This window comes from Ectopseudomonas toyotomiensis (genome assembly GCF_900115695.1).
Classification (GTDB): Bacteria; Pseudomonadota; Gammaproteobacteria; order Pseudomonadales; family Pseudomonadaceae; genus Aquipseudomonas; species Aquipseudomonas toyotomiensis.
In genome coordinates this window covers 57672-113820 of record NZ_FOXK01000005.1, presented here as the reverse complement: position 1 = coordinate 113820, position 56149 = coordinate 57672, and the positions used below count along the sequence as shown (strand labels likewise).

Below are 56149 nucleotides of genomic sequence, written 5' to 3'. Positions count from 1 at the left end.
TGGATTTCTCCGCCTATGCCCGGCAGTTCGAAGCGGTGTCACGGCCCGAGCGGATTTTCCGCAAGCGATGAGCAACCAATGGATCAACCTCCGCGGCCAGGTGCATGCGCCGCTGCAGGCCCTGCTGATCGGTGCCTCGGCCGGTGGTGTCGAGGCGCTGTTGAGCCTGCTCGAAGACCTGCCGCCGGACTACCGGCTGCCGGTGGTCTGCCTGCTGCATCAGCCGGATCGCAGCGACAGTCTGCTGGCCGATCTGCTGCAGCGCCGCCTGAAGCTGCCCGCCAAGGAAGCCGAGGACAAGGAGTACCTCAGTGGGGGCGTGGTCTACGTGGCACCCGCCGGTTACCACCTGTCCATCGAAACTGATCGTAGCTTCTCCCTCAGTCGTGAGGAGCCGCGGCATTTCTCCCGGCCATCGATCGATATTCTTTTCGAGTCCGCTGCCGACGCCTATGGCGAGCAGCTGGCTGCCGCGCTGCTCACTGGCGCCAACGAGGATGGCGCGGCCGGCCTGCTGGCGATCAAACAGGCTGGTGGCCTGACGCTGGTGCAGGAGCCTGCCGATGCGCAGGTGCCCACCATGCCGAATGCCGCGCTGGCCCTGCTGAAACCGGATTTTCTCCTGTCTATCAATGCCATGCGCCTGCTGCTGGCCGAACTGGATGCCCTGCCATGCTGAGGAAGATTGAAGCCAAGGTATTGATCGTCGACGACCTGCCGGAAAACCTGCTGGCGTTGCGTTCGTTGATCCAGAGCGAGGATCGCACCGTGTTCCAGGCCAGCAGCGCCGATGAGGCGCTGTCGCTGCTGCTCGAGCACGAGTTCGCCCTGGCCATTCTCGACGTCAAGATGCCGGGCATGAACGGCTTCGAACTGGCCGAGATGATGCGCGGCACGGAGAAGACCAAGCATATCCCGATCATCTTCGTCAGCGCGGTCGGCCGCGACATGGATTACGCCTTCCGCGGCTACGAGAGCGGCGCGGTGGACTTCCTGCACAAGCCGCTGTCGCCCTTCGAGGTGCGCAGCAAGGTGGCGATGTTCGTCGAGCTGTACCGCCATCGCAAGGCGTTGAGCATGCAGCTGGAGGTGGTCGAGGCGGCGCGTCGTGAGCAGGAGGCACTGCTCGCCGAGTTGCGCGAGACTCAGGGTGAATTGCAGAAAGCGGTGCAGATGCGCGACGTGTTCATGTCTATCGCCTCGCACGAGTTGCGCACGCCACTCAACGGTCTGATCCTCGACGTGCAACTGCGCCGGCTGCGCCTGGAGCAGGGGCGCATGGATGCCTTCACCCCCGACAAGCTGCAGGAGATGGTCAGCCGCGACGAGCGGCAGATCCGCAGCCTGAGCCGGTTGATCGACGACATGCTGGATGTTTCGCGCATTCGCACCGGCAAGCTTTCCGTGCGTCCAGAACCCGGCGATCTCGGCGTGCTGGCTGGCAACGTGGTAGAGAGCCTGGCCGCGCAGTTCACCCATACTGGCAGCCATATCGATTTGCACGTCGAGGGTCCGGCACCGGTGATGATGGACGAGTTCCGCATCGAGCAGGTGTTGGCCAACCTGCTGACCAACGCCCTGCGCTACGGTGATGGTAAACCCGTGTCGGTGCGTGTACGGGTGGTGGGCGATATGGCCCGCGCCGAGGTGCGGGACCAGGGCCTGGGTATCTCCGAGGCCGATCAGCGGCGGGTATTCGAGCAGTTCGAACGCGTCTCCGGAACCAGCGTCGCGCAGGGGCTTGGGCTCGGCTTGTTCATCAGCGAGCAGATCGTCCAGGCTCATGACGGTCGCATCGAGCTCAGCAGTCGTCTCGGCGAAGGCTCCTGTTTCAGCATCCTGCTGCCACTACGCAGCTGATCGTGCAAATTGCACGTGTTGTAATTCATGCATCTTGCAAAGTGCATGGGAGAAGGTGTTGATTTTGTTTTTAAGTAATTGATTTATAAGGATATTTTGGAGGGATTGATGTTGGCATGAGCGCTGCAGAATCAGTCATGTAAGCCCCCCGACTGACCTGCTGATGGAGAAGCGTCATGAACATCGTCCGAGTGAGCCTGTTTTGCGTAGCTGCACTGCTGGTCAACGGGGCTTACGCCAAAGATTTCAGTGGTTCGGCTGGAGCCGTTGCGAAAACGGCCGAGTTCACCCTTTCCAACTCGCCGGTGTGGCAATCGCGTGCCGCTGCACAGCAGGAAGGCTCCGCCGAACTGCGTACTCAGCCCACCCGCGCTGTCGGTGCCATCGGTGATGATGCGCAGTGGCTGCGCATTTCCAACGAGGGCGACACCGATACCGCCAACCGTGAGCCACGCCCTGCCAATAGCACCCCGCGCTGGGTGTTCTGACCGACAAGGAGTCCTGCCATGTCCAGAAGTGCCGTCCTGTTGTTGATCATGAGCCTGTCGAGCCTGGCGGTGTTGTGGCTGAGCCCCGCTCTGGACGAGGGTATCGCCCTGCTGCTCAAGGGTGGTAGCGTCGTCTTTGGTGCGGGCTTTCTGGTCGCGTTGATGGCCGGGCGCCGGATCAAGTTCGACCCCGTGCTGCGCTGAGGCTGGTCCCGCGCCAAGGAAACAAGAAAACGCCACGAAGATCGTGGCGTTTTTTATTGCGTGTGAATAGGCCGGTACCGCGGTCGTCTACCTCAGACCGGCAAGCTGAAATAGAAGTTGGCGCCTTCGCCGGGGCGCGAATGAACCCTCAGCTGGCCGCCGTGCAACTGCACGATCTCCCTTGCCAGCGCCAGGCCGAGGCCGACGCCACCCTTGCGTCTGCCGACCTGAACGAAGGGTTCGAAGATCCGCGCCTGTTGTTCGAAGGGGATCCCTTCGCCTTCGTCCTGCACGCTGACGATCACCTGTTCGCCATGGCGGCGCGCCTGTAGTCGTATCTTGTCACCCGGGTTGCTGTAGCGCAGGGCGTTGTCGGTGAGGTTATCGAGCAGTCGCTGCAGCTGCGCGGCATCGAGCTCAAGCTGCGGCAGGGGCTCGTGGACTTCGCAAAGCACCGTCACCTCACGTTCTGCGGCTCTCTCGGTAAAACGGTGAGACAGCTGCTGGATCATTTCGCCGAGGTCGCAGGGGCGGCGCTGCAGGGTTTGCACACCATTCTGGTAGCGCGAGAAGTTGAGCAGGTCGTCGATCAACTGCACCAGTCGATGCATCTCCTCGTCGACGGTGCGTATCAGTTCCTGCTCGCGTCCGCCTGGCGGCAGTGAGAGACGTTCGCGCAGCAGGCTGAAAGCCATATGAATACCGGTGATCGGCGTGCGCAGTTCATGGGAGGCGCGCAGGATGAACTCGCTGCGCACCCGGTCGAAGGCACGTTGCTTGGTGACGTCACGCAGTACCATCACTGCCCCCGCGCTACCGCCCTCGCGTACCTGCACCGGAGTCAGGGCCCAGGCCAGCAGCCTGGTCTCGCCGTCGCGGTCGATCTGCAGGTCGGCCGGCGGCTCCTGCAGCAGTTCGCCTGCCAGCACCCGGCGCAGTGCTTCGTCCACCGCATGCTCGGGCAACAGCGGGCCGATGGGCTGGCCCACGATCTCGGCCGGCCAGGACAGTTGGCGCAGCGCCACCGGATTGGCGTGTTCGATGCTGCCCTGGGTGTCGAGAATGACCAGGCCATCATCGATGCTGTCGAGCACCGCCTTCAGTCGGCCCTCGCTGCTGAGCAACTGGTTGAGGTTGCTCGAATGGTATTCGCGCAGCGCCTCGGTCATGAGGCCGAAGCGGCGGCTCAGCACGGCCAGTTCGAGAACCGGCGATACCGGTAGCACCACGTCGTATTTGCCCTGGCCGATCTGGTCGGCGGCTCGTGCCAGCATGTCGATGGGGGCGCCGAAGCGGCGGGCGATGCCGTGGGCAGTGAGTACCCCGATCGCCAGTACCGCGAGGCCGATGAGCACCAGCAGCCCGGCGATCAGTTGAGAGCGCTCGCCCGCTTTGCTTTCGGCCGAGATGACCCAGTCGACGACCTGATCCTGCTGTTCCAGCAGATGGTTGCGCAGGCGCTGGAAGGCCTCGGTGAAGGGTTTGTGAGCACCCAGGTTATGGGGTGTCTGGCCGTCCGGCATCGCACTACTGGCAGCCTGTTCCATCTCGTCGTAAAGCGCTGCCGCTCGCTCCAGTCCGCTGGCGTAGTCTTTGCCGAGGTTGGCCCTCAGGCCTTCGTCGAAGGTAGCGCGGAACGACTGGCGGATGGCTTCGAGGCGCTGCGCATCGGGCTGTTGAGCGATCAGCACGATCAGTTCGTCGCCCAGGTGCTGGCGCAGCTTCTGGCCGATCTGTACGGCGTCGAAGCCGCGCTGGATCAGGTCGCTCTGGCTGCGCGCCATCTGTGTGACGCTGAACAGGCCGAGCAGCAGGCCCAGCAGTGCAACGGTGATCAGCGCGGAGATGCTAAGGAACAGTCGCGTGCGAAGCTTCATCGACAGCTTCATGGAAATCCCGTGGTCAGAGGTTGTACTGCTTGCGTTTGCGATAGAGGGTCGAGGTATCGATACCCAGCGTCTTGGCCGCCATGTCGAGGGTGTTGCTGCTGGCCAGCACGGCGGCAATATGCGCCTTCTCCAGCTCTTCAAGGCTCATCGCTGCGCCGACACGCACTGCATTGTTCGGCGCTTCGCCGGTGCCGCCCAGGCCGAGATGGCTAACCTCCACCACGTCGCTCTGGCAGATGATGCTGGCGCGCTCGATGACGTTGCGCAGCTCGCGGATATTGCCTGGCCAGTGATAAGCCTGCAGGGCGGCGGCAGCCTCGGGGCTGAAACCGCACGCCGGGCGCCCGTAGTCGCTGACGAAGCGGGCGAGAAAGCGCTCGGCCAGGCCCATCACGTCTTCGTGACGTTCGCGCAACGGTGGCAGCTTGAGGGTGATGACGTTGAGGCGGTACAGCAGGTCTTCACGGAAGCGGCCCTCGCGTACCATTTCGTCGAGGTCCAGGTTGGTGGCGGCGACGATGCGCACATCGGCACGCCGGGTCACCGGATCGCCGACGCGCTCGTACTCCTTGTCCTGAATGAAGCGCAGCAGCTTGGGTTGCAGGGCCAGCGGGAAGTCGCCGATCTCGTCGAGGAACAGGGTGCCGCCGTCGGCCTGGCTGACGCGGCCCTGGGTGCTTTCGCTGGCACCGGTGAAGGAGCCGCGGGCGTGACCGAACAGCTCGCTTTCCATCAGCTCGGCCGTCAGCGATGGGCAGTTGATGGTCACGCAGGTGCGCTTGGCACGGCGGCTCCAGCCGTGGATGGCGCGCGATAGCTCGCCCTTGCCGGTACCGGATTCGCCGAGGATGAGGATGTTGGCGTCGGTAGCAGCGACCTGCCGTGCGGTTTCCAGAATCGCCATCATCGCCGGGCTATGCGAGTCGAGGCCGTCCTTGGCCTTGCGTACCTCACCTTCCAGAGCCTCCAGGCGTGCGGCCAACGTACGCACTTCCAGTTGCTTGGCGGCGGCCAGGCGCAGTTGATCGGGGGTGCAGGGTTTGACCAGATAATCGGCGGCGCCGGCCTGGATGGCATCGACCGCGGTGTCCACGGCCGAGTGGGCGGTGACGATCACCACGCGCATCCAGGGTGCCTGGATGCGCATCTGCGCCAACAGGTCCAGTCCGTTGTCCTCGCCCAGGCGCAGGTCAAGAAAGCACAGGTCGAACACCTGTCGCTGCAGCAGCGCCTCGGCTTGGGTCGCACTGCTGGCACCGGCGACGTCATAGCCTTCGTCTTCAAGGCAGTAACGGAAGGTACGCAGGATTGCCGCTTCGTCGTCCACTAGCAGAATGCGTCCACTGGTTTGCTCTGCAACTGCCATGTATGTGCTCCATCTGACGGGTCAATGCAGCTTAGTCAGGTAAAAACCATGCAAGTTGCACGGCTCGACTGTGCCGATACTGCACCCTGCATGCAGGCAGGGTGCCTTTATTGTTGGTAAATATTTGTTTTAAAAGGGGATTTTAATTTATTCTGGCTGGCACGGGGCTTGCGATATTGCCTGTATCGTCTCACGAACAGGAGTGAACTCATGCCCCCGTTCAAACCTTTGTTACTGGCCGCCGGCACCGCGCTGATGATCGGCCTGACGCCTGTGGCCAGCCACGCTGCCGAAGGTCAGCTATCAGCACAGCTGGATGCGGCCCGCCAGGAAGGTTCGATCTGGACAGCCTTCGCGCTCAATCGGCACCTCAACCCTTTCAAGCTCGATATCGACGTTGAGGATGGTGCGGCCACTCTCAACGGCAAGGTCGAGAATAACGTTCAGAAAGAGCTGGCCGAGCAGGTGGCGCTGAGCATAGATGGCATCGAGTCGGTGGACAATCGCATCGAGGTCAGCAGTGACGCAGTCGAGGGCGACGCGCCGAGCATGGTGCAGCGTCTGGAGGACGCCAGCCTCGCCGCCACGGTGAAGTCCAAGTTGCTGTGGAACAGCAACACCCGCGGCCTGGACATTCAGGTAAAGAGCGAAACCGGCAACATCACCCTCAGTGGCCATGCCCAGACGCCAGCGGCCAAGGAGTTGGCAGGCCAGCTGGCAGCCAATACCGATGGCGTGCGCGAGGTGTTCAACCACCTCAGCATCAGCACTGCCGACAGCAGTAGCAGCGAAGTGCAAACCACACTCGACGAAGCGCGCGAGGACATCAGTGACAGCTGGATCACCAGCAAGGTCAAGGCCAGCTTCCTCTACAGCCGCAACCTGGATGCTATGAACACTGACGACGGTCTGGTCAGCCTGCGCGGCAGCGTGCTGAGCAGTGCCGAGAAGCGCCTGGCGGTCGAGATCGCCCGCAACATTCGCGGTGTGCGGGGTGTCGACGCCGACGCCCTGCGCATCAGCAGTTGAATCTCAAGCAATCCCGGCCACTGGAATGGCCATCAACCCGCAAGTCCCATCGCCAAGGAGTGAATCCATGAGCAGCAAGACCGCACAACTCAATGAACTGATCGAAATCACCCGTGACGGCAAGCGCTTCTATGAGCATGCCCACGAAGAGGTCAAGGATATCCGCCTGCAGGCGCTGTTCCGCGACATGGTGCGCGCCAAGACCGAAGTGATCGACGCCTTGAGCGTCAAGGTCGCGGCCAACCAGAGTGCCCCGGCATCCGGCGGCACCATGCTGGGCAAACTGCGCCAGTTCTACGCCGACACCCGCGCGACCCTGGCCAAGGATGAAGACGCCACCTACGTCTCGCAGCTGGAGGAAGCGGAAGACCGCATTCTGCATGCCTTCGAGGATGCGCTGGAAAGTGCGGACAATGATGTCCGTGTGCTGCTCGCCGTGGAGATGCCCAAGGTGCGGGCCTGCCACGACCGCATGCGGGCGCTGAAGCAGAACATGCAGTAATCACTGCGGCGCTGTTACGAGCCCATGCACTCACTGCGTGCGGGGGCTTTTTATTGGGGCTGGCCAGTCCGGTATCACCCACATTTTCCCCACACCCGAAGCGTCTTTTCGCTGCCGCAACCGAAACTCGTCGACGTTCATTTAACTGTCACATTCGTTTCATAGAGTGGTCACGTGGCCTGCAGATACTTGGGCCCGTTCCATCCAACACTATCCTGCTAGGAGCAAGGCATGAAACTGAAGCGTTTGATGGCGGCCCTGACTTTCGCCGCCGCTGGCGTAAGCGCCGTATCTGCTGTAGCCGCCGTCGACCCGGCTCTGCCGAACTACGAAAAGACTTCCGGTGTGTCGGGCAACCTGTCCAGCGTCGGTTCCGACTCGCTGGCCAACCTGATGACCCTGTGGGCAGAAGAGTTCAAGAAGAACTACCCCAACGTCAACATCCAGATCCAGGCCGCTGGTTCCTCCACTGCGCCACCCGCGCTGACCGAAGGCACCGCCAACATGGGCCCGATGAGCCGTCCGATGAAGGACAGCGAAATCCAGGCCTTCGAAGAGAAGTACGGCTACAAGCCGACCGCCGTTCCGGTTGCCATCGACGCCCTGGCCGTGTTCGTACACAAGGACAACCCGATCAAGTCGCTGTCGATCGAGCAGGTCGATGCGATCTTCTCCAGCACCCGCCTGTGCGGTGGCGACAAGGACATCAAGACCTGGGGTGACCTCGGTCTGACCGGCGAGTGGGCTGGCAAGCCGCTGCAGCTGTTCGGTCGTAACTCGGTATCCGGCACCTACGGCTACTTCAAGGAAGAAGCCCTGTGCAAAGGCGACTTCAAATCCAACGTCAACGAGCAGCCGGGTTCGGCGTCGGTTGTCCAGTCGATCTCCAGCACCTTGAACGCCATCGGTTACTCGGGTATCGGCTATAAGACCTCCAGTGTCCGCGCCGTGCCGCTGTCGAAGAAGGGCGGTGAAGCCTTCGAAGCTTCGGAAGAGAATGCTCTGTCTGGCAAGTTCCCGCTGGCTCGCTTCTTCTACGTCTACGTCAACAAGGCGCCGAACCAGCCGCTGAGCCCGCTGGATGCCGAGTTCATCAAGCTGGTGCTGTCCAAGCAGGGCCAGGAGGTCGTGATGAAGGATGGTTACATCCCGCTGCCGTCCAAGGTCGCCGAGAAAGCGATGAAGGACCTGGGCCTGTAAGGCTTCCAGCCTGATGGCCTGGCTCTAGCTAGCGAGGCCATTCGATGAACCCGCCACCCCATGGGTGGCGGGCTTCGTCATGTCAGTAGACTGTAATCTTTCTGTCATACAAGCCCGCTAAATTGACAAGCCTGGGCAGCCGTATGCGCTGCAATCAAGCCCGCGCAGAGACTTCTCGCATGAATGACTTGGCAAACGAATCCATGAACCGTTCGCAGAACCCTCTGGGGATCGACTTCAATACGCCCGCCCTGCAACGCAAGCGCCGCCTGCGCGCGCTGAAGGACCGCATGGCGCGTTGGTACGTCTCCGTCGGTGGTCTGGCGGTGCTCGGTGCCATCACCCTGATCTTCTTCTACCTCGCCCATGTCGTGCTGCCGATGTTCCAGGGCGCCGAGCTCGAGTCGCGCAAGGCTCAGCAACCGGCCTGGCTGGCCGAGGCCCAGGCGCCATTGCTTCTCGCCGTGGAAGAGCAGAACCAGGTCGCCATGCGCCTGGATACTTCCGGCGCCGTGCAGTTCTTCGAACTCAAGAGTGGCGAAGCCCTGCAGCGTCTGCAATTGCCACTGCCGCAAGGTGTCAGTGTCGCCTCCGTCGGCCAGGATCAGCCGGGTACGCGCCGCGTGGTACTGGGCCTGTCCAACGGCCAGGCGCTGATCATTCAGCACAGTTACAAGATCACCTACCCGGATAACGTACGGGCCATCGCGCCGCAGATCGAATACCCCTACGGCGAAGCGCCGATCGAGGTCGATCCGCAGGGGCGTCCGCTCGAGCACATCGCCGTCAATCTCAACAGCGGCACGCTGATGCTGGCTGGCTCCACGGGCAACGAGCTGCACCTGATCAGCCTCGCTCGCGAGGAGAACCTGTTCACTGGCGAGGTGAGCGTCAGCGAGGAGCGCATCAACCTGCCGCAGATCGGCGAGCCGATCAGTCAACTGATTCTCGACCCGCGGCAGATGTGGCTGTACGTGTTCAACGGCGATTCCAGCGCCGACGTTTTCGATCTGCGCAAGCGTAGCCTCAACGGCCGCTACGAACTGCTCAAGGGTGGTTCCAACCGCGTGACCAGCGCCACCAGCCTGCTCGGCGGCATCTCGATCATGATCGGCGATGCCAAGGGTGGCATCCAGCAGTGGTTCATGGTGCGCGACCAGGATGGCAAGTCCACCTTCCAGTGGATCCGCAGCTTCCAGCTCGGCGACAGCGCGATCACCCAGATTCTTCCCGAAGAGCGCCGCAAAGGCTTCATGGCCCTGGACGCCGACGGTCGCCTGGGCATTTTCCACAGCACCGCGCACCGTACCCTGCTCAAGGAGCAGGTCGCCGAAGGCAGCGCCATCGCCGCCCTGTCGCCGCGTGCCAGTCGTGTGCTGGTCGAGTCGGACGGCAAGCTGCAGCGTTTCGTGGTCGACAACCCTCACCCGGAAATTTCCTGGAGCTCGCTGTGGGGCAAGGTCTGGTACGAAAGCTACCCTGAGCCTGACTACGTCTGGCAGTCCACTTCGGCCAACACCGACTTCGAGTCCAAGCTGAGCCTGTCGCCGCTGGCCTTCGGTACCCTCAAGGCGGCGTTCTACGCCATGCTCCTGGCCGCGCCGCTGGCCGTGGCTGCAGCGATCTACACCGCCTACTTCATGGCGCCGCGCATGCGCACCAAGGTCAAGCCGGTGATCGAACTGATGGAAGCGTTGCCGACGGTGATCCTCGGTTTCTTCGCCGGCCTGTTCCTCGCGCCGTTTCTGGAGAACCACTTACCCGGCATCTTCAGCCTCCTGTTGCTGACACCGGTGGGCATCCTGCTGTTCGGTTTCCTCTGGACCAAGCTGCCTGAGTCCATCCGCCACCGTGTTCCCGAAGGCTGGGAAGCGGCACTGCTGATCCCGGTGGTGGTCGCGGTGGGTTGGTTCTCCATCTCGATCAGCGGGCATCTGGAAAACTGGCTATTCGACGGCAACATGCGCCTGTGGCTGTCCAACGACCTGGGCATTCCCTTTGACCAGCGCAACGCCCTGGTGGTGGGCTTGGCGATGGGCTTCGCGGTGATTCCGAACATCTACTCGATTGCCGAAGACGCCGTGTTCAGTGTGCCCAAGAGCCTTACCTTCGGTTCCCTGGCGCTCGGTGCCACGCCCTGGCAGACCCTGACCCGCGTGGTGATTCTCACCGCCAGCCCGGGCATTTTCTCGGCGCTGATGATCGGCATGGGCCGCGCGGTGGGCGAGACCATGATCGTGCTGATGGCCACCGGCAACACGCCGATCATGGACATCAACATCTTCGAAGGCATGCGCACCCTGGCGGCCAACGTCGCGGTGGAGATGCCCGAGTCGGAAGTCGGCGGCACTCACTACCGTGTGCTGTTCCTGGCGGCGCTGGTGCTGCTGATGTTCACCTTCGTGATGAACACCCTGGCCGAGCTGATTCGTCAGCGCCTGCGTACCAAGTATTCGAGTCTGTAAAAAGTGCCTGCGCAGCAGGCCATCTGATGACTCTCTCCCATTCATGGGAGAGGGTGCCCGCAGGGCGGGAGAAGGTTGTGTGAAATCACGAGCCCTCTCCCCCGGCCCCTCTCCCGCAAGCGGGAGAGGGGAGGTAAAGAATGATTTCATTCAAGGTGTGATGCCGTGAAACAGAACAACCTGAAATCCTGGTACAAGAGCGGTGCCCCGGGCGTGTGGATGAGCGGAGGCGCCGTTGCCATCGCCATCATCATGACCCTCGGTCTGCTGGCAGTGATTGCCTCTCGCGGCCTCGGCCACTTCTGGCCGGCAGATATTCTCGAAGCCGACTACCAGGTGCCTGGCCAGGAAGCCCGGGTGATGCTGGGTGAGGTGGTGCAGGTCGAGGAAGTGCCACGTGCACGTCTCGCCGCAGCTGGCCTGCCGGTAGCCGAAGAAGGCGGTGAGTTCATGACCCGCGAGCTGCTCAAGGTGGGTAACCGTGAGCTGTTCGGTGCCGACTTCACCTGGGTGGTTGGCGAGTGGTTGAGCAACCCGCGCAAGCCGGCCGGCATCACCGTGCTGGAGCGCCGCGAGTGGGGCAACTTCTACGGCAACCTGGTCAACGTCAAGGAAAGCGGCCAGGTGGTCGCCGAGGGTGATGCGGCCTGGGCTGCATTGCAGGAGCGCCTGGATCGCGTCGACGATTTGCACGCACAGCTTGTGCGTCTGGAGAAGAAGGACATCGGCCGTATCAACCATGGCCTGGAGCGCATCCGTCTGGAAGGCCGCAAGCTGCAGCTGCAGGACAAGCTGGACGCCGCTGCCCAGGCCAGCATGGATGCCCGCCGCGATGCGTTGAATGGCGAGTACAAGGTGCTCGAAGAGCGCATGGTGGCGCTGACCCAGCAGATCAACCGCGACAGCGTGACCCTGACCGCCAGCGATGGACGCCAGACCGAAATCGAACTGGGCAAGATCGTCCGCGCCTACCGCCCGAACGCCATGGGCACGGTCGACAAGCTCGGTTTCTATGCCATGAAACTGTGGGAGTTCGTCAGCGACGAGCCGCGTGAGGCCAACACCGAAGGCGGTATCTTCCCGGCGATCTTCGGCACCGTGCTGATGGTCATGCTGATGGCGGTGATCGTTACCCCGTTCGGCGTGATCGCCGCGGTCTATCTGCGTGAATACGCGCATCAGGGCGCACTGACCCGGGTGATCCGCATCGCGGTGAACAACCTGGCCGGCGTACCTTCGATTGTCTACGGCGTGTTCGGCCTGGGCTTCTTCGTCTACGTGCTGGGTGGTTCGATCGACCAGCTGTTCTTCCCCGAGTCCGCCCCGGCGCCGACCTTCGGCACGCCGGGCCTGATGTGGGCCTCGCTGACCCTGGCGATCCTCACCCTGCCGGTGGTCATCGTTGCCACCGAGGAAGGCCTGGCGCGTATTCCGCGTGCAGTACGTGAAGGTTCGCTGGCGCTTGGCGCGACCAAGGCCGAGACGCTGTGGAAGGTGGTCATCCCGATGGCCAGCCCGGCGATGATGACCGGCCTGATTCTCGCCGTGGCACGTGCCGCCGGTGAGGTGGCGCCGCTGATGCTGGTGGGTGTGGTGAAACTGGCGCCGACCCTGCCGCTCAACGGTAACTACCCTTACCTGCACCTGGATCAGAAGATCATGCACCTGGGCTTCCATATCTACGACGTCGGCTTCCAGAGCCCCAACGTCGAGGCCGCACGCCCGCTGGTTTATGCCACTGCGCTGCTGCTGGTGATCGTTATCGCCCTGCTCAACCTGACCGCGGTCTATATCCGTAACCACCTGCGCGAGAAGTACAAGGCGCTGGATCACTAACGCAGCTACGAGTCGCGCACCGCCGGTGCGCAGCTTGCAGCTTGTAGCTACGAACGGAGTGAGTTTATGCAACACGAAACCCATACCCACGGTATCGATCTGGCCGCCCTCGGCCGCGACAAGCAGAGCCTCAACCTGGCCAACGAGACCACGGCCATCGAAGTGCCGGGTCTGAACCTGTACTACGGCCAGAAGCAGGCGCTGTTCGACGTCAAGATGGAGATCCCCAAGCAGCGCGTGACCGCCTTCATCGGCCCGTCCGGCTGCGGCAAGTCGACCCTGCTGCGCACTTTCAACCGCATGAACGACCTGGTCGACGGTTGCCGTGTGGAAGGCGAGATCAACATCGACGGGCGTAACATCTACCGCAAGGGCGAGGATGTGGCCGAGCTGCGTCGTCGCGTCGGCATGGTGTTCCAGAAGCCCAACCCCTTCCCCAAGAGCATCTACGAGAACGTGGTGTATGGCCTGCGTATCCAGGGCATCAACAGCAAGCGCGTACTCGACGAGGCGGTGGAATGGGCACTGAAGAGCGCCGCGCTGTGGGATGAGGTCAAGGACCGTCTGCACGACTCGGCCCTCGGTCTGTCCGGCGGTCAGCAACAGCGTCTGGTCATCGCCCGCACCGTGGCCGTGCAGCCGGAAGTGCTGCTGCTCGACGAACCCTGCTCGGCGCTGGACCCGATCTCCACGCTGAAGGTCGAAGAGCTGATCTACGAGCTCAAGAGCAAGTACACCATCGTCATCGTCACCCACAACATGCAGCAGGCGGCGCGCGTCTCCGACTACACCGCGTTCATGTACATGGGCAAGCTGATCGAGTTCGGCGACACCGATACCCTGTTCACCAACCCGGCCAAGAAGCAGACTGAAGACTACATCACCGGTCGTTACGGCTAAGGTCATGGCAAATACTCCCTGGCTTTGTCGGGCGCCGTACTGTCAGCGTGCGCCCTTCGCGCCAGAGAGCATTTTCCAAGGGCCTTAGTGCTGAAACTCAACGTGTAGGGTGCGCCGTTCGCACCATGGCCATCCAAGCCGGCAGCTTTCGCGGAGCGAAACATGATCAATAAAGACAACCTTACTCAGCACATCTCCCAGCAATTCAACGCCGAACTGGAAGAAGTGCGCAGCCACCTGCTGGCCATGGGCGGCCTGGTGGAAAAGCAGGTCAACGACGCCGTCACCGCGCTGATCGAGGCCGACTCCGGTCTGGCCCAGCAGGTGCGCGAGATCGATGACCAGATCAACCAGATGGAGCGCAACATCGACGAGGAATGCGTGCGCATTCTCGCCCGTCGTCAGCCGGCGGCCTCCGACCTTCGCCTGATCATCAGCATCTCCAAGTCGGTGATCGACCTCGAGCGCATCGGTGACGAGTCGACCAAGATCGCCAAGCGCGCCATCCAGCTCTGCGAAGAGGGTGAGTCGCCGCGTGGCTACGTCGAGGTGCGTCACATCGGCGATCAGGTCCGCAAGATGGTGCAGGAGGCGCTGGACGCCTTCGCCCGTTTCGATGCCGACCTGGCCCTGTCGGTGGCGCAGTACGACAAGACTGTCGACCGCGAGTACAAGACCGCACTGCGTGAGCTGGTCACCTACATGATGGAAGATCCGCGTTCGATCTCCCGTGTGCTCAATGTGATCTGGGCGCTGCGCTCGCTGGAGCGCATCGGCGATCATGCGCGCAACATCGCCGAACTGGTGATCTACCTGGTGCGTGGCACCGATGTGCGCCATATCGGCCTGACCCGCATGCGTGAAGAAGTCGAGGGCAAGTCCAACGACTGACGCCTGCTTCGTGCTGACGGCCCGGGACTTCCCGGGCCGTTTCGTTTGCGCGATTTGTTACACGTCCGGCGTTTTCCGTTGGCCTTAGGCCACTGGCCATGACTATGCTTACTGCCATTCGTACAGGAGTGGCCGATGAGCAAAGTCAGTGTGCTGGTGGTGGATGACGCGACCTTTATCCGTGATCTGGTCAAGAAAGGGCTGCGCGATAATTTCCCCGGCGTACAGATCGAGGAAGCGATCAATGGCCGCAAGGCCCAGCAGATGTTGAGTCGTCAGGTGGTCGACCTGATCCTCTGTGACTGGGAAATGCCGGAGATGTCCGGCCTCGAGCTGCTGACCTGGTGCCGCGAGCAGGACAACCTGAAAACCACGCCCTTCATCATGGTGACCAGCCGCGGTGACAAGGAGAACGTGGTGCAGGCGATCCAGGCCGGTGTTTCCGACTACATCGGCAAACCCTTCTCCAACGAACAGCTGGTGACCAAGGTCAAAAAGGCCCTGCAACGCGCTGGCAAGCTGCAGGCGCTGATGTCCAGTGCGCCGTCGAAGATGCTGAGCACGGGTGGCCTCGCCAACGACTCGCTGGCCGCACTTACCGGCGGCAAGGCCGAGGTGGTAAAGACCAGTGCACCAACGCCGGCAGCTGCCGCCCCTGCGGCACCGAGCATCGCACCTGCCCCGGCCGCCGCAAGCAAGTCGCCGGCCGGTCGTGGCCAGGGTCAGCTGCGTTTACCGGCGGGCAGCATGGCCTGCGTGATCAAGGCGCTGAGCCTCAAGGAGGCACTGCTGGTGGTCAAGCGCACCGAGCAGCTGCCGCAGGTGCTGGAGAGTGCAGTGCTCGACCTGGAACAGGGCGAAGCAGCGGAAACCGCGCGGCTCAATGGCTACCTGCACGCGGTGGCGGCATTCGAACCCAAATCCGACAGCGAATGGCTGCAACTGACCTTTCGCTTCGTCGACCGCGATCCACAGAAGCTCGACTACCTGTCGCGGCTGATTGCCCGTGGCACCGCGCAGAAGCATTTCAGCCCCGGCGCGTAGTGCCACGACAGCGCTCATCCGTATCTGCTCGGTGGCTCTGGGTGGCGCGGGTCGCCCGGCGCTGTCCCCGAACCATCTTCTGCTACGTATCGCCTCGGCTTACGCCGTTATCTTCCTCGCCGACACGCTGCTGGGCTTGCCAACCCGTAGCCCGGGGCAATCCAGGGCGCTATGCCGACCAATGGCGGTGAGCCGGTTCACAGCCTGACGGTCGGTGTCTCGCGCGCTCCGTGCTGCGCTGCTAGTCTTGCTAACCCGGATATCAAAAAGCCATAAGATCCGAGTCGTTATGCTAGGGCGTCTGATTATTCTCTGCAGTCTGCTGGTCTTTTGCGGCCAGGTCGCTGCGCTGACCATCTACAAGTACGTCGACAAGAACGGCGTGGTGACCTATAGCGATCAGGCTGCGCCTGGCGCGCAGGTGTTCGTGTTCAACGACCGCATGGTCGAGCGTCTGGACAACCAGGTGAAGCTGGAAACCAAGAAGCACGAAGCCGGCGAGACCCTGCTGATTCGCAATGACCTGTATGCCCCGGTGGAAATCGAACTGCGGCTGGAACAGGTACAGAACGCCATCGGCGCGCCGGACAAACCGATTCGCTGGGTACTGCCACCGCGCAGCAATATCCGCCTGGCCACCCTCACCGCGCAGGACGCCTCCAAGCCGCTGCGCTACAAACCCAGGTTGCGCTACGCCCTCGGTGATCCGCGTCTGCAGCCGAGCATCCACCGTTATCCGCTGCCCTGGCGTGGCGGTCCGTTCCGTCAGACCCAGGGTGCCAACGGCACCTACAGCCATTTCACACCCAAGGGCCGCTATGCGGTGGACATCGCCATGCCCGAGGGCACGCCCATCGTCGCCGCGCGCGCTGGTGTGGTGGTCAAGACCGAGAACCAGCAGAGCGGCCGCGGCAACAACCCGGCCGGCAACTTCGTGCGCATTCTGCATGACGACGGCACCATGGGCGTCTACCTGCACCTGATGAAGGGCTCGGTCAGCGTGCGTGAAGGCCAGCGGGTGGAAACCGGCAGCCTGTTGGCGCGCTCCGGCAACACCGGCAACAGCACCGGCCCGCACCTGCATTTCGTGGTGCAGCGCAACGTCGGTCTGGCCGTCGAGTCCATTCCCTTCAACTTCCGTCAGCCGGTCAACAGCCTGCCGAACTTCGCCGTCGGCGGCGAATAGCTCGGCAAGGCCTGCCGGCTACGTTCTTTCCCCGGATATCGTCCCAGCGTTTTTGCGCGCCCGCGCATTCCTGGCGCTTCTCCTGTTGCGCGCACCGCGTCACGGCTGATGCGGTGGTTTGCCCGCTCCCCGCGGCGTTTTCCTTAAGTCACCCTCCTGTGCTGTCGCCTTTGTAATCGGTACGTCTGCCACCAGCGCGACGCAGGCGGAAGTTGGCCTTCCGCTCGTCGTTCAGCAGTGTGCAAGCGGAAAGGATCTTTCACCTGGCGGAATGCCTGGAGCCTTCTAAATCAAGGGTTTCAGCTGTTGGCACCGCTATTGCTATCTCACAGGAAAACGGGTGTCCGACTATGGCTATCGATTCAGATTACGTTCAAAGCATGGCGACCCAACTGGCCCAATACGAAATTCAGGGCCAGTTGGCCAAGGCCAACCGCAACCAGGCCGCATACAAGGCGCAGCTTAGTGCCCTGACCAGCCTGGATACCGCACTGAAGGCTTTCAAGACTGCCGCCAGCGGCCTCAAGCTGGCCGGCAGCAGCATGTTGGTCAACAGTGCGAGCTTCAGCCAGGAAGGTTATGCCAGCGCTACAGTGGGCTCCAAGGCCGTGGCCGGCAGTTACGACTTTTTCGTTCAGCAGTTGGCCAGCAAGAGCCAGGTTGCCCTGCAAGGGCTGCAGGACGGCGACCTCGGCAGTGGCAGCCTGACCATCGGCCAGGGCGGTGACGCGTTCAATGTCGACCTCGGCGCCGTCGCCACGCTCGATGAGCTGGCCGCAGCGATCAACGGCGCGAGCGACAACAATGGCGTCAAGGCGACCCTGGTACGCAGCAATGGCCAGGTCAACCTGGTGCTGACCAGCGAGAAAACCGGCGCCGACCAGGCCATCAGCCTGAGCGCCAGTGGCAATGCCGCGGTTGAGGGTGCGGTGGCCAGCAGGCAAGAGCTGTCCGTGGCCAAGGACGCCATCGTGCGCCTGGGTGGCGAGACCGGTATCGAACTGACCAGCACCAGCAACACCTTCGACAACATCATCGACGGCGTCAGCCTGACCTTCAACAAGGCGCACAAGAGCGGTGACGCGCCGCTGACCATGGAAGTCGGCCAGGACCAGAAAGCCACCAAGGAGAAGGCGCAAACCTTCGTCAGCGCCTTCAATGCGCTGATGACCAGTTTCGATTCGCTCACCTCCAGCGGTAGCGAGAGTGGCGGTCGCGGGCCTCTGGCTGGCGATGCCAGCGTGCGCGCCATCGAGACCATGCTCAACCAGTTGGTGCGTACCTCGTTCGGCGGTGTGAGCCTCACCGAGTTCGGCATCGTCGCCGACCGCAACGGCAAGCTGACCATCGACAACGCCCGCTTCGAGAAGGCCGTGGCAGCCAACCCGGAAGGCTTCGAGAAGCTGTTTACCGACAAGGGCAACCTGCTCGACACCCTGGACAAGAACCTGGCGGTCTACACCAGCAGCGCCGGCGGCCTGCTGACCAATCGCAAGGACACCCTCAACACCCAGCTGCGCCGTGTCGATCAGCAGTTCGACAACATCCAGAAGCAGTACGACTCCTACTACAGCCGCTATCTCCGTCAGTACACCGGTCTCATGCAGACCATGGCGGCGATGGAGCAGACCTACGGAATGTTCTGATGAGTGCCTACAACCTCAACGAAAGTTACGACAGCTATCGCACCGTGGACCTCGAGGCGCGCGCTGCTGCGGCCTCGCCCTACGAGCTGGTGCTGGTGCTGTTCGACGGCCTGCTCGACGAGCTGGCGCGTGCCCGTGGTCATATCGAGGCCAAGCGTTACCAGCAGAAGGGCCAGTCCCTGGAGAAATGCCTGAACATCCTCGGCGGTCTCAATGGTGCCCTTGATTACGAGAACGGCGGCGAGCTGGTGCAGGGGCTGGCGCGGCTCTACGACTACTGCATCTATCGCCTCTCCGATGTCAGCGTGAGCCTGTCGCTGGAGGGGTTGGACGAAGTGGTTGGCCTGCTCGGTGTGCTGCGCGAAGGCTGGGAAGGCGTGAATGCAACGCGCAAGTGAACTGCGCGCCCTGCAGCACCTGCATGGCCAGCTGGCCGAGGCGCTGGAGCAGGGCGACTGGACGCGCATCGGCGAGATCGATGCGCTGATCCGCTCGTGCCTGCAGCTGCTGGCCGGGCTACCGACGCTGAGCGACGAAGTGCGCGAGGCCAAGCGGCATCTGCAGCAGTTGCACGGACAGGCGCGCATCGCCTGCGCCGAAGAGTGTGAGCGGGTGCGTCGGCTATTGCTGACGCACCTGGAATACGCCGAAGGGCGCAGCGCTTACATGCGCGTCGATCTGTATCAAGGTGGGAGATAAAAGGTGCTGCAACTGATCAATGCCAATGCTCAGGTGAATCTGACGGACTCCGCCGGGCAAACCCTGCCGGCCGGCTTTTCCCAGGCTCGCGGCGCTGGCGGTGAGACTGCGCCGTTCGATCTGCAGATGGCCGTGCAGGGCTTCATCGCCGCCGAGCCAGGGGCACCGCTGAGTGAAGAGGCTGCTGCCGTGAAGGTCACCCTCAGCGAAGCCGATGCCGAGCAGTGGCTGGCCAGCGTGCTGGATCAGCAGGCCGTGCGTATCGAGGCGCGTGAAGCACCCGAGGAGCAGGCGCTGCACGAACCGTTGCATCAGGACGGCTCGGAACAGATCGAACAGGCTGCCGCGTTGCCTGCCGAGCTCCTCGGTCAGGCGCAGCCGCGTGAGCCAATGCCAGCTCAGCCGTCCCACAGCGCCAGTGCTCCAGTGCTCAGCCAGCAATCGTTGTCACCCCAGGTAGCGGCGCCCATGCCGCAGATGGCGGCCGAGATCGCGATACAGACTGCGGCGCCGGCAATGGCGACCGAGGTCATCGAGACGAGCGAGCTCGAACGCCTGCCGAGCATCAGCACGGACGCAGATAAAACCATTCCCGGCAGCGCAACATCCTCCACCGCGACTGCAACGCCGCTGACGGCCGAGCGTCCGCTCAAGCTGCATGCACCACAGACGCAGTGGGGCGAGCAGATGCTGGCCAGCCTGCGCGAGCATGTGGAGCTGCAGATCAACCAGCGCATACAGAACGCCACCATCCGCCTCGATCCGCCTGAGTTGGGCAGCCTGGAAATTTTCCTCAGTCATGAGTCCGGCCGCCTCAGCGTGCAGCTCTCGGCCGCCAACGCCGATGTCGCCCGCCTGTTGCAGCAGACCAGCGAGCGCCTGCGTCAGGAGCTGGTCGGGCAGAACTTCGTGCAGGTCAACGTGCAGGTCTCCGCCGATGCTCAGGGCGGTCGACAGCAGCAACAGGCGCAGGCCCAGCGCTGGCTCGCCGAGGATGAGGTGGCCGCTGCCGTCGCGCTACCCGCCGGTGGCGAGCGCAATGGCGCGCAATCGACCAGCGACGTGCTGGTCACCGTTTAATTTCCCGTTAGTGAATCGAGAGTAGTCATGACAATGCCGCGCGTCCTCCTGCTGCTGGTTATCTTCAACACCCTGGTGGTGGTTGGCGGCACCATCTTCAATTACGCCACGCTCAAGTCCATGCAGACCGGCCAGGCCGTGCTCGGCATTTCTGCTGGCAATGCCGGCAGCGAAGCGGAGGAAGCCAACAGCGAATACCGCTTCTTCCCCATCGAGAAGGTTATCGTCAGCCTCAAGGGCGAACACCGCGAGCACTACTTCGTGCTCGACCTGGTGCTGCAGGCCGACCTCGAAACCGATCCGAAGAAGCTCGAGCAGATCGACCCGATGGTGCGCAATTCAGTGGTCGCTCACCTGTCTGCCATGACCTTCGAGAAGCTGCGCGGCATGCCCATTCCAGAGCTGCAGGGCACGCTGGAAAGCGCGCTGTTCGATGACTTCGCCAGCAAGAAGCTGGCGATGCCGTTCGCCAATGTGCTGGTCAGCAAACTGATCGTCCAGTAGGTACCTTTGCCATGAACGCCAACTGCGCCATTGACTATCGCTACGCCGCCGAACAGGGCGGGGCTGCGCTGTTCGCGCCTGGGGCCGAGCAGAAATGGCTGTTGCAGTACCTGCCGCTGGTCAAGCGCATCGTCAGTCAGCTGGCGTTGCAGGCCAACCAGGTGCTCGACCGCGAAGACATGGAGCAGATCGGTCTGATGGGCTTGCTCGAATGCCTGCGCCGCTATGGCACACCGGACGAGCAGTTCGGTCGCTTCGCCGCGCTGCGCATCCGTGGTGCGATTCTCGATGAACTGCGCCGCCAGGACTGGCGGCCGCGCCAGGTGCGCCAGCAGACCCATAGGATTCGCGACGCCATTCGCCAGTTGGCGCGGCAACTGGGTCGTGTACCGCAGGAAGAAGAGATCCTCCAGGCGACCGGGATCAGCGCCAAGGACTATCAGGAGTTTCTCCAGGCCGATGCCTGCGAGGCCATCGAAAGCCTCGATGAGCTGCTGCAGAACGGCCACGAGGGCTTCGCCTGTGGCAGCAGTGCGGTCGAGGACCGCGTGCTCAAGGAGCGCCTGCTGACTCAGGCACTGAGCCAGCTCAGCGAGCGCGAACGACTGGTGCTGACCCTTTACTACCAACATGAGCTGAGCCTCAAGGAAATCGCCCTGGTGCTGGAGCTGAGCGACGCGCGCGTCTGCCAGTTGAGCAAGCAGGCGATCGCCAAGGCCAGTCGCTACCTGAACGAGAGAGGCTAGGGTGCAGAAGTTATTAGGTGCATTGATCATCGTCGCCTGCGTGCTCGGTGGCTATGTCATGGCCCATGGCGAGCTGGCCATGCTCTGGCAGCCGGCCGAGGTGATCATCATCGTCGGGGCGGGTTTTGGTGCTCTGGTGGTGGCCAACCCCAAGGACGTGCTGATCGAGATGCTGCATCAGATCAAAGGCGTGTTCGTCTACAAGAAGCGCGGTGAAGAATTCCAGCGCCAGTTGTTGATGCTGCTCTATGAGTTGCTGGAGATGGTCGATGTCGGCGGCCTCAAGGTGCTCGACGCGCATATCGAGGAGCCCGAGCAGAGCGAGCTGTTCGCCAAGTACCCGCTGATCCGTCAGGAGAAGAACCTGATGGCCTTCATCGCCGACAACTTCCGCCTGATGGCCATGGGCAAGATCAGCGCCCACGAACTCGAAGGCTTTCTCGAGCAGGAGCTGGAGGCGATGGAGCATGTGCTGATGCAACCGTCGCGCTCGCTGCACAAGATCGGCGAGGCCATGCCGGGCTTCGGCATCCTCGCGGCGATCCTCGGCATCGTCATCACCATGGGCAACATCGGTGGTTCGGTGGCCGAGATCGGCGCGCACGTGGCGGCGGCGCTGGTGGGTACCTTCCTCGGTATCTTCATGTGCTATTGCGTGATGGACCCGCTGTCCAGTGCCATGGGCCAGTGCATCAAGACCGAGATGTCGGCGCTCGAGTGCGTGCGCACCACGCTGGTTGCTCACGTCGCCGGCAAACCCACGCTGCTGGCGGTGGACGCCGGGCGCAAGCTGATCGAGCAGGACGTCAAACCGGCGTTCAAGCAGCTGGAGATATGGGTCAACCGTTACGAAGATGAAAGGGACGCGGCATGAAACCGCGTGCCGGTGAAGGCCATGAAATCATCATCAAACGTCGTAGCAAGAAGGGTGGCCACGACGGGCATGGCGGTGCCTGGAAGGTAGCCTTCGCCGACTTCACCATGGCCATGATGGCGCTGTTCATGGTGCTGTGGATCATCCAGCCGCAGACTCAGGACGCCAGCCGCGCCAATGCCGACCAGCTGAACAACCCATTGGTCGATGGCGGTGCCGGTATCTTCGACGGCACCAGCACCACGCCGCTGGATCTCGATGGTGTGCCGGTGCAGGTCAGCCCACGTCAGGACCGGGAAAATCAGGCCCGCACTCCCGAGGAAGATCCGGGCGCGGAACAGGGCGATGGACAGCCGGGGCCAGCTCGCCGGCCACACTATGCCGAGTCGCAGCAGATGCAGGATCTGGCCAAGCTGATGGAGACGCTGGCGCTACAACTGGATGCCGAGGCCAATATCGAAGTGCAGGTCGTGCCCCAGGGCTTGCGTATCCTGGTCAAGGACGATGCCCAGCGCTTCATGTTCAACCGCGGCAGTTCCCACCTGAATCCGCACTTCGAAAAGCTGCTGCAGCGTCTGGCCGGGATTCTGGCGCGGGTGGAAAACCATCTGATCATCAGCGGCCACACCGACTCCATGCCCTATCGCGGCGTGGTCGGTGGTTACAACAACTGGAACCTCTCCGGCGACCGCGCGCTGCGTGCCCGCAACGTGCTGGTCGAGGCTGGCCTGCCGAGTGGCAACGTGCTGCAGGTCGCTGCTCAGGCGGATGGCATGCCCTTGTTGCCCAGTGATCCGGAGAACGGCGCCAACCGGCGTATCGAGCTGCTGTTGCTGACCAGTCAGGCCGAAGGCCTGTACCGCGAGTTGTTCGGCGAGGCCCAGGTGCGCGTGGAGTACCGTACCGAGGGTGCGCAGCTCAGCGCGCCGGAGTCCTGAGTCGTGACCCGCTTCGCTCTAAAGATTGCGCGCCGGGCAGTAGATCTGCCGAGTCTCCAGCGCATAGAGACAGCCATCGAGGCTGGTCAGGCGAATGGTCGAACCCTTGTGTCGGCCGTAGAGCAGGTTGAACACCAGTTCGTCGTCGATTTCGCTGGCCAGCCCGGTGACCTGACCGTCTTCGACGCGCAGCCGGTAGTTGCCGAGGAAACCGTACTCCACCACCCCCGACGTCTCCAGGATGCTGTCGCCCTGGCGGGTCATGGCGTAGAAACGACTGTTGTTGACCTGCAGGCTGTGGCTGATTTCCAACACCTGGCCGTTGCTCAGATGAACCTGACCGGTGGACTGGTAACGACCGTCGAGCTCGGCGCTGGAAATGAAGTTCAGCCACAGCACGAGCATACTCAGCAGCATCGCCAAGGCCGTGGCGAGCATGGTCAGCAACCAGCCGCCGCTGATGCCGCACTGTTTGCCCTGGCTCATGGCAGGCACCTGCTCAGTTGGGCATCGGCCACCTGATTCAGCTGGCTTTCGTGCAACATCAGCGAGCGTGCACCACCGTTGGCCTGCAAGCACAGCAGTTCATAGAAACCTCCGCGCAGGCTCAGTACCAGATTGGCCGGTTTGCTGGCCAGTACCGTAAGCCGGCTGGTCAGGCCGTGCGTCTGCAGAATCAGCTGCTGCAGCCTTTGTGGGTCTTGATCGATGTAGCGCACCTGCAGTGAGCCCAGATTCATTTCGCTACTGTGCAGGTCCTTGGGCTGGCTGATGGTGTACAGCGCCGTGAACAAGGCGATACCGATGATGCTGAACAGGCTCAGCAGAAGCAGCCAGGATGCCCGCTGACGACTGTGGCGGCGTAGAAAGGCTGGCTGTGGCGTCGGCGTATCGCGTGCTTCGCTGACTGCGCCGATATCGTCGATGCTCGGTGGATAGACCAGATAGTTGGGGTTCAGCAGATAGCCGCGGCGCGGCAGGGTCTGGATGATCTCGCGGCTCTTCTCGTCGCCCAGTACCTGGCGCAGGGTGTAGATCTGCTGGTTGAGGCTGCCTTGGCCGACAACCCGGTCGGCCCAGGCGTGGCTCATCAGTTCCTCGCGCGAAACCACTTCACCAGGCTCACGCAGCAAACGCTCGAGCAGGCGGCTGCCGGAGTAGCCCAGATCGATCTTCTCTTCGATGCCGCTCTTTACCAGGGTCAGCTGATACAGCGCCGGGTAGAAATGCGCGTAACAATCGCTGCGTCCGGTCCTGATGATCAGGCACGCAATGTTGCTTTCCGGCTCGGCTAGCGGCGTTTCGGGGCTGGTGTTCATGCGGTCCTTGAGGCGAGCGGCAATTCCATGCGGGAAATTTCCCGGCGACAGACGGTCGGCATTCTGGCGCCAGGGAAATGCACTGGCAAGTCTTGTGCCAGCTGCTTGTTGCTGGAAGCAGGTTGCCGTTCGCTGGGGGCACTCACTCAATACTAGCCAGTCTGTGGGCGAAGTCGACGATATCGCCGAGATTCGCCGAAGCCGTATTGATCATGCCTGAGCTTGATGACAGTTGATCAATTTGGCTGATGAGGCGGGATGCAGCAGTGGCCGCAGGCCATAAGAAACGCCCCGCGGATGCGGGGCGTTGGGAGGGATCGGCGCAATCCTTTGCGCCTGGATGACGCGGGATCAGCCCAGCAGGGACATGACCATGCCCGGCATCTGGCCGGCTTGCTTGAGCATGGAAATGCCCGACTGCATCAGCATGGAGTTCTTGCTCATGTTGGCGCTTTCCTTGGCGAAGTCGGCGTCCATGATGCGACCCTTGGCCATGTCGGTGTTGTCCTTCATGTTGGCCAGGTTGTTGGCGGTGTGGTTCAGGCGGTTGATGTTGGCACCGAAGGCGGCGCGCATGGCACCAATGTCGTCCAGAGCGGTATTGATGGTATCGATCATGGCATTGGCGCCAGCGGCGTCGGCGATTTCGGTGCCGGCAGTGCCTGGGGTGGTGTAGTTGCTGGACAGGCCGTCCAGGGCAGTACCCAGGGCAGCGGACTGGGTAGTGGCGTCCAGCTCCAGGGTTTCGGCAGTGGTGGCGCCGATCTGGAAGGTCACGGCGGCACCGAACTTGCCGGTAGTACCGTCAAGACCGAACAGGGCGTCGCCAGCGTAGCTGGTGTTGGTCATGATGTTGGCCAGCTCTTTACCCAGCTCGTCGTATTCGGCTTGCAGGGCGTCACGGTCGGCCTGGGCGTTGGTGCCGTTGGAGGACTGGGTGGCGAGGTCTTTCATGCGCTGAACGATATCGGTCATTTCGCTGAAGGCGCCTTCGGCGGTCTGCAGCAGCGATACGGCGTCGCTGGTGTTGCGCATGGCCACGTCCATACCGCGGGACTGGGCGTTCAGACGGGTAGCGATCTGCAGGCCGGCGGCGTCGTCGGCAGCGGAGTTGATGCGGAAGCCAGTGCCCAGACGCTGCTGGTTGGTGCCCAGGGCGTTGTTGGTCTTGCCCAGGTTGGTCTGGGTGATCAGCGAGGAGTAGTTGGTATGAATCGACAGAGCCATGATGATATTCCTTCAGTTGAGTGAAGCTGGCTGTGATTGCCTGCTGTAAGTGAAGGGCGACCGGCTTCTGACGCTGATTAAATGGCGCTGAAGATTTTTTCGATCCTGGCTCAGGAGTCGCTCTGGCATGCGGGTGTGAAATGAAAAACGGCGACCCGAGGGTCGCCGTTTTTTGAAAACCAGGCGTGATCAGCCGATTTCGATCATTTCGAAATCCATCTTGCCGACGCCGCAGTCAGGGCATAGCCAGTCTTCTGGCACGTCTTCCCAGCGGGTGCCGGGAGCGATGCCGTCATCCGGCCAGCCCTGGCTCTCGTCGTAAATCAGTCCACAGACCACGCATTGCCACTTTTTCATATAAACCTCAGGCCAATCTCACGGTGTTGCGCGACGCAAGCTACCGCAATTGCACTGACGCGCCAAGCCGGCCGGCGGCAATCGCCGCCAGCCAGGGACCAACCAAAGTCGGGTCGCGCAGCGCACGACCCGTCAGAGGTCAGCGACTGGTCATCAGCGGATCGGTCAGCGCCATGCCGTACATCGCCACCAGCGCGATCAGGCCGGCTGCAGCGAGGTAGTAGAGCGTCGGCAGAATGGTCTTGCGCAGGGTGATGCCTTCGCGTCCGAGCAGACCAACGGTCGCCGAGGCCGCTACCACGTTGTGGATGGCGATCATGTTGCCCGCCGCGGCACCGACCGACTGCACCGCCACCATCATCGCCCCGGATACGCCGATCAGCTCGGCAGCATTGAGCTGGAACTGCGACAGCATCAGGTTGGATACGGTGTTGGAGCCGGCGATAAAGGCGCCCAGAGCGCCGACCGCCGGCGCGAAGAACGGATATACGCCGCCGACGCTGTCGGCCACCAGTTGCGCCATCGCCACCGGCATCGACATCAGGTCGCTGCCGTTGACCCCGGAGTTGATCAGGATGCGCACCATGGGAATGGTGAAGATCAACACGAAGCCGGCGCCGAGCAGGGTCTTGCTCGACTCGCCCACCGCCGCCTTGAGTTCGGGCAAGCGCATGCGGTGCAGGAAGAAGGTCACCAGTACCACCATGCAGAGGATGCCGCCTGGCAGATACAGCGGCTCGATGGTGCCGGATACCCCAGTCTCACCGAGGATGTCCTTCCAGCCGAAGCTCAGGCTCATCAGCGCCGCTTTCACCTCGGGGAAGGTACGCGAGATCACCAGGAACACCGCCAGCAGCAGGTACGGCGCCCAGGCCATGGGTACCGAGATCGGCGCCTTGCCGGCCACCTCATCCAGCTTCATCTCGATCTTGCCCATCCAGTCGGACGGCCAGTCCTTGGGATCAGCGAAGTCCCAGCTTTCCTTCGGCAGCAGGAATCCGGCCTTGGCGGCCGGTACCACGATGGCCAGGCCAACCAGGGCGCCGATCATCGAGGGGAATTCCGGGCCGAGGAACACGCCGGCTGCCATGTACGGCAGGGAGAAGGCGAAGGCGGTGAAGATGGCGAACGGCGCGATGGCCAGGCCTTCCTTCCAGCTCTGATTCTTGCCGAAGAAGCGCGTCATGATCATCACCATGATCAGCGGCATCAGCAGGCCGATCAGGCCGTGGGTGATGGCCACCCGCGAGTAGATCAGGTGGAAGAAGGTTTCCCAGGTGCTGCCGGTGGCCACCAGTTGTTCGGTGATGCCGGTTCTATCCAGGCCGGCGCCGACACCCACCAGGATCGGCGTACCGACCGCACCGAAGGACACCGGTGTGGACTGCACCATCATCCCCAGTACCACCGCGGCCAGTGCCGGGAAGCCCAGGGCTACCAGTAGCGGTGCGGCCACGGCAGCCGGGGTACCGAAACCGGAGGCGCCCTCGATGAAGCAACCGAACAACCAGGCGACGATCAACGCCTGTACGCGGCGATCCGGGCTGATATTGGAGAATCCCCGGCGGATCGCCGCGATGCCTCCGGAGTGCTTGAGGGTGTTCAGCAGCAGGATCGCGCCGAAGATGATCCACAGGATCGAGGCCGTAAGAATCAGCCCCTGCAGGCTGGAGGCGATGACCCGGTTGAGGGACATGTCCCAGGCCAGCAGGCCGATCAGGGCGGTGAGGACGAACACCAGCGGCATCGCGTACTTGGCCGGCCAGCGAAAGCCGATCAGCAGTACACCCGCTAGCACCAGTGGCACGAAGGCCAGGATGGACAGCAGCGTTTGACTCATGGGTTGGTTCCTTCTTTTTCTTGTGAACCACAGTTTTCCGGGGACACCCGGCGCCACGCATCTGGAAGGGCCGGGCGCCACGGCACCGGCCTTTCCGTGAGCCGCGACGGCAGGGATTCCCCATCGCCGCGCTCATGCTCGAAAACCCCGACGGTCAGAAACCGTCAGGGCTTGCTACTGCTCCGTGGAGGCGTCAAGAATCATCCACGGTTGTGAACTCGCTTATGTAGGAGCCCCGCCCCGGGGCGAAGCTTTTCTCCAGCTTCGCGACGGGGCGCCGCTCCTACATAATCGGTGAGATGCTCAAACCTCCTCTTTAAAGCGCAAACGCCAGGCATGCAGCAGCGGCTCGGTGTAACCGGATGGCTGCTCGCGGCCCTTGAACACCAGATCACTGGCGGCGCGGAAGGCGTGGGATTGCTCGAAGTTCGGTGCCATCGGGCGGTAGGCCGGATCACTGGCGTTCTGCCCGTCGACCACCTGCGCCATGCGCTGCAGCGTCTCGCGTACCTGGGTCTCGCTGACCACGCCGTGGTGCAGCCAGTTGGCGATATGCTGAGCCGAGATCCTCAATGTGGCGCGGTCTTCCATCAGGCCGACGTTGTGGATGTCCGGCACCTTGGAGCAGCCGACGCCCTGCTCGACCCAGCGCACCACGTAACCGAGGATGCCCTGGCAGTTGTTGTCCAGTTCCTGCTGGATATCGCTGGCGCTCCAGGGTCGTTCGGCGCTGACCGGTACGCTGAGCAGATCGTTCAGCAGGCTGTCGCGTTGGCTGGCCAGGTCGATCAGCTCCAGCTCGCTCTGCACCGCCTGCACGTCGATCTGGTGGTAGTGCAGGGCGTGCAGTACGGCGGCGGTCGGCGACGGCACCCAGGCGGTGTTGGCGCCGGCTTTCGGGTGGCCGATCTTCTGTTCGAGCATGGCCGCCATCAGATCCGGCATGGCCCACATGCCCTTGCCGATCTGCGCCTTGCCACGCAGCCCGCAGGCCAGGCCGACCAGCACGTTGTTGCGCTCGTAGGCCTGGATCCAGGCGCTGGATTTCATGTCGCCCTTGCGCAGCATGGCGCCCGCTTCCATGGCGGTGTGCATCTCGTCGCCGGTGCGGTCGAGGAAGCCGGTGTTGATGAAGGCCACGCGCGCGCTGGCGGCCTCGATGCAGGCCTTGAGGTTGACGCTGGTGCGCCGCTCCTCGTCCATGATGCCCATCTTCAGGGTGTTTACTGGCATACCCAGCAGCTGTTCGACGCGACCGAACAGCTCGTTGGCGAAGGCCACTTCGAACGGACCGTGCATCTTCGGTTTGACGATATAGACGCTGCCGGTGCGCGAGTTGCCGCGACGCTTGAGGTCATGCAGGGCGATCAGGCTGGTGACCACCGCATCGAGAATGCCTTCGGGAATCTCATGACCTTCGCCATCGAGGATCGCCGGGTTGCTCATCAGGTGGCCGACATTGCGCACGAACAGCAGCGAGCGGCCGTGCAGGGTCAGTTCGCTGCCATCGGCTGCGGTGTACAGGCGGTCCGGGTTGAGGCGACGGGTGATGCGTTTGCCGCCTTTTTCCAGCTCCTCGGCGAGATCGCCCTTCATCAGGCCCAGCCAGTTGCGGTAGACGACCACCTTGTCGGCGGCGTCGACGGCGGCCACGGAGTCTTCGCAGTCCATGATGGTCGACAGCGCTGCTTCCATCAGCACGTCCTTCACCCCGGCGGCGTCGGTGCGGCCGATGGGGCTGCTGGCATCGATCTGGATCTCGAAGTGCAGGCCGTTGTTCTTCAGCAGCACGGCACTCGGCGCGGCGGCCTCGCCCTGGAAGCCGACGAACTTCTCCGGTTGCGCCAGTGAGGTCTGCGCGCCGCTGCTCAGGGTCACCTGCAGCTGGCCGGCGACCACGGCATAGGCGCTGGCATCGGCATGCGAGCCCTGGGCCAGCGGTGCGGCCTGGTCGAGGAAGGCGCGGGCGAAGGCGATCACCTTGGCGCCGCGTACTTCGTTGTAGCCCGGGCCCTTGCTGGCGCCGCCCTCTTCGCTGATCGCATCGGTGCCGTACAGGGCGTCGTACAGCGAGCCCCAGCGGGCGTTGGCGGCGTTCAGCGCGTAACGTGCATTCATCACTGGCACCACCAGTTGTGGGCCGGCCTGGGTGGCGATTTCGCTGTCGACGTTGGCGGTGGTCGCCTTGACCTTCTCCGGCTGCGGCAGCAGATAGCCAATGGCGCCGAGGAAGGTGCGGTAAGCGTTCATGTCGCGGATCGGACCGGGGTTGGCGCGGTGCCAGGCATCCAGCTCGGTCTGCAGACGGTCGCGCTCGGCCAACAGGGCACGGTTGCGTGGTGCCAGGTCATGCACCAGCGCGTCAAAACCACTCCAGAAGGCCGCAGCCTCGACACCGCTGCCCGGCAGCACTTCGCTTTCGATGAATTGCTTGAGCTCGGCGGCTACCTGCAGGCGCTGACATTGCACGCGTTCGGTCATTTTCTGTTCTCCTGTCTGCATCCGCCCATGGTGGTGCGGGTCAATCAATGTGTTGTAGGAGCCCCGCCCCGGGGCGAAGCGCTTAATGTTTTGTTCGCCGCGAGGCGCGGCTCCTACAGGTATCGCGCCGCACTGCCCTCATCCGTCACTTCGTGACACCTTCTCCTGGAAGGAGAAGGGCATCAGTTGGCGGCTGCGCCGCATGTTTAAAGGGCTGCTATCCCTGCTTTGGCCACCTGCGCATCCTGCTCGGCCTTGACCCCGGATACGCCCACGGCACCCACCACCTGGCCGTCCACCAGCACCGGCACGCCACCCTCCAACGAAGTAATCAGCGGCGCGCTGATAAAGGCTGTGCGGCCACCGTTGACCATGTCCTCGTAGCCCTTGGTTTCGCGACGACCGATGGCGGCGCTGCGCGCTTTCTCGGTGGCGATGTAGGCGCCGATCGGCGCGCAGCCGTCGAGGCGTTCGAGTGCCAGCGGATGACCGCCGTCGTCGACCACGGCGATGGCCACAGCCCAGCCCTGTTGCTGCGCTTCGCTGCGGGCCGCCTGGAGAATCTGGCTGACTTCGTTCTGGCTGAGTACGGCTTTGCTGTGCATGGCATACCTCGTGTTCGTGGCTTTTTTCCCCTCCCCCGCTTGCGGGAGAGGGGCCGGGGGAGAGGGTTCAGGCTTCACGCCATCGCCTCCTCGATGATCTCGATCCAGTGGCGCACCGGCGTGCGCCCGGCGCCGTCCAGATGGGTCTGGCAGCCGATATTGGCGGTGACGATGGCGTCGGGTTTGCCGCTTTCCAGGGCGTTCAACTTGTTGTCGCGCAGCTGCCGCGAGAGCTCTGGCTGGGTCAGCGAATAGGTGCCGGCCGAGCCGCAGCACAGGTGGCCATCCGGCACGGCGGTCAGGCCGAAACCGAGGCGCGTCAGCACGCCCTCCACCGCACCGCCGAGCTTCTGCGCATGCTGCAAGGTGCAGGGGCAATGGAAGGCCAGGCGCTGCTCAGCGCGTACCTGCAACTGCTCCAGTGGCTCGCTTTGCAGCACCTCGACCAGATCCTTGGCCAGGGCGCTGACTCGCGCCGCCTTGCTCGCATAGGCCGAATCGCCAGCCAGCAGATGGCCGTAGTCTTTTACGAAGGCACCGCAGCCGCTGGCGGTCTGAACGATGGCCTCAATGCCGGCTTCGATGGCCGGCCACCAGGCGTCGATGTTCTGCCGGGCGCGTTGCAGGCCCGCGTCCTGGGCGTTCAGGTGATAGTCCACGGCGCCGCAGCAGCCGGCTTCGCGGATCGGCGTGACGCTGATGCCGAGGCGGTCGAGCACGCGCGCGGTGGCGGCATTGGTGTTGGGCGACAGCCCCGGCTGCACGCAGCCTTCGAGCATCAACACGCGGCGCGTGTGCTGCTGCGTCGGGCGTGGCTTGGCCGGGCGAATCTCGCGCGGCAGCTTGGCCTTGAGCGTGGCCGGCAGCAGCGGGCGCAGGGCCAGGCCAGTCTGGGTCAGCGTCTTGAACAGCGCCGGTCTTGGCACCACGGCGCGCAGACCCTGACGCAGCAGGCGTTCGTTCAGTGGCCGCGGCACCGCCTGCTCGACCACTTCGCGGCCGATATCCAGCAGGTTGTGGTACTGCACGCCGGAGGGGCAGGTGGTTTCGCAGTTGCGGCAGGTCAGGCAGCGATCCAGGTGCTGTTGGGTCTTGGCCGTGACTTCGTTGCCTTCGAGCATCTGCTTGATCAGGTAGATGCGCCCACGCGGGCCGTCCAGCTCGTCGCCGAGCAACTGATAGGTCGGGCAGGTGGCGTTGCAGAAGCCGCAATGCACGCAGGAGCGCAGGATGCGTTCGGCTTCCTCGGCGCGCGGCAGGCGTTTGGCCTGTTCACTCAAATTGGTCTGCACGTCTTATACCTCGGCGTACATGCGGCCAGGGTTGAAAATACCCTGGGGGTCGAGCTGGTTCTTCAACTGGCGCTGGTAGCGCAGCAGTGGGGCGGCCAGCGGCTGGAAAGGTTGTGCCTGGCCGGCAGCAAAGCAGGTGGCATGGCCGCCTAACTTGGCCGTTACGCGCTGAATCAGCTCGCTATCGGCGTCGGTCTTCAGCCAGCGCTGCGCGCCGCCCCAGTCGATCATCTGGCGACCGGGCAGGTCGAGCAGACCACTGTTGGCTGGCAGCGACAGACGCCACAGCGTGCCGCTGGCGCTGAAGAACGGCAGGCGCTGTTCGCGCAGTTGCTGCCAGTAACCGTTGTCGATCTCTTCGCCACCGAGGCGTTGGCGCGCGGCCAAAACCGAACCTTCGCCACCCTCCAGGCGCAGGTGCAGCGCCGCACCGTCGTGGCTGGCGGCGCTGATCGGCAGCGGCTGCTGGCCCCATTCGGCGAGCTTGTTCAGGGCATGCAGGGCGTCCACTTCCAGGCGCAGGCTGAGTACCTGGCGCGGTTTGGGCAGCACCTTGAGCGACACCTCGGCGAGCAGGCCGAGGCAGCCGAAGCTGCCGGCCATCAGGCGCGACAGGTCGTAGCCGGCGACGTTCTTCATCACCTCGCCGCCGAAGCGCAGCAGCTTGCCCTGGCCGGTGATCACGCGAGTGCCAAGCACCTGATCGCGCACCGAGCCGGCCCAGGGCCGACGCGGGCCGGACAGCCCGGCGGCGACCATGCCGCCCAGGGTGGCGCCATCGCCCAGATGTGGCGGCTCGCACGGCAGCATCTGGTTATTGGCCTCCAGCACTGCCTCGATTTCGCTGAGCGGCGTGCCGGCGCGGGCGCTGAGCACCAGTTCGGTGGGGTCATAGCTGACGATGCCGCGATGCTGGCGGGTATCCAGCACTTCACCCGTGGTGGAGCGACCCAGATGGGCCTTGCTGCCGCTGCCCTGGATGCGCAGCGGGGTGGCACTGTTCAGTGCGTGGTTGACCTGTTCCAGCAACGCGGCGCTGGCGTCGAAATCATGCGACATCAGAAACGCTCCAGTTCCGGGAAGGGCAGTTGGCCGTGATGCACGTGCATGGCGCCGAACTCGGCGCAGCGGTGCAGGGTGGGGATGTTCTTGCCCGGATTGAGCAGGCCGCTGGGGTCGAACGCCGCCTTCACCGCATGGAACAGGGTGATCTCGTCGCTGTTGAACTGTGCGCACATCTGGTTGATCTTCTCGCGGCCCACGCCGTGCTCGCCGGTGATGCTGCCGCCGACCTTGACGCAGAGTTCGAGAATCTTGCCGCCGATGGCCTCGGCACGCTCCAGCTCGCCGGGTACGTTGGCATCGAAGAGGATCAGTGGGTGCATGTTGCCGTCGCCGGCATGGAACACATTGGCCACTCGCAGGCCGTATTCCTCGGACAGCTCGGCGATGCCACGCAGTACGCCGGGCAGCTCGCGGCGCGGGATGGTGCCGTCCATGCAGTAGTAGTCCGGCGAGATGCGTCCGACTGCGGGGAAGGCGTTCTTGCGCCCGGCCCAGAATTTCACCCGCTCAGCCTCGTCGCGAGCCAGGCGCACTTCGGTGGCGCCGGCCTTTTCCAGCACCTCACGCACGCGCTCGCAATCGTCGGCGACGTCGGCCTCTACGCCGTCCAGCTCGCAGAGCAGGATGGCTTCGGCCTCCACTGGGTAGCCGGCGTGGATGAAATCTTCGGCGGCGCGAATCGCCAGGTTGTCCATCATTTCCAGGCCGCCGGGGATGATACCGGCGGCGATGATGTCACCGACCGCGCGGCCAGCCTTCTCCACCGAGTCGAAGGCCGCCAGCAGCACCTTGGCCACCTGCGGCTTGGGCAGCAGCTTGACCGTCACCTCGGTAACGATGCCGAGCATGCCCTCGGAGCCAGTGAACAGCGCCAGCAGGTCGAAGCCGGGGGCGTCCAGCGCGTCGCTGCCGAGGGTCATGAACTCGCCCTCGACGGTGAGGATGTCCACCTTGAGCAGGTTGTGCACGGTCAGACCGTATTTCAGGCAGTGCACGCCACCGGCATTCTCGGCGACGTTACCGCCGATGGAGCAGGCGATCTGCGACGAGGGGTCCGGCGCGTAATACAGGTCGAAGGGTGCCGCGGCCTGGGAAATCGCCAGGTTGCGCACGCCGGGCTGTACCCGGGCGAAGCGGCCTTCGCGGTTGATCTCGAGAATCTGGTTGAAGCGCGCCATTACTAAGAGGATGCCCTTTTCCAGCGGCAGCGCGCCGCCGGACAAACCGGTGCCGGCGCCGCGTGCTACCACGGGTACGCCACGGGCGTGGCAGAGCTGGAGCAACTGTTGCACCTGCTCGATACGCTCGGGCAGCACCACCAACATGGGTGTGGTGCGATAGGCGGACAGGCCATCGCACTCGTAGGGCTTGAGGTCTTCCTGGGTGTGCAGGATGTCGAGGTCGGGCAGGCACTGGCGCAACTCCGCCAGCAAGGCGGCCTTGTCGACCGTGGGTAGCGCGCCGTCGACGCGCTCGTCGTACAGAATGCTCATGGCAGGCTCAATCGTGGACGTTGTTGTTATTGGCGGTCATGCCGCGACCTTGGCCGCATGTTTAGGCTGCCTGCTTCTTTACGTCCATTCTCTTTAGCGCTGGTAGGACCAGTTTCTTTCATCAGGCTTTCGCCATGGATTGGCCTAAGGTCTCATGCGCTGCGGCTTGCCTGTCGACAGGCATGCGATCTAAGGTGGCCTTTAAAAATTGGTACGACCAGTGCTGCGGAGGTGGCGAATGGACGGACAACAGGGCGTCGCACGGCGGCAGGTCAGTGATGTGGTGGCCGAGCGCATCGAGCGACTGATCGTCGATGGCGTACTCAAGGTCGGCCAGCCGTTGCCGTCGGAGCGGCGCCTGTGCGAGAAACTGGGCATCTCCCGTTCGGCGCTGCGTGAAGGGCTCAAGGTGCTGCGCGGGCGCGGCATCATCGACACCGCCCAGGGCCGCGATTCACGGGTGGCCAAGCTCAGCGGCGAGCGCGACGCCAGCCCGCTGATGCACCTGTTCAACTCGCAGCCGCGCACCCTGTATGACCTGCTGGAAGTGCGCGGCCTGCTCGAAGGCGAGTCGGCGCGACTGGCGGCGCTGCGCGGCACCGAGGCGGATTTCGTCCTTCTGACCCGGCGCTACGAAGAGATGCTGGCGGCTCATGCACAGGAAAATCCGGTCGACCCGCGTGAACATGCGCGTCTCGACCATGCCTTTCACCTGGCCATCTGCGAGGCCTCGCACAACCCGGTGCTGGTGCACACCCTGCAGTCGCTGACCGACCTGATGCTCAGCACCGTGTTCGCCTCGGTGAACAACCTCTATCACCGCCCGGCGCAGAAACGGCAGATCGACCGTCAGCATTCACGGCTGTATCACGCGGTAATCGAACGCCTGCCGGAACAGGCTCAGCGCGCCGCTCGTGACCATATCAACAGCATTCGCGACAACCTGCAGGAGATCGAGCAGGAAGAGCAGCGCCTGGTGCGCGCGACCATGCGCCTGGAGGGCTGGGCGTAGGGCGGGTGAAACTCGCCTGATGACGGTGGCGGGTTGCACCCGCCCTACAACCGGCGCGTTGGTGCGCTCGGCGCACCCTACCTGAAGGTGCTGGTCACCACCCCTTCTTCCACCACCTGCGCCTCGATCACCTTCTGGCTGCCAAGGTTACGCACGCGGATCACTTCGCCTTCGCGACCATTAGCCAGGGCCTCGCCGGTGGCCGAGGCGGAGATGCCGTCCTGGCTGGCGATGATGGTGACCTGCTGGCCGCGGCGGATCAGCAGCGGCGCGGTGAGCAGATTCGGCGCGATCAACTGGCCGGCGCGCACGCGGCGCTTGGCGCCCTGGCCGATCACCTCGTCGAGGCTGTTATAGAAGCCGCGTGAGGCCCTGCCGACGTTCACTTCCTGCAATTGCAACTGTTCGGCGGCGATGGTCTGGCCGCGTTCGATCACGCGTGCGGCATGCACGGCTGGCAGGAACACGCTGGCCTGCACCAGGGCCGTGACGCTCCAGCCGGGCGCATCTGCGCAGCTCAGGTCCAGGCGTTGACGTGACAGGGGCGAGGGATCGTCGCTGGCGACCGTCACGCTCAGTGCCTGGCTGCAGGCCGACAGGCGTTCGGCGCTATTGAGCAGGGTGATATTGAGGCTGTGGCGCTGCCCCTGCCAGGCCTGGCGCTTGGCTTCCTCGGCCAGCATCTGCTGCATGTGTACCGCCACGGCCTGGTCGATCTGGCTGGCGGCATCGGTCTCGCCGTGCGCAGCGCTCAGCGGCAGCAGAGCAAGGAGGAAAAGCATCGACGCACAGGCGGAAAAAACCTTTCCGCTTTTCCTCCAGGCCGCGCTTCGATGCGGAAGGAAGGCGACGCGGAAGTTGTCTTTCGATCTTGTGAATACCTTGAAAATCAATGTGATACGGCTCTCTTCTGGGTTGGGCACGCTTTGTGCTGAAGGCACCTGGGCACAACCTTGGGTTAAGGGTACCGGTAAATGAGTATACGGATTGATGACGTGGTGGGCGTGCATTCGCGAGCGCTTGAACTGCGCATGCAGCGCAGCGAAATCCTCGCTGCCAACCTGGCCAACGAAGACACGCCAGGCTTTCTCGCCCGTGACATCGATTTCGCTGGCGAGATGCAGCGAGTCGATCCGCAGCAGGCCTTCGCTGCCAGCAGCGCGGATCTCAAGTACCGCGTACCGACCCAGCCGTCGCAGGACGGCAACAGCGTCGAGCTGAGTGTGGAGCAGGCTGCATTCTCCAAGAACAGCATGGACTTCCAGACCAGCCTGACCTTTCTCAGCATGAAATTCAGGGGCCTGAAACAGGCCATCGAGGGGCGCTGATCATGGCTTTCGACTCCATCTACCGCATCGCCGGCTCGTCGATGAATGCACAGACTGTGCGCCTGAACACCGTGGCCAGCAACCTGGCCAACGCCGACTCGGCTGCGGCCAACGCCGAGGACGTGTACCAGGCGCGCAAGCCGGTGTTCGCCGCCGTCTACAACAACGACCAGCTGACCCGCAGCGTGGGCATGGGCGGCGCCCATGTGCAGGTGCTCGACGTGGTCACTGCCGGTCGTGAGCCGGTGCGCCGTTATGAGCCGGACAACCCGCTGGCCGATGACCAGGGCTACGTGTTCTACGCCGACATCGACCAGATCGAAGAAATGACCGACATGATGTCGGCCACCCGCAGCTTCGAGACCAGCGTCGAAGTGCTCAATCGCCTGAAAAGCATGCAGCAGGGCCTGCTCAAGCTCGGAGAATCCTGATGACCACGGTCAGCAACAACAGCCAGAACAATCCCGCTTACAGCATCGACGAGGCGGTGAAGCAGTCGGTCAACGTCAGTGACGCGACCCAGCTGGAAAACAACTTCCTCACCCTGATGGTCGCGCAGATCCAGAACCAGGATCCGACCAAACCGGTGGACAGTACCGAGTTCCTCAACCAGTTCGCCGCCATGAGCCAGGTCAAGAGCCTGGAAAACATGGCCTCGCTGAGCAAGAGCAACCTGGTGCTGCTGGACAACCTGCAGACCCTCACCGCCGCTGGCCTGGTCGGCCAGGAAGTGAAGGTGGCGACCGAGCAACTGGAGCTGGGCGCGGACAAGGTCAAGGGCGAGATCAACCTGGAGCATGCCGCCGGCAAGCTGGCCCTGGTGGTCACCGACAGCAATGGCGTGAAAAAGGAAATCGACCTCGGTTCCCAGGCGCCGGGGCGTGTGCCCTTCGAGCTCGATCCCAAGGCCCTGGGCCTGGCGCCGGGCAGCTACAAGGTCGAGGTCAAGAGCGACAGCGGCGAGTACCCGAAGGTCGAAGTGGCCGGCCGCGTCACCCAGGTGCGCGTCAGCGCCCAGGGCCCCGTGCTGGAGGTCATCGGCGTCGGCGCTGTGCCCTTCTACAACATCACCGAATTCGGCCAGACGCAGACCGCCGGTCTGCTCTGAACCCTCCTACTCGTTCAATTCAAAGGTCCAGTCGCCATGAGTTTCAACATCGCCATGACCGGCCTCAGCGCCGTCAACGAACAGCTCAACACCATCAGCCACAACATCGCCAACGCCGGCACCACCGGCTTCAAGTCCTCGCGCACCGAGTTCGGCAGCATCTACGCCGACAGCCAGGCGATGGGCGTGGAGGTGCTGGCCACCACCCAGAGCATCAGTCAGGGCGGCTCCCTGGTGACCACCGGGCGCAGCCTGGATCTGGCCATCTCCGGCGGTGGTTTCTTCGTCACCCGTGATACCAACGGCGACCTGAGCTACACCCGCGCCGGCGTGTTCGGCGCCGACAAGAACAACAACATCGTCAACGCCGCCGGGCAGACCCTGCAGGGTTATCCGGTGGACGCCGCCGGCAACCTGCTGGTCGGCGCCATGGGCGACCTGCAACTGCAGAACGCCAACCTGCCGGCTCGCGCCACCGACACCCTGGCTTTCGTCATGAACCTGGACTCCAACCAGACCGTGCCGGCCACCGCGCCGTTCGATCCGGCGGACGTGAACACCTACAACTCCACCTACACCACCAAGGTGTTCGACTCTCAGGGCAAGGAACACACCCTGACCCAGTACTTCGTGAAGACTGGCGACAACACCTGGGATGCCTATTACTACCAGGGCAACACCGCCGTCGGCGGCCCGCAGGCACTGACCTTCGGCACCAACGGCACGCTCACCGGGCCGGTCGGCCCGGTCAACGTCGGCTTCGCCCTGCCGGGCGTCGACCCGATGGCCGTCGCCATCGACTACAGCAATTCCAGCCAGTACGGCTCCGACTTCGTCGTCACCACCAACCGCGCCAGCGGCTATGCGGCGGGCGAGCAGACCGGTCTGTCGGTGGAGAAGGACGGCATGGTTTACGCCAACTACAGCAACGGCCAGCGCATGCTGCAGGGCCAGGTGGCGCTGGCCACCTTCGCCAATGCCGGTGGCCTGAAGAACATCAGCGGCACCGCCTGGGTGGAAACCGCCGAATCCGGCGCGGCGCTGATCGGCGTGCCCGGTGTCGGCCCCTTCGGCGCGCTGGTGGCCGGTTCGCTGGAGAACTCCAACGTCGACCTGACCCAGCAACTGGTCGGCCTGATGGAGGGCCAGCGCAACTACCAGGCCAACACCAAGGTGCTGACCACCAACAAGGAACTCACCCAAGTGCTATTCGGCGCGATCTGAGGCTGACCCATGGACCGTCTCGGTTACACCGCAATGACCGCCGCCAGCCGCACCATGAGCTCGCTCACGGTGCGTGCCAACAACCTGGCCAACGTCAACACTCCCGGCTTTCGTGCCGACCTGGAGCAAGCCCAAGCCGTCACCGTGGAAGGTTATGGCTACGACAGCCGGCACCTGGCGCGGGTGAAGAACAACGGCGTCAACCTGGCACCCGGCGCGCTGATGGCCACCGGCCGTGATCTCGACGTGGCGATCCAGGGCCGCGGCCTGTTCACCGTCGAAGGTGATGGCGGCGCCGAGCGCTACACGCGCAACGGCGCGCTACAGGTCGATGCCGACCTGCGCCTGACCCTGAACGGCCGCGCCGTGATGGGCGAGGGTGGCCCCATCGTGCTGCCCGAGTACGACAGCCTGCACATCGGTCGCGACGGCACCGTGTCGGTGATCCCGCGTGGCGATTTCGTCACCGCCGAGGTCGATCGCATCCGCGTGGTGGATGTCGATGCCGCCGACCTGACCAAGGATGCCAGCGGTCTGCTGGCGCGCACTGACGGTCAGCCGGCCGAAGACATGGAAGCGCCGGTACTGGTCTCCGGTTACCTGGAGGCGAGCAACGTCGGTGCAATCGATCAACTGGTGGCGACCATGAGCCTGAACCGCCTGTTCGAGACCCAGGTAAAGATGATGAAGGCCGCCGAGGACCTGTCCGAAGCCGGCAACCGGATGATTCGCGGCAGTTGACGATTAGGTAGCCCGGATGCAATCCGGGAACGATTTCCCCGGATTGCATCCGGGCTACAGACAAACGAGGTAACGCACATGAGTTCCGCACTTTGGGTCAGCAAGACCGGCCTGGCCGCCCAGGACAAGGCCATGAGCGCCGTGGCCAACAACCTGGCCAACGTCAACACCAACGGCTTCAAGAGCGACCGCGTGGTGTTCGAGGACCTGTTTTACGCCATCGAATTGCAGCCGGGTGCGCAGGCCGATGAGGTCAATACCGTGCCGTCGGGCATCCAGCTCGGCAGCGGTGTGCGCGTGGCCGGCACGCAGAAGGTGTTCACCGAAGGCAGCATCCAGACCACCGGCCAGCCGATGGACCTGGCCATCATCGGCGCCGGCTTCTTCCAGGTGGAAGCGCCCAACGGCGACATCTACTACACCGAGAACGGCCAGCTGCAGCTCAATGCCGAAGGCATGATCGTCAACTCCCAGGGTCTGCCCCTGACGCCGGCCATCGAAGTGCCGGCCGGTAGCAGCCGCTTCACCGTCGGCAGCGACGGCATCGTCACCGCCGTGCTGGCCGGCGATACCCTGCCTTCCGAGCTGGGCCAGATCACCCTGGTCAGCTTCACCAATCCGAGTGGCCTCGAAGCGCTCGGCGGCAACCTCTACCGCGAAACCGTGGCCAGCGGCGAGCCGGTCGAGGGCGTGCCCGGCGAAGAAGGCCTGGGCAACCTCAAGCAGGGCGTGCTGGAAGGCTCCAACGTGCAGGTGGTCGAGGCGATGGTGGCGATGATCTCCATCCAGCGCGCCTACGAGGCCAACGCCAAGGTGCTCGACGCCGCGTCGGGCATGCAGCAGTTCCTCAACCAGACTGTGTGATTGCCATGAAGCGCCTGATCCCGCTCGCTCTGCTGCTGACCCTGGGTGGTTGTGCCAGCTTCAACGAGATGCTGCCCGACGAAGACTCGAGCCATTACGAACCCTTGCAACTGGACTACAGCGTGCCACCGACCAGCGGGGGCGGGCTGTTTCGCAGCGGCTACAGCGGCTCGTTGATCGGCGACAAGCGTGCGGTGCGGGTCGGCGACATCCTCACCGTGGTGCTCGACGAGTCCACCCAGTCGAGCAAGAGCGCCGGCACCAGCTTCGGCAAGAGCTCGGGCGTGTCCGTCGGTATTCCCACGGTGCTGGGCAAGACCTACGACCGTCTGGAAAGCTCCGCCGAAGCCGAGCGTGACTTCAACGGCTCAGCGCGCAGTTCGCAGCAGAACACCTTGCGCGGCTCCATCGCCGTGACCGTGCATCAGGTGCTGCCCAACGGCACGCTGCTGATCAAGGGCGAGAAGGCGCTGCGCCTGAACCAGGGTGATGAATACATCCGCCTGGTCGGCCTGGTGCGCATGGACGACATCAACCGCGCCAACCAGGTGTCCTCGCAGAACGTGGCCAACGCGCGCATCTCCTACGCCGGTCGCGGTGTGCTCAGTGACAGCAACTCGGCCGGTTGGCTGACGCGCTTCTTCACCAGCCCGCTGTTCCCGCTCTGAGGCCCAGACCATGATCAAACGTATTCTCGTCGCCTGTGTCCTGGGTTGGCCGCTGTCGACCAAGGCCGTACCGCTGATGGATCTGGTGGACATCGAAGGCATTCGCGGCAACCAACTGATCGGCTACGGCCTGGTGGTCGGCCTGGATGGTACCGGTGACAAGAACCAGGTGCGCTTCACCAGCCAGTCGGTGGCGAACATGATCAAGCAGTTTGGCATCAACCTGCCACCGAACGTCGACCCCAAGCTGAAGAACGTCGCGGCGGTGACCGTGACCGCAGAAATTCCACCGTCCTACAGCCCGGGGCAGACCGTGGATATCACCGTCGCTTCGCTGGGCGATGCCAAGAGCCTGCGCGGCGGCCAACTGCTGCTGACCCCGCTGCAGGGTGTCGATGGCGAGACCTATGCGCTGGCCCAGGGCGCCATCGTCGTCGGTGGTCTCAATGCCACCGGGCAGAGCGGCTCCAGCGTGGCGATCAACTCTGCCAACAGCGGTCGCGTGCCCAACGGCGCCACTGTCGAACGCATGATCCCCAGCGATTTCAGTACCCGTGACGAGGTCATGCTCAACCTGCGCCAGCCCAGTTTCCAGACTGCCGCGCGGGTCGTCGAAGCGGTCAACGGCCGCTTCGGCAGTGGCACCGCCAGTGCCCTGAACTCGACCAAGATTTCCATTCGCGCGCCCATCACCAGCACCCAGCGCATCGGTTTCATGGCCATGCTCGAAGGGTTGGAGGTGGAAGAGGGCCGCGAACGGCCGCGTGTGGTGTTCAACAGCCGTACCGGCACCGTGGTGGTTGGCCAGGGCGTGCGCGTCAAGGCCGCCGCGGTGGCCCATGGCACGCTGACCGTGACCATCAGCGAGAACCCTCAGGTCAGCCAGCCCAATGCCTTCTCCGGTGGCCAGACCGCCGTGGTGCCGCGCTCCGACGTCGCCGTCAGCCAGGACAAGAACGCCATGTTCAAGTGGCCCGATGGCGCCAGCCTGGACAGCATCATCAACACCGTGAACAGCCTCGGCGCCACCCCGGACGATGTCATGAGCATCCTTCAGGCGCTGGAACAGGCCGGTGCCCTCAACGCTGAACTGATCGTGATCTGAGCCATGAGCATCGTTTCCCTCGCCCAACACATGAACAGCCACCGCGGCAGCGCCGATGGTATCGGTACCGCCCGCGAGCAGCAGTTGCAGGCCGCCGCCGAGCAGTTCGAGGCGCTGTTTTTGCAGCAGATCCTCAAGCAGATGCGCAAGGCCAGCGACGTGCTCGCCGAAGGCAATCCGATGCGTAGCCGCGAGATGGACACCATGCGCGACTTCTACGACGAGGTGCTGGCTGAAACCCTGGCCGGGCGCAAGCAGACCGGCATCGCCGACATGCTGGTCAAGCAACTGTCCGGCGGTGGCGATAGCGCAGTGGATCTGGAAGCGGCCGCAGCTGTTGCCCGCTCGGCAGAACTGCCGCAGCGTTCCTCCAGCAGTCTGCTGGAGCCGCTGCGCGCGACCTGGCAGCGCGGCGTCGATGGTCTGGGCAAGGTCTGGGACAAGGGCTCGGCAGGCTTTCTCGCCCTGGTCGATCGGGTCATCCAGCAGGAGTCGGCCGGTCGTGTCGACGCCGTATCGCCCAAGGGCGCGCGCGGCCTGATGCAGCTGATGCCGGATACCGCGCGGGAGATGGCCGCCGAACTCGGCCTGCCGTTCAGCGAAGCCCGCCTGACCAGCGACGCCGACTACAACAAGCGCCTGGGCAGTGCCTATCTGGACAAGATGCTGCAGCGTTACGACGGCCATCAGGCGCTGGCGCTGGCCGCTTACAACGCCGGCCCCGGCCGCGTCGACGAGTGGCTCAAGGTCAATGGCGATCCGCGCAATGGCGAGATCGCCACCGGTGCCTGGATCGAGCGCATCCCCTTCCAGGAAACCCGCGACTACACGCGCAAGATTCTCGGCGATCTGGCCAGCCGTGAAACACCGGTCAAGGACGAAGTGCAGCAACAGACCTCGCTCAGCGCGCAGACCCGCCAGCAACTGGCCAGTGCCCTGAGTGCCGACAGTGGTCTGCTGCTCGGTGCCGTTGCCGGCAAACAGGTCATGAAACGCGATGAATTTAAGTCCGCCGCCGATTCCGTCGCCCTGTCTTCAGTAACAGCCCAATTCGCTGCCGACGACGCCCGAGCGCCACGTCTGGCGGCCTTCGCTCAGCCGATGCGCTTCGAGCGTCAGGAGTCCTAAGCCGTGACCATCCTCAACCAGATCGCCTACAGCGGTGTGCGTGCCAGCCAGGTGGCCCTGGCCACTACCGGGCAGAACATCGCCAACGTCAATACACCCGGTTTCAGCCGTCTGCAGACCATCACCGGTTCGCTGGCGGGGCAGGGTGGCTTGAGCGTCGGCGGCGGGGTCGAGGTGATCAGCATTCGCCGCATGACCAACGAATTCCACAACCAGCAGCTATGGCGCGCGACCACCGAGCAGAACTTCTACGGCGCCTCGCAGCAGTACCTGACCGCGCTGGAAGCGCTGATGTCCGGTACCGGTTCGAGTATCAGTGCCGGCCTCGACCAGTTCTTCGCCGCGCTCAGTGAAGCCAGCGCCACACCGGGCTCCATCGCCCTGCGTCAGCAGATCATCAGCGAGGCCGGTAACCTGGCGCAGCGCTTCAATGGCCTGAGCAGCAACATCGACGCGCAGGTCAAGGCACTGCAGGAGCAGCGCACCGCCATGGCCACCGAGATCAACGGCCTGACCGAGAACATTGCGCTGCTGAACAAGAAGATCGTCGAAACCGAGTCGGTCAAGGGTGACAGCACCGCACTGCGCGACCACCGTGAGAGTCTGATCGGCGAGCTCAGCCAGTTCGCCAAGCTGCGCGTCAACGAGACCCCGGACGGTTCGGTCAGCGTCGCCCTGGCCAACGGCCAGCCGCTGGTGGCCGGTCCCACCGCCGGCCAGCTCAAGGTGGCGATGACCGCCACGGGTGAGCAGGAAGTCAGCCTGGCCTTCGCCGGCACCAGCTTCCCCTTGCGTCAGGATGGTTTCGGCGGCGCGTTCGGCGGTCTTTACGATGTCGAGTACAACAGCCTGCGGCCAAACCTGGAGGCCCTGCACGACATGGCCAGCCAGTTGGCGCAGATGGTCAACGATGTGCTCGCCACGGGTTTTGACCTCAATGGCGACCCCGGCCAGCCGCTGTTCGTCTACGACCCCACCAGCACCACCGCACTGCTGCGTATCGAGCCGCTGACCGCTGAACAGCTGGCGTTCTCATCGGCGGCGGGGGAGACCGGCAACAACGAGGTGCTGCTCGATCTGCTCGGACTGAAGAACCAGACCATCACCCTGGGTGGCAGCCAGGTCACCCTCAACGACGCCTACGCCGGCCTGCTCGGTAAAGTGGCCAGCGACAGTCGGCAGAACCAGGCTGACTTCAAGTCCGCCACCGCCGTGACCCAGCAGGCTCAATCGCAGCGCGACAGCGTCAGCGCCGTGAGCCTGGACGAGGAGGCGGTCAATCTGATGACCTACCAGCAGGCCTACCAGGCCAACATGAAGGTGATCAGTACCGCCAACCAGTTGTTCGACGACATGCTTGCCGCGTTCTGACGCGCTTTCCAGAGAGATTCAGCCATGATGCGCATCACCAACTCGCAGATCACTTCGCTGATGCACAACTCGATGAACACCAGTTCTGCCGAGTTGGGCAAGCTGATGCAGCAGATGGCCACCGGCAAGCGCATCCTGCTGCCGTCCGACGATCCCATTGCCAGCGTGCGGGTGCTGCGGGTGCAGCGTGAAGAGGCGAGCCTGGAGCAATTTCGCAAGAACATCGCCAACGTCTCCGGCAGCCTGTCGACCCAGGAAGCCAACCTCAAGTCCACTTCCGACGCCATGCTCAACGTGCGCGATCTGTTGCTATGGGCGGCCAACGGCTCCAACACCAGCGAAGACCTGGCCGCCATGGCCGGTGAGCTGTCGATCATCGAAGACACCATCGTCAGCTTCGCCAACGTGCGCGACGAGGAGGGGCGCTACCTGTTCTCCGGCACCCTGAGTGACACCCCGGCGCTGAGTTTCGATGCGGCGACCCAGACCTACAGCATCACCGGCAACGACAAGCACCGTCAGGCTGCCGTGGCCAACGGCGTGCTGGTCGATGAGAACGTCACCGCGGCCAGCGTCTTCGGCGCTGGCGTGGGCATGCTCAACGAGCTGCGTGGCCTGATCAACACCCTGCAGGACCCGGCGCTGGACGCCACCGATCCGGCCGTACGCCAACAGATCACCGACACCCTCGGCGCCCTGGATGATGCCCATGGCCGCGTTCTCGGCTCGGTCACCGAACTGGGCGGCCGGCAGAACGCCCTGAGCCTGCTCAATGACAGCAACGAGGATGTGTCGTTGGTCAACCAGAAGATCGAAGGCGAGCTGTCGCAGCTGGACTATGCTGGCGCCACCATTGCCCTGAACAACTACCAGCTGGCTCTTGGCGCGACGCAAAAGACCTACCTGAAGATCAATGAGATGTCGCTGTTCAGCCTGCTGTAAGGAGTGACATTGGTGATCAAGGTCGATACACAGCTCCCGGTCGTCACCGCGCTCGATCCGCAGGCGCGCCGTCCGGTGCAGGGCGAGCAGTCCCTGCAGCGCCAGCGCAAGCAGCTGCCCGCTGAGCCGGCGCCACCGCCGCGTGGCAAGAGTGCCACCTTCAACCTGCAGCTCAACCAGCAGTTGACCTCGATGCAGGCGGCCGACAGTTACCTCGGCGAACTGGCCGGGCGCCTCGGTCAGCTCAAGCTCAGTCTTAGTCGCGAGTTGAGCAATGCCCAGGCTGGGGAACGCGACGGCATCAAGCGTGAGCTGGAGCAGGTGCGCAAGCTGCTCGCCGAACGCAGCCAGCGCTCCGGTGAAACCCTGGATGCCAGCTTCAAGTTGCGTCTCAGCGAGCCGGTGCGTAGCCGCTTCAGTCTGCAAGGGCTGGATTCCATCGCCGCGGTGCAGCAGGCTGGCAAGGAAACCCTGCTGTTCAGCGCCGGACGCAAGCTGGCCGAGCCGCTGGCGGTGGTGCTCGACGAGGGTTTGAGCGAGCAGCAGATTCTCCGGCGTTTCAACGCCGGCCTGGGTCCGGCGGGCATCCGTGCTGAAGTCGATCACGGCGGGGCGCTCAAGTTCAGCGCCCGCGAGAGCGAATGGCAGCAGCTCAAGGGCGAACTGCGCGTGCAGGGCGAAGGCAAGCTGGCGAGCCAGGCTCAGGCGGCCGTGGTCAGTCACGAGGAGCAGATGTTGCGCCTGCCCGAGGCGGCGCGCCTCGATGGTGCCCGCGAGCTACGCCGAGCACTGGACGAAGTGGTGGCGGCGCTGGACCGGATTGGCACGCTGCGTGAGCAACTCAGCCACCGTCAGGAAGAAATCCGCGACTTTCTCGCTCGCCATGCCGATCACAACGAGCGTGAGTGGGCCAAGGATTTTGCCGGTGAAGTGTTCAGCCTGATGCGCCGCAGCCCCAGCAGCTACGCGGCGGTGACTCAGACCGTGGTGGCCCAGGCCAATATCAGCCGTTCCAGCGTGGTCAGCCTGTTGTCCTGATGGTTTTCCTCTCCTCAGCCGTCGGTCGCCCTCCCCCTTTTTTGGCGACTGACGGCTTTTTTAATTCGAGCGCGGCCGGCCGCCGAGCGCAGGCATGGTTGCTGCCGGGTTGTGGGCTTGCAGGAAAAGGACATCCGAACCTGATGCCAGCCAGCTGATTTGACCATTGATCCGCTTTTTGACTGGTCGCACAGAATGATGGCGTTTTAACAGCTATCATCGCCCCCTCTCCGCAGGGTGTGGGCCTGGCGCCCGTCATATCTGCCCTCTCGCATTCCAATAAAAACCCCGCATTCAAAGGGTTCAACCCGTTCCGGTGGCTTGTGCTTCCGGTGCATTGCCTCGTTCTCGAATTTTGGAGTACCGACGTGTTGAAGAAGTACCTGACTCTCCTCCTGCTTGCCTGTACCGCGCTGGTCAGCGTGCCCAGCCTGGCGCAGTTGAGCGATTCCGAAGCCATGAACATGACTGGCCTGCAGCGTTCGCTGACCCAGCGCATGGCCAAGAACTACCTGATGCTGGGTGCCGATGTGCGCGTGGATGCCGCCCAGCGTCAGCTGCAGGAAACCATCGAGCGTTTCGATGCCAGTCACAAGGCGCTGACCGCTTACGCGCCGACTGCCGAGATCAAGGCCGCGCTGGCCAGGATCGATGGCACCTGGGCCTCCTACCGTCAGCAGCTGGAAGCCAAACCGGAGCAGGCCAAGGCCGCCCAGATGCTCGCCACCAGTGAGGAACTGCTGCAGCAGACGCAGACCGTCAGTGACCTGATGGGCAAGCACCTGGGCGCCATGGGCGCATCGGTGCACCGCACCGGCTGGGCGCGCGTGCAGACCCAGCGCATTGCCATGCTCTACATGGCCAAGTCCTGGCAAGTGCAGGCACCGGATCTGGATGCCAAGCTGGACAAGGCGGTAAGCGACTTTGAAACCATCCTCAAGGAGCTGGAAGCCCGCGGTGCACCGAGCGAGGAAATCGCTGCGACCCAGCGTCGGGTAAGGGCGAACTGGGGCTTCACCCTCAAGGGTATCGACCTGCACGCCAGTCAGGGTTTCGTCGGTACTGCCATCACCATCAGCACCGATTCGTTGTTCCGCCATCTCAACGAACTGACCCGCCTCTACGCGGGCCTGCAGGCCAAAGAGGCCTGATAGCCATTCGCCGTTCCGTCACCTTGGCCACCTGTTTTTACGCTATAAACAAGCGCTACTCGGGCAGAGGTGACGGACATGAGCGAAGCAACTGATCAGGCGGTCTACAAGACCCTGCTTGAGTCCACCCGGGCGATCCCTTGGAAGATCGACTGGAAGAGCATGACCTTCGCCTACATCGGCCCGCAGATCGAGACGCTGCTGGGCTGGTCGCAGGCCAGTTGGGTCAGCGCCGAAGACTGGGCGACGCGCATGCACCCGGACGACCGCGAGAAAGTGGTGCAATTCTGCATCGCGCAGTCGCAGAACGGCGTCGATCATGAGGCCGACTACCGTGCGCTGACCGCCGCCGGCGATTACGTGTGGATTCGCGACGTGGTGCACGTGGTGCGTGACGACAACGGCGAGGTGGATTCACTGATCGGCTTCATGTTCGACATCAGCGAGCGCAAGAAGACCGAGGAGCAGCTGCTGACCCTGCAGAAGCAGCTGGAGGAATACTCCTACAAGGATGGCCTCACCGGCGTCGCCAACCGGCGCATGTTCGACACGGTGCTGGCCAGCGAATGGGCCAATGCCCAGCGCACCCAGCAGCCACTGTCGCTGATCCTGCTGGATATCGATCATTTCAAGCAGTTCAACGACCATTACGGCCATATCCAGGGCGACGACTGCCTGAAGAGCGTCGGTCAGGCGCTGAGCCGCGCGGCCAGCCGGCCACGGGATTTCGTCGGGCGTTTTGGCGGTGAGGAGTTCGTGCTGGTGCTGCCGGACACCGATGAAGCCGCCGCCCGGCATATCGCCCAGCGCTGTCGCCAGCAGGTGCGCCAGCAGCGCATTGCCCACGAGCGCTCTGCCGTGTCGTCCCTGCTCACTATCAGCCTCGGTGTCGGCACCATCGTGCCGGGCGCCCACGATCGCCCGCTGGACTTCCTCAACAGCGTCGACAAGCTGCTCTACCAGGCCAAGCAGCGCGGTCGCGACCGCGCGGAAGTGGCCAAGGCACCTGCTTGTTCGACGCTGGATGGTGCCGCTGACGCCCGCGCTTGAGCAATCGTTAACCTGAGCGTAACGATAGCGCGGGCTGCTTGATTGATGACCACAAGGTCACGCTCCTAATGTGCCTCCACGACAGCGGAACTCGTGGAGTCTTCAATGACAACAACAATATCCCCACCGCCGCAGTGGTCGCGTCGTCGCGCTGAAAAAGCCCGGCGACTCGATCAGGTGCGCAATCTTGTCGATGGCGTGGTGTTGCCCAGCGACAAGATCGTCGCGGCGTTAGAAGCGCTGATCGCCCCGGGTGATCGCGTGGTGCTCGAAGGCAACAACCAGAAGCAGGCGGATTTTCTGTCTCGCTCGCTGGCCAAGGCCGACCCCGGCCGACTGCACGACCTGCACATGATCATGCCCAGCGTCAGCCGCGCCGAGCATCTCGATCTGTTCGAACGCGGCATCGCCCGCAAGCTCGACTTTTCCTTCGCCGGACCGCAAAGCCTGCGCATCGGCCAACTGCTCGAAGACGGGCAGATGGAAGTCGGCGCCATTCACACCTACATCGAACTCTATTCGCGCCTGTTGGTGGACCTGATCCCCAACGTCGCGTTGGTCGCAGGCTTCCAGGCCGACCGCCACGGCAACATCTACACCGGCCCGAGCACCGAGGACACCCCGGCGCTGGTCGAGCCCACGGCGTTCAGCGACGGCATCGTGATCTTCCAGGTCAACGAGATCGTCGACGAGCTGCCGCGCGTGGACATCCCCGCTTCCTGGGTCGATTTCGTGGTGGTGGCGGACAAGCCCTTCTATATCGAACCGTTGTTCACCCGCGACCCGCGCCACATCACGTCGGTGCACGTGCTGATGGCGATGATGGCGATCCGCGGCATCTACGAGAAACACAACGTCCAGTCGCTCAATCACGGCATTGGCTTCAACACCGCCGCCATCGAGCTGATCCTGCCGACCTACGGCGAATCGCTGGGCCTTAAGGGCAAGATCTGCCGCAACTGGACCCTCAACCCACACCCGACGCTGATCCCGGCCATCGAGACCGGCTGGGTCGAGAGCGTGCACTGTTTCGGTACCGAGCTGGGCATGGAGAACTACATCGCCCAGCGCCCGGACGTGTTCTTCACCGGCCGTGACGGCTCGATGCGCTCCAATCGCATGATGTGCCAGCTGGCCGGGCAGTACGCGGTCGACCTGTTTATCGGCGCCACCTTGCAGGTGGACGGCGATGGCCATTCCTCCACCGTGACCCGTGGGCGCCTGGCCGGCTTCGGCGGCGCGCCGAACATGGGCCATGACCCGCGCGGTCGTCGTCACTCGACACCCGCCTGGCTGGACATGCGCCCAGGCGACAGTGAAGCGCCGCTGCTCGAGCGCGGCAAGAAGCTGGTGGTGCAGATGGTCGAGACCTTCCAGGAGGGCGGCAAACCCACCTTCGTCGAGCAGCTCGATGCCGTCGACGTGGCGAAGAAAGCCGGCATGCCGCTGGCGCCGATCATGATCTACGGCGACGACGTCACTCACCTGCTCACCGAGGAAGGCATCGCCTACCTGTACAAGGCGCGCACCGTGGAAGAGCGCCAGGCGATGATCGCCGCAGTGGCCGGCGTCACCGCCATCGGCCTGCGCCACGACCCGAAAGAAACCGTACGCATGCGCCGCGAAGGGCTGATCGCCCTGCCCGAAGATCTCGGCATCCGCCGCACCGACGCCAGTCGCGAACTGCTCGCGGCCAAGAGCATCGCTGAGCTGGTCGAGTGGTCGGGCAGCCTGTACAACCCGCCCGCCAAATTCAGGAGCTGGTGATGAATGCACTGACTGCAATTCAGCCGAAGCTTTCTTTAGGGGATTGGCTGGCCGATCTGGCGGTGGACGCGCTGATCGACGAGGCCGACCTGTCGCCCAAGCCGGGCCTGGTCGACCGTCGCGGCAGTGGCGCGCACACCGACCTGCACCTGGGCCTGATGCACGCTTCGGCGCTGGCCCTGTGGCCAAGCTTCAAGGCCATGGCCGAGGCCGCGCAGCAGCGTGGCGAGATCGCTCTGCAACTGCGTGAAGATGTAGGCCGCATCGGCCGCGAAGGCGAGCAGGAAATGCTGCGCGTCACTGGCGGCGTCAACACCCATCGCGGCGCGATCTGGGCGCTCGGCTTGCTCAGCACCGCAGCGGCGCTGGACGTGAACATGCTGGCGCCCGAACAGGTTGCCCTGCGCGCCGCACGTCTGGCCCTGCTCAATGACCGTGCCGCGCCTGTCACTGGCGACAGCCATGGCGCCCAGGTTTGCCGTTTGTACGGCGTGCATGGCGCCCGCGAGGAAGCGCAGCTTGGCTTCCCCGCGGTCATCCAGCAGGCGCTGCCGCAACTGGCTCGCAGCCGCGCCGCCGGGGCGGGGGAGCAGAACGCTCGCCTCGATGCGCTGCTGGCGATCATGACTCAGCTAGCCGACACCTGCGTGCTGTATCGCGCCGGCATGGCCGGGCTGACTTGCATGCAGAGCGGCGCCCGCGCAGTGCTCGCCGCTGGCGGTTGCGCCAGCCTCGACGGTCGCCGCCTGCTGCGTGACCTCGAACGCGACATGCTGCGCCTGCGTGCCTCGCCTGGCGGCGCTGCCGATCTGCTCGCCGCCACCCTGTTCCTCGACCGCCTGCAGCATGGCCTGCCGGCGCAGCTTGGGAGTCACTGAAATGGAAACCCTGTCTTTTCAATTCCCCGCCGGGCAACCGGCCCAGGGTCGCGCGCTGGTGGGTTGCGTCGGCTCCGGCGACCTGGAAGTGCTGCTCGAACCCGGCCAGGCCGGCACCCTGGCGATCCAGGTGGTGACCTCAGTGAACGGCAGCGCGCCGCGTTGGCAACTGCTGTTCGAACGCATGTTCCGCGAGCAGCAGCTGCCCGCGCTGAATATCGCCATTCATGATTTCGGCGCCACGCCGGGCGTGGTCCGCCTGCGCCTGGAGCAGGGCCTGGAGGAACTGAACCATGGCTGAGCAGAACATCAAGCGCCTGCTGGCGCAGCGCAGTTTCACCGAGCTTGGTGCTCGTCAGCGGGCCCGCGCACTGCTCGATGCCGGCAGCTTCCGCGAGCTGCTCGATCCGTTCGCCCGGCTGATGTCGCCTTGGCTGCCCAAGCAGGGCATCGTGCCGCAGGCCGATGACGGCGTGGTGGTGGCCAAGGGGTTGATCGACGGTCAGCCTGCGGTGGTGATCGCCATCGAAGGTGCCTTCCAGGGCGGCAGCCTCGGCGAAGTGGGCGGGGCGAAAATCGCCGGTGCCCTGGAGCTGGCCGCCGAAGACAACCGTAACGGCATGCCGACCCGCGCCGTGCTGCTGCTGGAAACCGGCGGCGTGCGTCTGCAAGAAGCCAACCTGGGCCTGGCGGCAATCGCCGAGGTCCAGGCTGCCATCGTCGAGCTGCGCCAGTATCAGCCGGTGATCGGCCTGGTCGCCGGCCCGGTGGGCTGCTTCGGCGGCATGTCCATCGCCGCCGGGCTGTGCAGCTACCTGCTGGTGACCCGTGAGGCACGCCTGGGGCTCAACGGCCCGCAGGTGATCGAACAGGAAGCCGGGCTGGACGAATACGACTCGCGCGACCGTCCCTTTATCTGGAGCCTGACCGGCGGCGAGCAGCGTCACGCCAGCGGTCTGGTCGACGGCTACGTGAGTGATGACGTGGACGCCATTCGTAGCGAGCTGCACGGGCTGTTCGCCCAGGGCAAACCTGCGCTGGAACGCAGCCGTCGCCACGCCTGGTTTCTCGAGCGCCTGCGTGACGTCGACACCTCGATCCAGGCCGATGCCGCTGCCGTGCGCAGCGCCTACCAGGGAGCATGAACATGACAACTGCACAGGAACAACGCGGTCTGCACTGGTTTCAGGCCCTGACCGGAGCTGCTCAACCGCTGCAAGGTTTGCCTGCCTCGCTGCGCGTGGCCGACTGCGAGCTAGCCGGCCAGGCGGTGCGTTACATCGTCGTGATCGCTGACGCCGACAACCCCTTCCCCCGCGCCCGCAACGGCGAGGTCGGCCTGCTCGAAGGCTGGGGCCTGGCCCAGGCCGTGGACGACGCTATCGAGGCGGATCGCAACAACCTGCACAAGCGTGCGCTGATTGCCATCGTCGATGTGCCGAGCCAAGCCTATGGTCGCCGTGAGGAAGCCTACGGCATTCATCAGGCGCTGGCCGGCGCGGTGGACGCCTATGCCCGTGCTCGCCTGGCCGGCCATGCGGTGGTCGGTTTGCTGGTCGGTAAGGCCATGTCCGGCGCCTTCCTCGCGCACGGCTACCAGGCCAACCGCCTGATCGCCCTGCGCGACGCCGGGGTGATGGTGCACGCCATGGGCAAGGCCGCTGCCGCGCGTATCACCCTGCGCAGCGTCGACGAGCTGGAGGCGCTGGCTGCCAGCGTGCCGCCCATGGCCTATGACCTGGACAACTACGCCTCGCTTGGCCTGCTCTCTGAGGTGCTCGATGTGGAACAGGTGACGCAGCCGACGACGGCCGACCTGTTGCGGGTAAAAGACGCCCTGAGCCGGACATTGGCCGATATCGCCGAGGCCCCGCGCGACCTGCGCAACCGTCTGGGCGCCGCCAATCGCGCGGCCTCCAGCCAGGTGCGCGAGGCGTTGCGCGCGCAGTGGTGAACAGGTCGCTCACGGCCACCGTAGGGTGCGCTATGCGCACCAGAGCTTTCTTCGATAACCCGGTGCGCACGGCGCACCCTACGTCCGAGGATCATTTGATGCTTCACACCCCCCGTCCACATGATCTGCTCTGGGGCTTGCGCCCCGAGCACCTGCCACAGGAGACGCCGGCCTGGGCTCGTGCCGCCCTGGGCGGGCATGTGCCGGTGGTGGTGCGGCGTGCTCCCGCTGAGCCCGGCTGGGTCGCGGTCGGTATCCGTGGCGCGGCGCGTGAACAGCGACATGCCACCTGGATGCATGTGAGCGATATCAGCCGTCTGGTCAGTCCGCAGGCGGTGGCCAGGGCCGGGCGCTGGCGCAGCCACGCTCAGCCGCAGTGGCCGGCGTTGCACGCGTTGAGTCAGCTGGCGCCGCGTCTCGATGCCCTCGGCCTGGCCTGGGGCGTGACCGGCAGCCTCGGCTTCGAGCTGGCCAGCGGTATCAGCGCCGCGCACCCAGACAGCGATCTCGACCTGTCGCTACGTGTGCCCCATCAGCTTCCGCGCGACAAGGCGCGGACGTTGTGTGTGCTGGTGGATGACGCGCCGGGCCGTATCGACCTGCAACTGGAAACCCCATACGGCGCCGTGGCGCTGCGCGAATGGGCCAGCGAGGCGCCACGCGTGTTGCTGAAAACCCAGAACGGCCCGCTGCTGGTCAGCGACCCGTGGCAGTTGCAACAGGTGGCGGCATGAGCACGCTCTGGGGCTTCCCCGGCCAGGGCGCGCAGCAGCCCGGCATGCTCCACGCCTTGCCCGATGCGCCGGTGGTGCGGGTCTGTATCGAGCAAGCCAGCGCTGCGCTGGATGAGGACGTACGCCTGCTGGATTCGGCCGAGGCGCTGCAGAGTACCCGCGCCGTGCAGCTCTGCCTGTTGATTGCCGGCGTGGCGGCCTCGCGCCTGCTGATCGAACGCGGGCATCACCCGGACTATGTCGCCGGCTTGTCCATCGGTGCCTACGCTGCCGCGGTGGTAGCCGGTGCGCTGGAGTTTGCCGATGCCGTACGCCTGGTCGCCTTGCGTGGCGAGCTGATGCAGCGCGCCTATCCCAGTGGCTACGGCATGACCGCCATTCTCGGCCTCGACCAGGCCAGCGTCGAACGCCTGCTGGCCGAAGCCGAAGGCCCGGTGTACCTGGGCAATATCAACGCTGAAACCCAACTGGTGATCGCTGGCAGCGATGCCGCCATGGCCGCCGTGGCCGAGCGCGCTCGCACCCTTGGCGCCGGCATGGCCAAACGCCTGGCCATGAGCGTGCCGTCGCACTGCGAACTGCTCGATGCACCGGCTCGTGAGTTGGCCGAGGCTTTCGCTGGCGTCGAGCTGCGTACCCCCCAGGCGCGCTACCTGAGCAGCAGCTCGGCGCGCCTGATCCGCGATCCCGGAACCTTGCGCGACGACCTGGCTTACAACATGAGCCGCGTTGTCGACTGGCAGGCCACGCTCGTCACCGCCTATGAGCGCGGCGTGCGCCTGCACCTGGAACTGCCACCCGGCGGCGTGCTGACCGGGCTCGCCCGGCGTGTCTTCGACGCCGGCCAGGCAATCGCCTTCGAGGGCGCACGTCTGGATACACTCGACGCCATGTTGCGTCAGGAGGTAAGCCGCGACCGCTGAGCCGTAGCGTTTACCGAAGCACAAGAACAACAACTTCGATACGAAACGAGGACAACAACAATGATCATCTACGGTGTCGCCTTCCTGGCGTTCTGCACCCTGGCAGGCATCTTCATCGGTGAACTGCTGGGCAAACT

At 63.9% G+C, this 56149-nt stretch carries 58 protein-coding genes (2 of these 58 only partly in view); 45 read left to right on the top strand and 13 right to left on the bottom strand.

What is annotated here, in order from left to right; all coding sequences use genetic code 11:
• From BM186_RS11520 to BM186_RS11500, 5 genes are all read left to right on the top strand, one after another.
• Positions 1-71, top strand: partial view of a CheR family methyltransferase gene (locus BM186_RS11520; RefSeq protein WP_072423664.1) — the 3' end only. It extends 739 nt beyond the left edge of the window; only the last 71 of its 810 coding nucleotides appear in the window; the start codon falls outside the window, past its left edge; its stop codon occupies positions 69-71.
• Positions 68-679, top strand: coding sequence for a chemotaxis protein CheB (locus BM186_RS11515; protein WP_072423663.1), 612 nt, complete (start codon positions 68-70; stop codon positions 677-679). The genes BM186_RS11520 and BM186_RS11515 overlap by 4 nt, the downstream gene beginning before the upstream one ends.
• Positions 673-1860 carry a hybrid sensor histidine kinase/response regulator gene (locus BM186_RS11510; protein WP_074915397.1) on the top strand — a complete coding sequence of 396 codons (1188 nt, stop codon included), beginning with the start codon at positions 673-675 and terminating at the stop codon, positions 1858-1860. Before BM186_RS11515 ends, BM186_RS11510 begins: the two co-directional genes overlap by 7 nt.
• 176 nt (positions 1861-2036) lie before the next feature.
• The gene (locus BM186_RS11505) at positions 2037-2348 is read left to right on the top strand and encodes a hypothetical protein (protein ID WP_074915395.1); all 312 of its coding nucleotides are present in this window, start codon (positions 2037-2039) and stop codon (positions 2346-2348) included.
• A gap of 18 nt (positions 2349-2366) precedes the next feature.
• Positions 2367-2552 carry a PA3371 family protein gene (locus tag BM186_RS11500; protein ID WP_074915393.1) on the top strand — a complete coding sequence of 62 codons (186 nt, stop codon included), beginning with the start codon at positions 2367-2369 and terminating at the stop codon, positions 2550-2552.
• 92 nt (positions 2553-2644) lie between these two features.
• Here BM186_RS11500 and BM186_RS11495 read toward each other — a convergent pair whose 3' ends face one another.
• Positions 2645-4441 (bottom strand): ATP-binding protein, encoded by a 1797-nt coding sequence (locus BM186_RS11495; RefSeq protein WP_074915392.1) that lies wholly within the window; start codon positions 4439-4441, stop codon positions 2645-2647.
• A gap of 13 nt (positions 4442-4454) precedes the next feature.
• Complete coding sequence (algB, locus tag BM186_RS11490; protein ID WP_072423658.1) at positions 4455-5807, bottom strand: sigma-54-dependent response regulator transcription factor AlgB; 1353 nt, start codon at positions 5805-5807, stop codon at positions 4455-4457.
• A 210-nt stretch (positions 5808-6017) separates the two neighbouring features.
• Here algB and BM186_RS11485 point away from each other — a divergent pair, with 210 nt between their 5' ends.
• The 17 genes from BM186_RS11485 (at position 6018) to BM186_RS11405 (ending at position 23347) form a co-directional block, all read left to right on the top strand.
• Positions 6018-6836, top strand: a complete 819-nt coding sequence (locus BM186_RS11485; RefSeq protein ID WP_074915390.1) for a BON domain-containing protein — start codon at positions 6018-6020, stop codon at positions 6834-6836.
• 67 nt (positions 6837-6903) lie between these two features.
• Positions 6904-7338: a ferritin-like domain-containing protein gene (locus BM186_RS11480; RefSeq protein ID WP_074915386.1), complete on the top strand. Its 435-nt coding sequence runs from the start codon at positions 6904-6906 to the stop codon at positions 7336-7338.
• Positions 7339-7569: 231 nt separating this feature from the next.
• The gene (locus tag BM186_RS11475; protein WP_074915384.1) at positions 7570-8538 is read left to right on the top strand and encodes a PstS family phosphate ABC transporter substrate-binding protein; all 969 of its coding nucleotides are present in this window, start codon (positions 7570-7572) and stop codon (positions 8536-8538) included.
• Between the two features lie 179 nt (positions 8539-8717).
• Complete coding sequence (locus BM186_RS11470) at positions 8718-11003, top strand: ABC transporter permease subunit (protein ID WP_074915383.1); 2286 nt, start codon at positions 8718-8720, stop codon at positions 11001-11003.
• 165 nt (positions 11004-11168) lie between these two features.
• The gene (gene pstA / locus BM186_RS11465) at positions 11169-12839 is read left to right on the top strand and encodes a phosphate ABC transporter permease PstA (RefSeq protein WP_072423653.1); all 1671 of its coding nucleotides are present in this window, start codon (positions 11169-11171) and stop codon (positions 12837-12839) included.
• Positions 12840-12905: 66 nt separating this feature from the next.
• Complete coding sequence (pstB, locus tag BM186_RS11460; RefSeq protein ID WP_074915381.1) at positions 12906-13739, top strand: phosphate ABC transporter ATP-binding protein PstB; 834 nt, start codon at positions 12906-12908, stop codon at positions 13737-13739.
• 162 nt (positions 13740-13901) lie between these two features.
• On the top strand, positions 13902-14630 hold the full coding sequence (gene phoU / locus BM186_RS11455) for a phosphate signaling complex protein PhoU (RefSeq protein WP_072423651.1): 729 nt from the start codon (positions 13902-13904) through the stop codon (positions 14628-14630).
• 135 nt (positions 14631-14765) lie between these two features.
• Positions 14766-15674 (top strand): response regulator, encoded by a 909-nt coding sequence (locus tag BM186_RS11450; protein WP_074915380.1) that lies wholly within the window; start codon positions 14766-14768, stop codon positions 15672-15674.
• A 289-nt stretch (positions 15675-15963) separates the two neighbouring features.
• Positions 15964-16860 carry a peptidoglycan DD-metalloendopeptidase family protein gene (locus BM186_RS11445; RefSeq protein WP_074915378.1) on the top strand — a complete coding sequence of 299 codons (897 nt, stop codon included), beginning with the start codon at positions 15964-15966 and terminating at the stop codon, positions 16858-16860.
• 350 nt (positions 16861-17210) lie between these two features.
• On the top strand, positions 17211-18506 hold the full coding sequence (gene fliD, locus BM186_RS11440) for a flagellar filament capping protein FliD (RefSeq protein ID WP_072423648.1): 1296 nt from the start codon (positions 17211-17213) through the stop codon (positions 18504-18506).
• The gene (gene fliS / locus BM186_RS11435; protein WP_017676447.1) at positions 18506-18904 is read left to right on the top strand and encodes a flagellar export chaperone FliS; all 399 of its coding nucleotides are present in this window, start codon (positions 18506-18508) and stop codon (positions 18902-18904) included. Before fliD ends, fliS begins: the two co-directional genes overlap by 1 nt.
• Complete coding sequence (locus tag BM186_RS11430) at positions 18888-19205, top strand: hypothetical protein (protein ID WP_074915376.1); 318 nt, start codon at positions 18888-18890, stop codon at positions 19203-19205. The genes fliS and BM186_RS11430 overlap by 17 nt, the downstream gene beginning before the upstream one ends.
• A 3-nt stretch (positions 19206-19208) precedes the next feature.
• Positions 19209-20285, top strand: a complete 1077-nt coding sequence (locus BM186_RS11425; RefSeq protein WP_074915375.1) for a flagellar hook-length control protein FliK — start codon at positions 19209-19211, stop codon at positions 20283-20285.
• A gap of 27 nt (positions 20286-20312) precedes the next feature.
• Entirely contained in the window at positions 20313-20789 is a 477-nt protein-coding gene (locus tag BM186_RS11420) for a flagellar basal body-associated FliL family protein (protein ID WP_072423645.1), read from the top strand.
• An 11-nt stretch (positions 20790-20800) separates the two neighbouring features.
• A complete protein-coding gene (locus tag BM186_RS11415) occupies positions 20801-21535 on the top strand; it encodes a FliA/WhiG family RNA polymerase sigma factor (protein WP_045733667.1) in 735 nt (244 codons plus the stop codon).
• 1 nt (position 21536) lies between these two features.
• The gene (motA, locus tag BM186_RS11410; protein WP_021487573.1) at positions 21537-22409 is read left to right on the top strand and encodes a flagellar motor stator protein MotA; all 873 of its coding nucleotides are present in this window, start codon (positions 21537-21539) and stop codon (positions 22407-22409) included.
• Positions 22406-23347: a flagellar motor protein MotB gene (locus BM186_RS11405; RefSeq protein WP_072423644.1), complete on the top strand. Its 942-nt coding sequence runs from the start codon at positions 22406-22408 to the stop codon at positions 23345-23347. Before motA ends, BM186_RS11405 begins: the two co-directional genes overlap by 4 nt.
• A gap of 18 nt (positions 23348-23365) precedes the next feature.
• Here BM186_RS11405 and BM186_RS11400 read toward each other — a convergent pair whose 3' ends face one another.
• The 10 genes from BM186_RS11400 to glcD all read right to left on the bottom strand — a co-directional run bounded on the left by BM186_RS11400 (position 23366) and on the right by glcD (position 35026).
• On the bottom strand, positions 23366-23833 hold the full coding sequence (locus BM186_RS11400) for a hypothetical protein (RefSeq protein ID WP_074915373.1): 468 nt from the start codon (positions 23831-23833) through the stop codon (positions 23366-23368).
• Complete coding sequence (locus BM186_RS11395; RefSeq protein ID WP_072423642.1) at positions 23830-24666, bottom strand: winged helix-turn-helix domain-containing protein; 837 nt, start codon at positions 24664-24666, stop codon at positions 23830-23832. The genes BM186_RS11400 and BM186_RS11395 overlap by 4 nt, the downstream gene beginning before the upstream one ends.
• Positions 24667-25017: 351 nt before the next feature.
• A complete protein-coding gene (lafA, locus tag BM186_RS11390; protein WP_074915371.1) occupies positions 25018-25893 on the bottom strand; it encodes a lateral flagellin LafA in 876 nt (291 codons plus the stop codon).
• A 189-nt stretch (positions 25894-26082) separates the two neighbouring features.
• On the bottom strand, positions 26083-26250 hold the full coding sequence (locus BM186_RS11385) for a rubredoxin (RefSeq protein ID WP_003242223.1): 168 nt from the start codon (positions 26248-26250) through the stop codon (positions 26083-26085).
• A 139-nt stretch (positions 26251-26389) separates the two neighbouring features.
• Positions 26390-28090: an L-lactate permease gene (locus BM186_RS11380; protein WP_074915369.1), complete on the bottom strand. Its 1701-nt coding sequence runs from the start codon at positions 28088-28090 to the stop codon at positions 26390-26392.
• A 303-nt stretch (positions 28091-28393) separates the two neighbouring features.
• The gene (locus BM186_RS11375) at positions 28394-30571 is read right to left on the bottom strand and encodes a malate synthase G (protein WP_074915367.1); all 2178 of its coding nucleotides are present in this window, start codon (positions 30569-30571) and stop codon (positions 28394-28396) included.
• Positions 30572-30777: 206 nt separating this feature from the next.
• Positions 30778-31176, bottom strand: a complete 399-nt coding sequence (locus BM186_RS11370; protein WP_072423638.1) for a heme-binding protein — start codon at positions 31174-31176, stop codon at positions 30778-30780.
• 74 nt (positions 31177-31250) lie between these two features.
• Positions 31251-32468, bottom strand: coding sequence for a glycolate oxidase subunit GlcF (glcF, locus tag BM186_RS11365; protein ID WP_074915365.1), 1218 nt, complete (start codon positions 32466-32468; stop codon positions 31251-31253).
• 3 nt (positions 32469-32471) lie between these two features.
• Entirely contained in the window at positions 32472-33527 is a 1056-nt protein-coding gene (gene glcE, locus BM186_RS11360; RefSeq protein WP_074915363.1) for a glycolate oxidase subunit GlcE, read from the bottom strand.
• Positions 33527-35026, bottom strand: coding sequence for a glycolate oxidase subunit GlcD (gene glcD / locus BM186_RS11355; RefSeq protein ID WP_072423635.1), 1500 nt, complete (start codon positions 35024-35026; stop codon positions 33527-33529). Before glcD ends, glcE begins: the two co-directional genes overlap by 1 nt.
• A 238-nt stretch (positions 35027-35264) precedes the next feature.
• On the opposite strand from glcD, the gene glcC reads away from it, so the two are divergent.
• Entirely contained in the window at positions 35265-36038 is a 774-nt protein-coding gene (glcC, locus tag BM186_RS11350) for a transcriptional regulator GlcC (protein ID WP_072423634.1), read from the top strand.
• A gap of 77 nt (positions 36039-36115) precedes the next feature.
• Here glcC and flgA read toward each other — a convergent pair whose 3' ends face one another.
• Complete coding sequence (flgA, locus tag BM186_RS11345) at positions 36116-36820, bottom strand: flagellar basal body P-ring formation chaperone FlgA (protein WP_074915361.1); 705 nt, start codon at positions 36818-36820, stop codon at positions 36116-36118.
• 192 nt (positions 36821-37012) lie between these two features.
• On the opposite strand from flgA, the gene BM186_RS11340 reads away from it, so the two are divergent.
• The 22 genes from BM186_RS11340 to madL all read left to right on the top strand — a co-directional run.
• On the top strand, positions 37013-37366 hold the full coding sequence (locus BM186_RS11340) for a flagellar basal body protein (protein WP_072423633.1): 354 nt from the start codon (positions 37013-37015) through the stop codon (positions 37364-37366).
• A gap of 2 nt (positions 37367-37368) precedes the next feature.
• A complete protein-coding gene (gene flgC, locus BM186_RS11335; RefSeq protein ID WP_017676466.1) occupies positions 37369-37797 on the top strand; it encodes a flagellar basal body rod protein FlgC in 429 nt (142 codons plus the stop codon).
• On the top strand, positions 37797-38474 hold the full coding sequence (flgD, locus tag BM186_RS11330; RefSeq protein ID WP_074915359.1) for a flagellar hook assembly protein FlgD: 678 nt from the start codon (positions 37797-37799) through the stop codon (positions 38472-38474). The genes flgC and flgD overlap by 1 nt, the downstream gene beginning before the upstream one ends.
• Positions 38475-38510: 36 nt before the next feature.
• Positions 38511-39698 (top strand): flagellar hook protein FlgE, encoded by a 1188-nt coding sequence (gene flgE, locus BM186_RS11325; protein WP_074915357.1) that lies wholly within the window; start codon positions 38511-38513, stop codon positions 39696-39698.
• A 9-nt stretch (positions 39699-39707) separates the two neighbouring features.
• Positions 39708-40439, top strand: coding sequence for a flagellar basal body rod protein FlgF (locus tag BM186_RS11320; protein ID WP_072423630.1), 732 nt, complete (start codon positions 39708-39710; stop codon positions 40437-40439).
• Positions 40440-40517: 78 nt separating this feature from the next.
• The gene (flgG, locus tag BM186_RS11315; RefSeq protein ID WP_072423629.1) at positions 40518-41303 is read left to right on the top strand and encodes a flagellar basal-body rod protein FlgG; all 786 of its coding nucleotides are present in this window, start codon (positions 40518-40520) and stop codon (positions 41301-41303) included.
• Positions 41304-41308: 5 nt separating this feature from the next.
• Entirely contained in the window at positions 41309-41971 is a 663-nt protein-coding gene (gene flgH, locus BM186_RS11310) for a flagellar basal body L-ring protein FlgH (protein WP_072423628.1), read from the top strand.
• Positions 41972-41981: 10 nt separating this feature from the next.
• Positions 41982-43076, top strand: a complete 1095-nt coding sequence (locus BM186_RS11305) for a flagellar basal body P-ring protein FlgI (protein WP_074915355.1) — start codon at positions 41982-41984, stop codon at positions 43074-43076.
• 3 nt (positions 43077-43079) lie between these two features.
• Positions 43080-44204 carry a lytic transglycosylase domain-containing protein gene (locus tag BM186_RS11300; protein ID WP_074915353.1) on the top strand — a complete coding sequence of 375 codons (1125 nt, stop codon included), beginning with the start codon at positions 43080-43082 and terminating at the stop codon, positions 44202-44204.
• Positions 44205-44207: 3 nt separating this feature from the next.
• A complete protein-coding gene (gene flgK / locus BM186_RS11295) occupies positions 44208-45575 on the top strand; it encodes a flagellar hook-associated protein FlgK (protein WP_074915351.1) in 1368 nt (455 codons plus the stop codon).
• Positions 45576-45602: 27 nt separating this feature from the next.
• Entirely contained in the window at positions 45603-46517 is a 915-nt protein-coding gene (flgL, locus tag BM186_RS11290; protein ID WP_072423769.1) for a flagellar hook-associated protein FlgL, read from the top strand.
• A 9-nt stretch (positions 46518-46526) separates the two neighbouring features.
• Complete coding sequence (locus BM186_RS11285) at positions 46527-47555, top strand: hypothetical protein (RefSeq protein WP_083431591.1); 1029 nt, start codon at positions 46527-46529, stop codon at positions 47553-47555.
• A 368-nt stretch (positions 47556-47923) separates the two neighbouring features.
• Entirely contained in the window at positions 47924-48706 is a 783-nt protein-coding gene (locus BM186_RS11280; protein ID WP_017676477.1) for a type IV pili methyl-accepting chemotaxis transducer N-terminal domain-containing protein, read from the top strand.
• Positions 48707-48784: 78 nt separating this feature from the next.
• Positions 48785-49756 (top strand): GGDEF domain-containing protein, encoded by a 972-nt coding sequence (locus BM186_RS11275; RefSeq protein WP_074915350.1) that lies wholly within the window; start codon positions 48785-48787, stop codon positions 49754-49756.
• Between the two features lie 105 nt (positions 49757-49861).
• Positions 49862-51523, top strand: a complete 1662-nt coding sequence (gene mdcA, locus BM186_RS11270) for a malonate decarboxylase subunit alpha (RefSeq protein ID WP_074915348.1) — start codon at positions 49862-49864, stop codon at positions 51521-51523.
• Positions 51523-52401: a triphosphoribosyl-dephospho-CoA synthase gene (locus BM186_RS11265; RefSeq protein WP_074915346.1), complete on the top strand. Its 879-nt coding sequence runs from the start codon at positions 51523-51525 to the stop codon at positions 52399-52401. The genes mdcA and BM186_RS11265 overlap by 1 nt, the downstream gene beginning before the upstream one ends.
• Before the next feature lies 1 nt (position 52402).
• Positions 52403-52702, top strand: coding sequence for a malonate decarboxylase subunit delta (locus BM186_RS11260; RefSeq protein ID WP_017676482.1), 300 nt, complete (start codon positions 52403-52405; stop codon positions 52700-52702).
• Positions 52695-53546, top strand: coding sequence for a biotin-independent malonate decarboxylase subunit beta (locus BM186_RS11255; protein ID WP_074915344.1), 852 nt, complete (start codon positions 52695-52697; stop codon positions 53544-53546). Before BM186_RS11260 ends, BM186_RS11255 begins: the two co-directional genes overlap by 8 nt.
• Before the next feature lie 2 nt (positions 53547-53548).
• Positions 53549-54355, top strand: coding sequence for a biotin-independent malonate decarboxylase subunit gamma (mdcE, locus tag BM186_RS11250; RefSeq protein WP_074915342.1), 807 nt, complete (start codon positions 53549-53551; stop codon positions 54353-54355).
• A gap of 98 nt (positions 54356-54453) precedes the next feature.
• Positions 54454-55089 carry a malonate decarboxylase holo-ACP synthase gene (locus BM186_RS11245; protein ID WP_074915340.1) on the top strand — a complete coding sequence of 212 codons (636 nt, stop codon included), beginning with the start codon at positions 54454-54456 and terminating at the stop codon, positions 55087-55089.
• Positions 55086-56012, top strand: a complete 927-nt coding sequence (gene mdcH, locus BM186_RS11240) for a malonate decarboxylase subunit epsilon (RefSeq protein ID WP_074915338.1) — start codon at positions 55086-55088, stop codon at positions 56010-56012. Before BM186_RS11245 ends, mdcH begins: the two co-directional genes overlap by 4 nt.
• A gap of 60 nt (positions 56013-56072) precedes the next feature.
• Positions 56073-56149, top strand: partial view of a malonate transporter subunit MadL gene (madL, locus tag BM186_RS11235; protein WP_072423615.1) — the beginning only. 325 nt of this gene lie beyond the right edge of the window; the window shows 77 of its 402 coding nt (coding positions 1-77); it begins with the start codon at positions 56073-56075; the stop codon falls past the right edge of the window.

Coding starts and splice junctions, on each gene's coding strand:
- BM186_RS11505 (WP_074915395.1), top strand. CDS start 2,037: ATGAACATCGTCCGAGTGAGCCTGTTTTGCGTAGCTGCACTGCTGGTC.
- BM186_RS11275 (WP_074915350.1), top strand. CDS start 48,785: ATGAGCGAAGCAACTGATCAGGCGGTCTACAAGACCCTGCTTGAGTCC.
- BM186_RS11480 (WP_074915386.1), top strand. CDS start 6,904: ATGAGCAGCAAGACCGCACAACTCAATGAACTGATCGAAATCACCCGT.
- BM186_RS11385 (WP_003242223.1), bottom strand. CDS start 26,250: ATGAAAAAGTGGCAATGCGTGGTCTGTGGACTGATTTACGACGAGAGC.
- BM186_RS11380 (WP_074915369.1), bottom strand. CDS start 28,090: ATGAGTCAAACGCTGCTGTCCATCCTGGCCTTCGTGCCACTGGTGCTA.
- algB (WP_072423658.1), bottom strand. CDS start 5,807: ATGGCAGTTGCAGAGCAAACCAGTGGACGCATTCTGCTAGTGGACGAC.
- flgA (WP_074915361.1), bottom strand. CDS start 36,820: ATGCTTTTCCTCCTTGCTCTGCTGCCGCTGAGCGCTGCGCACGGCGAG.
- pstB (WP_074915381.1), top strand. CDS start 12,906: ATGCAACACGAAACCCATACCCACGGTATCGATCTGGCCGCCCTCGGC.
- glcD (WP_072423635.1), bottom strand. CDS start 35,026: ATGAGCATTCTGTACGACGAGCGCGTCGACGGCGCGCTACCCACGGTC.
- BM186_RS11450 (WP_074915380.1), top strand. CDS start 14,766: ATGAGCAAAGTCAGTGTGCTGGTGGTGGATGACGCGACCTTTATCCGT.
- BM186_RS11430 (WP_074915376.1), top strand. CDS start 18,888: ATGCAACGCGCAAGTGAACTGCGCGCCCTGCAGCACCTGCATGGCCAG.
- BM186_RS11470 (WP_074915383.1), top strand. CDS start 8,718: ATGAATGACTTGGCAAACGAATCCATGAACCGTTCGCAGAACCCTCTG.
- phoU (WP_072423651.1), top strand. CDS start 13,902: ATGATCAATAAAGACAACCTTACTCAGCACATCTCCCAGCAATTCAAC.
- mdcH (WP_074915338.1), top strand. CDS start 55,086: ATGAGCACGCTCTGGGGCTTCCCCGGCCAGGGCGCGCAGCAGCCCGGC.
- BM186_RS11400 (WP_074915373.1), bottom strand. CDS start 23,833: ATGAGCCAGGGCAAACAGTGCGGCATCAGCGGCGGCTGGTTGCTGACC.
- glcE (WP_074915363.1), bottom strand. CDS start 33,527: ATGTCGCATGATTTCGACGCCAGCGCCGCGTTGCTGGAACAGGTCAAC.
- BM186_RS11415 (WP_045733667.1), top strand. CDS start 20,801: ATGAACGCCAACTGCGCCATTGACTATCGCTACGCCGCCGAACAGGGC.
- BM186_RS11485 (WP_074915390.1), top strand. CDS start 6,018: ATGCCCCCGTTCAAACCTTTGTTACTGGCCGCCGGCACCGCGCTGATG.
- BM186_RS11500 (WP_074915393.1), top strand. CDS start 2,367: ATGTCCAGAAGTGCCGTCCTGTTGTTGATCATGAGCCTGTCGAGCCTG.
- fliS (WP_017676447.1), top strand. CDS start 18,506: ATGAGTGCCTACAACCTCAACGAAAGTTACGACAGCTATCGCACCGTG.
- BM186_RS11475 (WP_074915384.1), top strand. CDS start 7,570: ATGAAACTGAAGCGTTTGATGGCGGCCCTGACTTTCGCCGCCGCTGGC.
- BM186_RS11260 (WP_017676482.1), top strand. CDS start 52,403: ATGGAAACCCTGTCTTTTCAATTCCCCGCCGGGCAACCGGCCCAGGGT.
- flgL (WP_072423769.1), top strand. CDS start 45,603: ATGCGCATCACCAACTCGCAGATCACTTCGCTGATGCACAACTCGATG.
- BM186_RS11515 (WP_072423663.1), top strand. CDS start 68: ATGAGCAACCAATGGATCAACCTCCGCGGCCAGGTGCATGCGCCGCTG.
- mdcE (WP_074915342.1), top strand. CDS start 53,549: ATGACAACTGCACAGGAACAACGCGGTCTGCACTGGTTTCAGGCCCTG.
- flgH (WP_072423628.1), top strand. CDS start 41,309: ATGAAGCGCCTGATCCCGCTCGCTCTGCTGCTGACCCTGGGTGGTTGT.
- BM186_RS11510 (WP_074915397.1), top strand. CDS start 673: ATGCTGAGGAAGATTGAAGCCAAGGTATTGATCGTCGACGACCTGCCG.
- flgG (WP_072423629.1), top strand. CDS start 40,518: ATGAGTTCCGCACTTTGGGTCAGCAAGACCGGCCTGGCCGCCCAGGAC.
- BM186_RS11375 (WP_074915367.1), bottom strand. CDS start 30,571: ATGACCGAACGCGTGCAATGTCAGCGCCTGCAGGTAGCCGCCGAGCTC.
- BM186_RS11445 (WP_074915378.1), top strand. CDS start 15,964: ATGCTAGGGCGTCTGATTATTCTCTGCAGTCTGCTGGTCTTTTGCGGC.
- BM186_RS11245 (WP_074915340.1), top strand. CDS start 54,454: ATGCTTCACACCCCCCGTCCACATGATCTGCTCTGGGGCTTGCGCCCC.
- flgC (WP_017676466.1), top strand. CDS start 37,369: ATGGCTTTCGACTCCATCTACCGCATCGCCGGCTCGTCGATGAATGCA.
- lafA (WP_074915371.1), bottom strand. CDS start 25,893: ATGGCTCTGTCGATTCATACCAACTACTCCTCGCTGATCACCCAGACC.
- BM186_RS11265 (WP_074915346.1), top strand. CDS start 51,523: ATGAATGCACTGACTGCAATTCAGCCGAAGCTTTCTTTAGGGGATTGG.
- BM186_RS11320 (WP_072423630.1), top strand. CDS start 39,708: ATGGACCGTCTCGGTTACACCGCAATGACCGCCGCCAGCCGCACCATG.
- BM186_RS11370 (WP_072423638.1), bottom strand. CDS start 31,176: ATGCACAGCAAAGCCGTACTCAGCCAGAACGAAGTCAGCCAGATTCTC.
- fliD (WP_072423648.1), top strand. CDS start 17,211: ATGGCTATCGATTCAGATTACGTTCAAAGCATGGCGACCCAACTGGCC.
- BM186_RS11305 (WP_074915355.1), top strand. CDS start 41,982: ATGATCAAACGTATTCTCGTCGCCTGTGTCCTGGGTTGGCCGCTGTCG.
- flgD (WP_074915359.1), top strand. CDS start 37,797: ATGACCACGGTCAGCAACAACAGCCAGAACAATCCCGCTTACAGCATC.
- flgE (WP_074915357.1), top strand. CDS start 38,511: ATGAGTTTCAACATCGCCATGACCGGCCTCAGCGCCGTCAACGAACAG.
- glcC (WP_072423634.1), top strand. CDS start 35,265: ATGGACGGACAACAGGGCGTCGCACGGCGGCAGGTCAGTGATGTGGTG.
- BM186_RS11495 (WP_074915392.1), bottom strand. CDS start 4,441: ATGAAGCTGTCGATGAAGCTTCGCACGCGACTGTTCCTTAGCATCTCC.
- BM186_RS11255 (WP_074915344.1), top strand. CDS start 52,695: ATGGCTGAGCAGAACATCAAGCGCCTGCTGGCGCAGCGCAGTTTCACC.
- BM186_RS11405 (WP_072423644.1), top strand. CDS start 22,406: ATGAAACCGCGTGCCGGTGAAGGCCATGAAATCATCATCAAACGTCGT.
- BM186_RS11340 (WP_072423633.1), top strand. CDS start 37,013: ATGAGTATACGGATTGATGACGTGGTGGGCGTGCATTCGCGAGCGCTT.
- mdcA (WP_074915348.1), top strand. CDS start 49,862: ATGACAACAACAATATCCCCACCGCCGCAGTGGTCGCGTCGTCGCGCT.
- BM186_RS11300 (WP_074915353.1), top strand. CDS start 43,080: ATGAGCATCGTTTCCCTCGCCCAACACATGAACAGCCACCGCGGCAGC.
- BM186_RS11420 (WP_072423645.1), top strand. CDS start 20,313: ATGACAATGCCGCGCGTCCTCCTGCTGCTGGTTATCTTCAACACCCTG.
- BM186_RS11395 (WP_072423642.1), bottom strand. CDS start 24,666: ATGAACACCAGCCCCGAAACGCCGCTAGCCGAGCCGGAAAGCAACATT.